Raw genomic sequence first — 57,671 nt, forward strand, 5'->3', positions numbered from 1 at the left:
CCAACTCCATGCTTCCTGTAGCATCTACAAAATTAGCTACTAGCCTACTTCCTCTTTTTTGTTTAACCGTCTTAACCCCTGTTATTTTCCCTACAATTTGTACTTCAGCTGTATTCTGTTGCAATTGGTTTATCGTATAAAACTGAGTTTTATCAATATAACGATATGGAAACAAATGTAATAAGTCATTACAGGTCTTTATTCCTAACTCAGTATAGAGTAATTCAGCTCTAGCTACACTTACCCCTTTTATGTATGTAACAGGTTGATTTAAATTCATTATTAACGAAAATACAAAAAGCCAATAAATCGTAGTATATTTGCACCCTTAATTATAACAAATGAGACTCCATAGAAATTTAGTTTTTACCGTTATTGATAGCCTTAGAGATATTTTTAACGAAAGTGTATATGCTGATAAAGCTGTAGAAACTGCTTTACGAAGAGATAAACGTTGGGGAGCTCGCGATCGTAAATTTGTAGCAGAAACCATTTATGAAATTGTTCGTTGGAAACGTTTGTATGCAGAAATAGCGAATGTTAAAGAACCTTTTTCTCGACAAGATTTATGGCGTTTATTTTCTGTTTGGTGCGTGTTAAGAGGAATTAAACTACCTGATTGGAATCAAATTGAACCTACTCCAACACGAAGAATTAAAGGAAAGTTTGATGAACTTTCTAAAATTAGAAAATTTAGAGAATCTATTCCTGATTGGATTGATGAAATAGGTGTTCAAGAATTAGGTGAAACTGTTTGGACCAAAGAGATTGCTGCTTTAAATAAACAAGCTGATGTTATTTTAAGAACAAATACTTTAAACACAACAAAAGAAGCCTTACAAAAGCGTTTAAGAACCGAAGAAATAGATACTGAACCTATTAAAGGACATCCTGATGCTTTAAAATTGGTAGAACGTGCTAATGTGTTTAAAACTGAAAGTTTTAAGAAAGGTTTATTTGAAGTACAAGATGCTTCTTCTCAATTAGTTGCTGCTTATTTAGATGTTCAACCTGGTATGAAAGTCGTGGACACTTGTGCAGGTGCAGGTGGAAAAACATTACACCTTGCCTCTTTACTAAAAAATAAAGGGCAAATCATCGCCATGGATATTTATGAGAGTAAGCTTAAAAAATTAAAAGTCAGAGCTCGTAGAAATGGAGCTCACAATATAGACACAAGAGTAATTGACTCTACCAAAGCTATTAAAAAACTTTATGGTAAAGCGGACAGAGTTTTAATTGATGCTCCTTGCTCTGGATTGGGTGTTATTAGACGTAACCCTGATAGCAAATGGAAATTACAACCCGAATTTTTAGATAACATTAAAAATGTACAGCTAGATGTATTACAAAGTTATTCTAAAATGGTAAAGTCTGGAGGAAAGTTAGTATATGCAACATGTTCTGTTCTTCCTTCAGAAAATCAACAACAAGTAGAATTCTTCTTAGCATCTGATGCTGGAGCAGATTTCACTTTTGTTTCGGATAAAAAAGTACTGTCTCACGAATCTGGTTTTGACGGTTTTTATATGGCCTTATTAGAAAAAAAATAAATACAATGAAAAAAATATTTCTTTTAGCTTCATTTCTTCAAGTTTTATCTGTCTTTGCGCAACAAAGTTATTATGATGATGTTGATTTGACTAAAACAGGACTAGATCTAAAAAGCGAATTAGCTACTAAAATTATAGCTACTCATACCAATTTCTTATCCTACACACCGGGTGTATGGGAAGCTTCTAGAAAAACAGATGTCAATCCGAATAATGCTAGTGAAGTAGTATTGATTTATGGATACAGTTCTTCTGGTAAAACGGCAAGAACTAGAGGTATAAATAATAATGGTGGAGATTCTGGAGAATGGAACAGAGAACACGTATACCCTAGAAGTTTGGGGAATCCAAAATTAGAGACTCGTACTGGAGATGCTGGTACAGATGCTCACAGCTTACGTCCTTCTGATGTAGATTACAATAGAGATAGAGGAAATCTGCGTTTTGCTGATGGCTCGGGAAATTCAGGAAGCACATCTGGCGGATGGTACCCTGGAGATGAATGGAAAGGTGACGTTGCAAGAATGATGATGTATATGTATTTACGTTATGGAAACCGTTGTTTACCTTCTGTTGTTGGAGTTGGTAGTTCTGCTGCTACTCCTGACGATATGATTGATTTATTTTTAGAATGGAATGCAGAAGATCCTGTTTCTGAAATTGAAGATAATAGAAATTCGTATCATGAAAATACAGCGAATACTTACGCACAAGGAAACAGAAACCCTTTTATAGACAATCCTAATTTAGCTACAAAAATTTGGGATGGTCCAGTAGCTCAGGATCGTTGGGCAACTGCAAGTATAGAAGATGAAAACATCTTAAGTCAAACAAAAGTATTCCCAACTGTTAATGGAGGTATTGTCGTTTCTTCAGCAAAAGCTATTACAAAAATAGCAGTATACTCTATTTTAGGTAAAAAGATATTTAGTGTAAACAACCCTACTTTTACTAATAATAAGTTTACTATTGAAAATTTAGATCAAGGAATATATATCACTCAGATTTTTAGTAATGCGAAGTCTATTACTAAAAAAGTACTAGTTCAGTAAACTAAACACAATTAAAAAAGCTCGAGATATTAAACCTCGAGCTTTTCAATCAACTATCAAAAACTAACTAATCACTAACTTCTAATAAGAAGTACTAATCACCTAAAAGACGATTAAAATGCAATTCAGTTACGCTTTTGAAATTGAATTAACGTTATTTTAAGAATTACTCTTATTGATTTCCTAAAATTATAGGCATTCCGCTCTTACCTGCACCAATTAATACTACTTTACTGTTAGGTGATTCCGATAATTTTAAAGTAGCCTCAATACCTTTTTCTTGTAAAATTTTATCTGTTAAAGAAGCACTTAATATTTTATTTGCTGCTGCTTTACCTTCAGCATCAATTTTTTGACGTTCTGCCTCTTTTTTAGCTTTAGCTAATCTAAATTCGTACTCAAGAGCCTCTTGCTCCTGCCTTAATTTTCTTTCAATGGCATCTTTAATTGTTTTTGGCAACTGTACGTCTTCTACTAATACTTTATTAACCTTTATGTATTGATTTTCTAGTTCCTTGCCTACTTCTTCTAAAATCTCTTTCTCAATTACATCTCTTTTACTAGAATATAATTGTTCTGGTGTATAACGTCCCACCACACTTCTAGCTGCTGCATTAATAGCTGGATCAAGAATATCATTTACATAATTTCTTCCTTTCGTTTTATGTAAATAACCTAATTTATCAAATTCTGGTCTATACCATACGGTTCCATTAACCGTTACTTCTAATCCATTTACTGATAAAACTTTCATTACATCAGAAATAGACTGCTGTTTTACATTGTAAACAAATACATCATTCCAAGGTGCAATGATATGGAATCCTTCACCTAGTGGTTTTTGATCTGGATCTACTCCTCCGAAAAACTTCCAAACTACTCCAGCTTCACCACTTTTTATGGTTTCAGTAGATTTTGCTATGAAAATTATTAGCGCAAATGCAATCGGTATTAATAAAATCCCTCTTTTTGGGAAATTTAAATTGGGTTGTTGTCTGCTCATAATTGAAATTTTAATTTTTATCTAATCGATCTTTTACATATTCTATTTCTGTTTTTCCATGAGGTTTAGGTTTTCCCTCATCGTCTAAACTCACCATTATAATTCTATCTATAGTAATAATATCTTTTCTGGTCAATTTATTTCTAACCTTACAGCTTAAGGTTATTGAAGTTCTCCCAAATTTCACTACATCTATACCTATTTCAATAATATCGCCTTCTTTTGCTGAGTTGATAAAATCTATCTCAGACATAAATTTGGTTACTGTCTTTGGTATCTCTAACTGAATAATAGCATATAATGCTACTTCTTCATCTATCCATTGTAATAATCTTCCTCCGAACAACGTTCCATTCGGATTTAAATCTTCGGGCTTAACCCATTTTCTTGTATGAAATCTCATTTTCTTATTGTTCTATGTTTTGTGCATCAAAACCTTGCAATTCATTGGCTGTAAACACTGTAGTTATTTGGATTGGATTACAGCAAATTTCACAATCTTCAATATATGTTTCAGATAAACTCGTATCTAATAACATCGAAATTTGCTCCCAACAATACGGACATTGAAAAAAATGTTCTAGCATTATATTTTACCAAAGTATTTTCTTAAAAACCATTCTAGGGCTAGTAAACCAACTACTGTAAATAGTATCCATTTCCAATGAATTAAGTCTTGTTTCTTTGTATTTGATTTCTGTACAGTAAAAAATCGTTCGTCTTTTATTAAGTTTTCAAAAAGGGTATTCTCTTGATTTTTAAAGAATAATTTTCCTTCTGTTCGATTAGCTAACTTTTCTAGTTTTTTATAATTCGCACTAGAAAATTGTTGTTCTACTTCAAAATCTGCTACCTTAAATGTTCCTGATTTTGAAATGCTTTGTCCTTCAACTATTACTCTATATTCATAATTTCCAGAATCTAGTCCCTCTAAATTAAGCTGATATGAAGTATTTACCAACGAAAAAGGATAAACTTTTTGTATACCTGTATCAGTATTTTTTAGGCGAAGTTCTAAAGATGCTCTAGCATCAAACTTATAGTTTTTGTCTAAGTACAATGCTGATATCCCAATATTTTCATTAGCTAGGTATAAACTTTCTAGCTTTACATCTAATCGTTTTCTTTTTTTGCTAGATGATAAATACTGAGTTAAATTTCCTATAAATTCATCAAAACTTTCAAAAGAGTTCTCCTTAACATAACTTGAGGCTCTCCATTTCCAAATACCTTCACCAAAAATTACCGCATATTTACTTTCTCCTTTTTCAAATGTTGACAGCAAAGGATCTGTAGTACTAATCCCTTTTAGATTTTGATATAACAAAGACTGGTGCTCTGTTGTAGTAACCTTACCAAACTTATCTTTAAGAGGAGGAAAACCATCGAAACCAATATCTTTTTGTAAATATGTTAAAAAATTTGAATTGTATATAGGTCTATAATTTTCAGATTGCTGAATAAATATTTTACTAAAACCTAAATCTAAAGAATTGATAAATCTCCAATCTGTTTTAGCTCCTGTTATGATGATAAAATTTGATGTTCGTTCTGTTAATAATGATTTAAAATATTGATTAGGTTGGTAGAAAACTACAAATTGATATTCATTAATATTTCCTTTGAAAGCGTTTATTTGTGCTAAATCTACTTTACGCTGCTTATTTGTTTCTATTGATTTTTTTAAGGCTCCTAAATCTGGATGTACTATGGAAGATACTATCAATACTTTTGCCTGTTCATCAATCACTTCTACAATAAAATTCTTTGTATTATTTCTAATATTCTTCTCTCCTTCTAACTTGGTTAAAGAAGCGCTGTAATAATGAACTCCTTCTTTATCTGAAGTTAAATTAGCAGTAACCGTTGCTGATTTATTCTCTGGAGATAATTTTATATTCTTACTAAAAACTTTTTTTCCATTTTTATAGATGGAAAACTCTGAATTAATTTGAGTTCTACCTTCATAATTAATAAAAGCTTCCACAGGAAACTTATTATTTAAATAACTATATTTATTTACGTTTAACTGTGATATCTTAATATCCTTATACTGAATTGTATCACCAACTACCAAAGGAAAAACTGCTTGTTTAGAATTTAAAAACTCATAATCTTCTCCTAGCGTCTGATTTCCATCGGTTAACAAAACCATTCCTCCTAAATTCTTCTTATGTAGATTATTTATAGATGAAATTGCCTTACTAATATCTGTTTTACTGTCAGTAAAAGAAAAACTATCTAATTGTTGAATCTGTGTTCCAAATCCGTATACATCAAGTTCGAATTTATCACTAAGTTGTTTATTACTTTTAATTTTGGTAATAAAATCTGTAATAAATTGCTCCTCTTTAAAGAAACTTGTAGACTTTGAATTATCTATTAAAACTGAAAGTTTAGGTTTAATATTGGTCGTTTCTTCAAGAATAATTTGTGGATTTATAAATAATAGGAACAATAAAAAAATACTCACTGCTCTCAAAAAAAAGAGTATAATATGATTTTTTGGAGCTTTTTTGATTTTAAAAAAATATTGAAAAAAACTAATTCCTACACTCAATAGTAGTGTTAATAGTATATAAAGTAACGTTGTAATTGACACATTTATCGTTTTGAAACGTGAAGATATAAATAACGTTTAAAATTCTTTTTATTTATCGTTTTTTTTCTAACATGATTTAAATCATATTTTATGAAAGTATTGGTATATAGCTTTGTAGTAAAATTATTTATCATGATTACAACAAAAGACACAACCGTTACCAATTATAATTACAACACTAATACATCAATTATTAGCTTTATTAATGATAAAATCAAAAAAGCTGAAAAAAACAGCATCGGAATTACCGTTTTAATTGTAATGATTAGTACCATGATTGCTTCTGTTTCTGCAGGTTTAGCTATACACAATCAAATAAGTTACTTTATAGTTGCTTTTACTTTGGTAACAGCAATGGGAACTAATGCTGCCGCTTTTAGTCAAAGTGGATTTAAATATGTGGCTTGGGCTGGTTTGTTGAGTATTGTAGGAAATACTTTACTAATTATTTATCAAATGTTTCTACTCCTTATTTTTTAGGTTTATGTGCATACAATTTAAAGAAGAGCATTGAAGCTATATTTCGTGCTCTTTCTTTTGCTTGATTTGCTTTTTCTCCTACGAATAATTCATCAATAGTAGTAAACCATAACTGTAACCACCTACCAAAATGTTCTTGTTGTATAGAGTAATTCGACTTTTGATCCACATTTTGATGCACTTGTATCGGATTTCCTTTAAATTTTCTTGTAAAAAAGAGATTAGTCTCCCAAAAATCGGTTAGATGTTCAATATGTATATCCCATTCTTCCTCTGGTACAGCATTTAAGAAAAAATGACCTATTACAGTATCGTTTTTAATTTTATTGTAAAATGATGAAACTAATACAGAAATATCCTGTCTACTTTCTATTTCTTTTTTATTCATTCTAGGAAATATATTAACGAAGTAAAATTATATCTTTAATTATAATTTATCTTATGATTTAAATCATATACACATGATACCAGAAAAAATTTTAATTCAATATGGAGCTATCATAAAATCTTATGATAAAGATGAGTTTATTTTTTCTGAAGGAGAATTTGCTAAAAATTACTATCAAATCCAAAAAGGGATTATCAAGATGAGTAATTTTAATGATGAAGCTAAGGAATTTATTCAAGGAATTTTCTATAAACAACAAAGTTTCGGAGAACCTCCCCTATTTATTGATGTTGCTTACCCTGCTAATGCTATAGCGATAGCTGAAAGCACTGTTTATATACTACCTAAAGAACGGTTTTACAATTTAATTGAACACAATAAAGAACTTCACTTTAGTATTACAAAAAGTTTAGCTAAAAGATTATACTACAAAGCTATTATAGCTTCTGAAATTTCTAGTCAAGAGCCTACACATAGAATCTTACGTTTTTTTGATTATTTAAAAGATGATACACCACAAAAAACAGCTCCTTTTGAATTAAAAATACCATATACTCGTCAACAAATTTCAGATATATTAGGTTTACGAGTAGAAACTGTAATACGTGCAATTAAACAACTTGAGAAACAGGGAGAGGTTGTTATTAATCGAAGAAAAGTATATCGGTAAAATTACTTTTTAAATCACTAAAATATCCACTTAGTATTTTCTATTTTTGTCGTTTCAACACAACAACCTAATATGAGTTTAACTACATTAAATGCCATCTCACCTATTGATGGACGATATAGAAATAAAGTAGATCAATTAAAAAATTATTTTTCTGAAGAAGCTTTAATACGGTACAGAGTAAAAGTTGAAATTGAATATTTTATTGCTTTATGTGAGATTCCTCTTCCACAATTAGAAGACATCAATACCAGTCTTTATGAAGATTTAAGAAAAATATATACTGAGTTTTCTACAGAAGATGCCTTAAAAATTAAAGAAATTGAGAGTGTAACCAATCATGATGTAAAAGCTGTTGAATATTTTATCAAAGAAAAATTTGACGCGTTAAACTTAGAACAATATAAAGAGTTTATTCACTTTGGTTTAACTTCTCAAGATATCAATAACACTGCAATACCTTTATCTATAAAGGAAGCTATAGAAGAAGTATATTATCCTACTTTAGATGAATTAACATCTAAATTAGCTGATTTATCCGAAGAATGGGAAAACATACCTATGTTAGCTAGAACTCATGGACAACCTGCCTCTCCTACTCGATTAGGAAAAGAGTTGTTTGTTTTTGTAGAGCGTATTAATCAACAAATATTATTTTTACAACATATTCCAAATGCTGCCAAATTTGGAGGAGCAACTGGAAATTATAATGCACATAAAGTAGCATATCCTACTATTGACTGGAAATCATTTGGAACTTTTTTTGTAGAAGAAGTTTTAGAATTACATCATTCATTTCCTACTACTCAAATAGAACATTATGATCACATGGCTAGTTTATTTGATGCCATGAAACGAGTAAATACTATTTTGATCGATCTAGATAGAGATATTTGGACATACATTTCTATGGATTACTTTAAACAAAAAATTAAAAAAGGTGAAGTAGGTTCTTCTGCAATGCCACATAAAGTAAACCCAATAGATTTTGAAAATTCTGAAGGAAATTTAGGTATAGCTAATGCTATTTTTGAGCATTTAGCTGCTAAACTACCTGTGTCTCGTATGCAAAGAGATTTAACAGATAGTACTGTTTTACGTAATGTTGGAGTACCTTTTGGGCATACCTTAATAGCTTTTAAAGCCACTTTAAAAGGGCTAAATAAATTGTTATTAAACCAACAAAAGTTTGAAGATGATTTAGAAAATAATTGGGCAGTAGCCGCAGAAGCAATTCAAACTATATTAAGAAGAGAAGGCTATCCTAATCCATATGAAGCTTTAAAAGGTTTAACACGAACTAATGAAAAAATTACTCAAAAATCTATAGCTGAGTTTATTGATACATTAGATGTTTCTTCAGAAATTAAAAGTGAATTAAAGCAAATTACACCGTCTAACTATACTGGTATCTAATGAAATCTATATATCTATTCTTTTTACTATCTATTGTATTGAGCTCTTGTAAAGTAGAAACCAAAGGTAATCCTGATCGTTTTAAATATGGAACTTTTGAAATTCCTGCGATAAATAACTACAGTAAAACTATAATTGTACGAAAAGATAGCTTACAAATAGAATATTATTCTAAAAAAACTATCGTTTCTACAGATAGTACTGTAGTAGAAAAAGAAGTAAAAAGAATAGATACTTTATTTATTGAATGGAAAAATAACTTCGCATATACTTTGCGAATGAAAAACCCTAAAACAGAAGCTGAAAAAGACCCTATTTTTGTTCAAATCAATAAAGTTACAGATTCTTCTTATAGCTTTGTATCAAGAGTAGGATATACCAATTTTAAACCTAAGGGAACTGTATACATAAGTAAAGCTCCAAATGAAAACTAACTTTTTTATTGGATTTTATCAAAAAATCTAGTTAATTTGCTTCTTAATGAATCTTTTTAAGAAATATATAACTTTAGCTGTAATGCTAATTTTATTACTGGGTCCATCAGTAATTCAATTGGTACATACTTTTGATGACCATCATCATGAAGCCGAAGTTTGTACATCTAAAAACGATCAACACTTTCATGAATATGAAGTAGAATGTGAAATATGTACATTCCATTTCAATAGTTTTACATTAAATGAAATACCTCTTCTTGTTTTAACCTCAACAGAAGAAGTTATATTTTCTAATAGCCTTTATAATTCGTTTAAAGGTTCTTTTATCTTATCTTTTTTATTAAGAGGTCCTCCTTCATTTTAGTGTAATTATTCGTATTAGCAAATAATTTCAACCTAAACAATCATAATGAACTTTAAGCACAAAGCTTTGGTCATATTATTGGTATTATTAGTAAATCCAATAATAGGTCAAAATTGTACATATACTTTTTCTGGACTCGTAGAAGATTTTCATGATAAATCACCTATAGTGGATGCCACGATATACATAAAAAATTTAAATAAATACACTACAACTAACCTTGATGGGAAGTTTTCAATAACTAATCTTTGCCAAGGTAAGTTAGTTATAGAGGTATCACATGTAGCTTGTGATACTCAGACTATTGAAGTAAATCTTGATAAAGACGTATATCAAATTATAGATTTAGAGCATCATATTGAAGAACTTAAGGAAGTTCAAATTCAATCATTAACTGGTGTAAAAACAAAAACGTCTCAAGAAACTTTAATAAAAACTAAAACTTTAGATAGATATAGTGATGTTAATTTAGGAGATGCTTTAAAAGAAGTATCTGGTGTGTCATCCATAAATACTGGTAATAGCATAGTAAAACCTATAATAAATGGTTTACATAGTAGCCGAATTTTAATTTCTGTAAATAATGTACGATTGCAAGATCAAGATTGGGGAGTAGAGCATGCTCCAAATGTTGATATAAATTCAGCAGGAAGTATTTCAGTTATTAAAGGCGCAAGTGCCCTAGAATATGGTGGAGATGCAATTGGTGGCGTAGTTATTATTAATCCACCTAAAGTAATTCTAAAAGATTCTTTATACGGTAAGACTATCATTTCTCAACAAACTAATGGTAGATTATCTTCTATAAGTACAAGTGCAAGTAAAGGTTATAAAAAAGGCTGGTTTGTGAATGGACAAGCTTCTTTTAAAAGAGCAGGTGATTTTGAGGCTCCTAATTATAATCTTACCAATACTGGTATAAAGTCCTATGGTTTTACCATTAATGGTGGTTTTAAACAATTTGATAAAGGTTTTGATATCTATTATAGCAATTTATCTAATGAAATTGGAATTTTAAGAGCGTCACATTTAGGAAATACCGAAGATTTAGATCGGGCTATTGAAAGTGATGTTCCTTTAATTATTAATGATTTCAGCTACGATATTAATAACCCTAAACAAGATATTACTCATCATTTAATTAGAACAAAAGTATATAAACGCTTAAAAGGTTTAGGAAAATTATCATTTCAATATGATTATCAGCACAATCAACGATTAGAGTTTGATATAAGACGTGGCGGAAGAAGCGATAAAGCTGCTACAGATTTAACCTTACAAACGCACACACTTAAAGCTGACATGAAATTTGATGCTAATCCGAACAGAATATTCAAAATTGGGATTTCTGGCGGATACCAAAATAATTTTCCAGAGTTAACTGGAGTAAGAAGACTAATACCCGACTATGATATGTATAATATGGGAGTTTATACTATATCTGAATTGATATTTTTTAATGGTTTAATATTTTCGGCGGGTATTAGATACGACTTTAATCACATAAATGCGAAGAAGTTTTACATAAAAACGCGATGGAATTCACTGAATTACGATCAAGATTTTAGTAATATAATCATAGAAGACACAGGAAGACAATTTTTAACAAACCCGGTATTTAATTATAATAATATCTCTTCATCTTTAGGTTTGTCTTATAAATTGAATCCAGAACATTCTATTCTTTTCAATTATGGATTATCTAATAGAGCTCCTAATCCTTCAGAGCTGTTTAGTGATGGTTTACACCATTCAGCTTCAAGATTGGAATTTGGAAATCTTCGTATCCAGCCAGAACAATCCCATCGAATTTCTACAACGTATAAATATACAAATGATAAATTTAATATCGCAATTGAAGGTTTTTATAACTTAATTAATGATTTTATTTATATAGAGCCTACTGATGTAGCTACTACACTTAGAGGTTCTTTTGTAGAATGGGAATACAATCAAACTAATGCAAATTTATTTGGTGTAGATATTGATGCTACGTATAAAATAAATAATAATGTTACGTTTTCAAACAAAACATCATTACTAAAAGGTAGAGATTTATCTGAAGGGGATGCATTAATCAACATGCCTCCTTTTTACACAATAAATAAATTACAATTTCAAAAAGAAACATGGAATAATTTTTATGTTACTTTAGAAAGTGAATATAATGCTGCTCAAAATGAATTTCCTGATGATGACTTTTTTATTACTATCCCCACTACAGGAGAAAATAAAAAAGTAAGAATCAGTCAACCTCCTAACGCATATCACTTATTAAACTTGTCTACAGGATTTGATTTTAATATGTCTCAGACAAAAATTGATGTAAATTTTTCAGTAGATAATGTATTAAACACATCCTATCGAAATTATTTAAACAGACAACGATTTTTTGCTGATGAACTTGGCAGAAACTTTAGAATTCAATTGAAAATTAATTATTAATCCTAATAAATATTTATAACCATGAAGTCAATTAAATTATTAGCCTTATTATTTATCTCAACTCTAGTATTCACAGGATGTTCTGATGATGAAAATCCTGTTGAAGAAAATGAAGAAGAGGTAATCACTACTATGACGGTTACTTTAGTACCACAAGGAGGTGGAACTACGGTAACACTTGTAAGTAGAGATTTAGACGGTGAAGGTGGAGAAGATTCTGACATTACAGGAGGTACTTTAGTAGCTAATAAAGTTTACGATGCTACTATAAAGTTAGAAAATGAAACTGAAACTCCAGCAGAAAACATCACTGATGAAGTAGCAGAAGAAGATGAAGAACACCAATTCTTTTACCAAGCTGCAACTGCATTAAATGCTACATTTGCATATACTGGAGCAAATGATGAGAATGGAAATCCTGTTGGAATTACGTTTACTGTTACTACTGGTGATGCTAGTACTGGTAATATGACAATTACTTTACGTCACGAGCCAAAAAAACCAAACGATGGTACTCTTGCTGATGCTGGTGGAGAAACTGATATTTCAGTTCCATTCCCAATTACAATTAGTGCAGCTACAATCGCTAAATAATTTGTATTTGTATAAATTATAAAAAAGAGCTCTTTACAGAGCTCTTTTTTTATGAAACGTATTTTGTCTTTTTTAATGTATTTAAGACTAGTAATGAGCCCAAAAAGAAAATTGCTAATGACAATACACTCCATTGCATAGAGTTTGTAACAGCAAATAAAAATCCATATACAAAAGTTCCCATAACAATAGCTATCTTTTCAGTTACATCATAAAAACTAAAGTATGTGGTATGATCTTCTGTGTCTGGTAATAATTTAGAATAAGTTGAACGTGTTAAAGATTGAACTGCTCCTAATACAAATCCTAACAACCCTCCTAGACTATAAAAATAATAAGATACGTTTGGTATTCCTTTATGTAACGAGAATGCGCATATACAAACCACCATCCAAATTAGTATAGTAATTTTTAATGCTTTAAAGTTCCCAACACGCTCAGAAAGCGATGCAAAAAACCTAGCTCCAAAAATGGCCACAAATTGAATCAATAAAATAGTAATAATCATATCAGTACTTTTTAACTCTAACTCATTAGAACCAAAAAAAGCAGCCATTACAATAATAGTTTGTACACCTACACTACATAAAAAGAAAGCTATTAAAAAACCTTTTAAGGTAGGATAACTCTTAATCTCTTTATACACTTGTTTTAGCTCTTTATAACCTTTCCATGTATAATCTCTACTGATTTTTCTTTTTAACTTATTTCCTGGTAGTCTTCTTAAGGCTACTTGCGCAAATCCTAACCACCAAATTCCTACTAAAATAAAAGAAACCCGTGTAGCTATTCCTTCAGATGATAATCCAAACATTTCTGGCATCATAATTAATGCCAAGCAAATAATCAATAAAATCATTGAGCCTACATACCCATAAATAAATCCTTTTGCACTGGCATCATCTTGTTGTTCTGGAGTTGCAATTTCTGGTAAGTATGCATTATAAAAAACGATACTTGACCAAAAACCAATACTCGCCAAAATAGAAAAAATAAGCCCTAACCAAGTAGTATCTATATCTTTAAAAAAGTACAAACTCATTACTGACATACTCCCCAGTATACAGAAAAAATTCAGAAACTTTTTCTTATTTCCTGTATAATCAGCGATACCGGATAAAATAGGAGACATAAAAGCAACTACTAAAAAAGAGAAAGACATTACATAACCATACAAACTTTCAGGATGCTCCCAATCTATTCCTAAAAATCGAACAATTTTTCCTTCTGTGACTCCTTCAAAATATAAAGGAAATACAGCAGTAGAAATGACTAATGAGTATACCGAGTTTGCCCAATCGTAAAAAGCCCAAGATTTTATGACTTTCTTATCACCAATTTTAGTATTCATGTGTTTGTTATATTAAAAAACCGTTCCTTAAGGGAACGGTTTGCAATATAAGTAAAAGTAATTTCTTATTTCCTTGCTGTACCTTGAGTTTGTTTATTAAACTTTGCTGCTAACAATCTTGCTTCAGGTAAATAGTTTTGTAAATCTGTAATTCTAGTTGCGTTATGTGGATGCGTGCTTAAAAATTCAGGTGGTGCTTTTCTCCCACTCTTTTCTGCATTTTGACTCATACGTTTCCAAACATTTACTGCTTCTTCTCCTTTGTAACCAGCCATTAACATAAACACTAATCCTAATCTATCTGCTTCTGTTTCATGTGTCCTACTAAACTTTAACATTCCTAAACTAGAACCAACACCATAGGCCATATTCCATAATTGTGCATTTTTACTATTTGCTGTTCCTACAGCTACTGCTACCCCTCCTAACTGTTGCATTTGTGCAGAAGACATACGCTCTTGACCGTGCTTTGCGAAAGCATGTGCAACTTCGTGTCCCATTACCGCCGCTACTCCATCAGTATTTGCACAAATAGGCATAATTCCAGTATAAAAGACTACTTTACCTCCTGGCATACACCAAGCATTCACTGTATTATCATTAATCAAATTAAACTCCCACTTATATGAGTTTGCCTCTTTGGTCATACCATTAGCTCTCATAAAACGATCCACAGCACCCGCAATATTTTTTCCAATATCTTTTAATTCTCTAGACTTTGGTGTATTATTAATCAACTTGGCTTTATTTTCTTTTAAAAATCCGCTATATTGTTGAAAACTCATAGGTAAAATCTGAGCGTCACTTACAAAATTAATACGTTTTCTCCCTGTAATTGGCACCGTACTACATTGTATTAGAAATATTGATACGGTTAATAATGCAAAAATTCTCTTCATCTTTATTGATTTTTCTATGTTATTCTCATTAAAATTAGACGCTAAAATATAGTAAAAGTCACTTTGTATGTATTTAAAAATACAAATTCTATCTTTACTGTGAAAATTTAACCTAATGATGAAGACTTCACCTGAAAGAATTTTACCTCAAAGTATGCCTATTCCAAATAAGATAAAAATGCTTGGAAGACTTATTCAATTCTTTTCTCCTAGTTTGGCTACTAAGTTCGCTATTAAACTATTTTCTACACCATTTAAATTCCCTTTACCTAAAAGAGAAAAAACCATGTGGGAGAGTGCGCAAAAAAGCAGATTAAAAATACCATCTATCCAGAAAGAAATTGATGTTTTATCTTATGGTTATTCTCCCAAAAAGGTACTATTAGTACATGGTTGGTGTGGAAGAAGCACACAACTTTTTATGATTGCTGATAAGTTATTAGAAAAGGGATATATGGTCATTTCTTTTGATGCTCCTGCTCATGGAAATTCTGAGGGCAAAACTACACTAATGCCAGAATTTCTAGAATCTATATATGAAATAGATAAGCAATATGGACCTTTCGAAGCTGCTGTAGGACATTCTTTAGGTGGAATGTGCTTATATTCAGCATACAGTGAAGGCATTAAGTTCAATAAAATTGTATCTATCGGTTCAGGTGATACCATAAGTGAGATTTTACACAATTTCACTAATAACCTTTCATTAAAACCCAAAATAGCGAAAAAAATGAAAAAATATTATGACCAACAATTTGGTCGTGATATTGATTTAAATGCTAGTTCTACTATGGCAAAAAATGTTGATATTCCTGCTTTGGTTGTTCATGACGCGTTAGATAGTGATGTTTTTGTAAGTTCTGCGTATGCAATACGTCAAAATTTGCAACAAGGTACGCTACTTATCACTAATGGATTTAGTCATACTAAAATTTTACGTGATACAAAAACCATGAACAGAGTTGTTAAATTTATTACTACATAACATGAAGAAAATAGTAATCATTTTTTTAGGAATTGTCTTAGTTTCTTGTCAATCTATAGCTCAAAAAAAAGAAACTTCTAAAAAGAAATATGCCATTGAAAAAACTAAAGAAGAATGGAAAAAGGCGTTAACACCTATGCAATTTTATGTGTTAAGACAAGCAGGTACAGAAAGACCAAATACCAGTGAGTATACGTATTTTAAAGAAAAAGGTACTTTTGTTTGTGCTGGATGTGAAGTTCCATTATATAATTCTGATAGAAAGTTCAATTCTGGTACTGGGTGGCCATCATTTGATAAAGCCATAGAAAAAAATATAGAAACTGATACTGATTATAAAATCGGTTATGCAAGAACAGAATTAAAATGCAATAATTGTGGTGGACATTTAGGACATCGATTTAATGATGGGCCTAGAGAAACGACTGGTATACGAGATTGTATTAATGGTGTCGCTTTAAAGTTTATACCTCGTAAAAAATAACGTATCTTAAGAGTTGATTCTTCAACTCTTTTTTTATGGCTGATTCTTATCTTACTAGTACAATTAAACAATTTGAATATTATAAGTTATTGGGTGAAAAAACTTTTACACAACTCAATGAAGAGGAGTTTTTCCGGCATTATACCAATGAAAGTAATTCAATAGCAATTATAGTAAAGCATATTTCTGGGAATATGCTATCTAGATGGACTAATTTTTTAACAGAAGATGGAGAGAAAGAATGGCGTAATAGAGACCAAGAATTTATAAACTCTTTTACTTCTAAAAATGAAGTCATTAATTATTGGGAAAAAGGATGGAATTGCCTGTTTGAAGCTATTATACCTTTAACAAAGAATGACTTAGAAAAAATCGTTTATATTAGAAATCACGGCCATACTGTAGTTGAAGCAATCAACCGTCAGTTATGTCATTATTCTTATCATATTGGTCAACTTGTTTTCTTAGGGAAAATGATTAAAGATAAAGAATGGCAAACATTATCCGTTGCAAAAGGTGGTTCCAAAGCTTATAATCAATCTAAATTTTCAAAAGAAAAATCAAGAAAACATTTTACTGATGATTTATAACCATTTGAGTAGTTGCTCTTTCACAAAGAGATGAATAAATGATATTAACTTCAGATCTATCACTCTTATTATTAAGCTTATCTAATAAAATTTTAGCAGTAGTTCTTCCTACTCTTTTCCCATGTTGGTCTATAGTACTTAAACTAGGATTTAAATGCTCAGAGATTTTTGTTCCAGCATAACCAATCATCAATAATTTTCTTTCCTCAAATAATTTTTCTCTACTTGCAACTCTAAATGCAGCTAATGAGGCTTCTTCATCTAAAGCTATAATACCATTTATGCTTTTGGTAGCTATTAAATCTTCTAGTTCACGTTCTATAAAATCATCTTTTCCTTCAATAATCATGGGGTCATGAGTATCATTAATCGCATCAATATACCCTTTAATTCTAGATTTACCTGTACTTAAATTGTTATTTCTAGACACTAAAGCCACTTTTGTAGCTCCTTTGAATTTTAAGTGTTTAACTGCTTTTAAAACAGCTTCGTAATCATCTACTAATACTTTATCACATTCTATTGTATTTTCAACACGATCAAACATTAATAACTTAATATCCTCTGGAATATTAGTTAAATGGTCAAAATCTTGACGTAATTGAGTTTCCTCAGATACAGCTAAAATAATACCATCAACCAAACCATTCACTAATGTTTCAATTGCTTTAACTTCTTTTTCGTATGATTCATTAGTAACACTAATTACAATATTATAATTTGTATTCGCGATCACACTTTCTATACCTCTTAATGCTCTAACTAAAAAAAAGTCTTTAATACTAGGCAACACTACTCCAATAGTAAATGTTTTACCTGATTTTAAGTTTAAAGCTGCTCTATTAGGTCTGTAATTAAACTCTTTTGCAGCAGCTTCTACTTTTCTTTTAGTAGATTCACTTATTTCATAACTGTCATTTAACGCTTTTGAAACCGTTGATGCAGATACTCCTAGCTTTTTTGCTAACTCTTTAAGTGTGATACTTTTTTTCATTGTGTATAGGAATTTCAACGGTAAAAATACAAGAAAAATTCATACTACTTCAAATCAAAAAATAATAATACATATAGTTAATTGACTTAAAAATAACTTTAGCTACTATCAATAACATTAAGCTAATCTTTTCGTAAACTCCTTACAACGATTTGATAATTTACTCAAAGTAGTTTTACTACAACCTAAGCAACCTATTAATTTTAACCCATAAATCTATGAAACTTTACTACCGAAGTATTTCAACTAAAAAACTTATTACTAAAGGATTGTCAATAAGTTTAGGGATTTTATCTGTTAATACTATAACAGCACAAGATTCCGATTTATACAAACAACAGAAAGAAAAAGTACTTTCGTTTGATGCTAAAAAAGACAAAAATTTCAACGAAAAAAAGTATGTTAAAGCTGCTAAAAAATCTTCTTTTTTATCCAAAGATATTTTAGTGTCAAGAGCCATACTGCCAGCTGCAAGTTTTTCTGAAGGACCAACTTCAGGACAATATATTGGTTCTAATTTGATTAATGAACAACCTGTTCCCTTTATCAATAAGCAACCAATACAAGGAGTTTCATCTGTATTAAATAATTATGATGGAACATTTACTGTATTATCTGACAATGGATTTGGAAGTATTGAAAATTCTGCAGATTATAATCTACGTTTATATAAAATAAAACCTAAGTTTAAAGGCATTTTTGGCTTTGGTAAAGGAACAATTGATGTTTTAGATTTTATTGAGTTAAAAGATCCTAATAGATTAATTCCTTTTGCCATAGTAAATCATTTTTCAAATGAAAGAATATTAACTGGTGCTGATTTTGATATTGAATCTATTCAACGTACCCCAAATGGAGACTACTGGATTGGTGAAGAATTTGGTCCTTTCTTACTTCATTTTAACCGTCATGGAGTTTTAATTGATCCTCCATTTGCTTTACCTGATTTTGAGACACCTGGTAAAGAATTAAGAGCTCCACAAAATCCTTTTAGCGAAGAATCTAGTGCTTTACGAGTAATGAATGCTATGCGTGCTCATGCTCAAAAATACGGTAGCAAAGCTCCAGTAATGTCTCCTTGGTTTGTAATGCTAGATGATAATAATCCTAATACTACTGTTGGAAGTAGAAATGATGCTTCAAATGGTTTACAAACTGCTTCTAGCGAATTATTTAATGTATCTTCTTTAAACCGTGCTGGTCATGATGTAGTAGTATATACTGTAAATGACCTAGAAAACATGAAATTACTATTAGAACTAGGAGTACAAGGAATTATTTCCGATCGTCCAGATTTATTATTACAAGCTGTAGAGAACTTTGTAGAAAAGAATAGTAATGTAGACTTTTTAGATGCAGATGGATTAATTGACGTTACAAAATTTGATGCCCAAGGACACAGAGGTGCTAGAAATCTTCGTCCAGAAAATACGTTACCTTCTATGGAAGCAGCCTTAGATTATTTAATGCCTACATTAGAAACTGATACTGGAATCACATTGGACGACGTTCCTGTTTTAGATCATGATCCACATATTGAAGCAGCTAAAACAAGAAAAGCTGATGGAACTCCATATAATTTTGAAGATGAAGTTTTAGTAAAAGACTTAACATTAAAAGAAATTCAAAATACATTTATTGCTGATAAAATTTTAAGTGGAAGACCTGCTCAAACCAATGATTTAGCTTTATCTCCTGTATCTGTTGCTTTTGCTCAACAAAATGATTTTATTGATCCCTATATCATGCCATCATTACAACAACTTTTTGATTTTGTAGCTTTTTATATTGAATATTATAAAAATGGAGCTGGAAAAAACACCCCTGAAGCAACTAAACGTTGGAAAAATGCAGCAAAAGTTCGTTTCAATATTGAAACTAAAATAAATCCGAGAACAGATACTGATGATCGTGGTGATGTTTTTGCTGAAAGAACAGTTTCTCCTGAAAACTTTACTAAAGCTGTTGCTGATGTTATTGTTACTAATAATTTACAAGACAGAGCAGAAATTCAAAGTTTTGATTTCAGAACACTTTTACAAGCTCACAAATTATATCCAGCGATAAGAACTGTTTGTTTATTTGGAGATTTCCCAAAAATTGGGAATGCTGGTGATGGTACAAATCTTCAAGATCAAAATGGTGAAAATACTCCATGGTTAGCAGGTTTATACTGGCCTTATCGTGAAACAAAACAAAAAAATTCTTTTAGAGTACCTAGAAGCGGAGGATTTGAAGGAATGGCATTATCTACTAATAAAAGAAAATTATTACCATTGCTAGAGAAACCGTTAGTTGGATCTACAAAAAAGGAGTTGTTAATTCATGAATTTAATATTAGATCTAAATCCTATACAGGAAAACAATTCAAATATCCTTTAAACGAAAAAGCATCTGCTATTGGAGATTTTGTAATGTTCAATAAAAAAAGAGGATTAATTATTGAACGAGATGGTTCACAAGGTGATTTAAATGGATTTAAAGCTATTTACGAAGTAGAATTAAAACCTAACAAGCAAAAAGTAAGAAAAAAACTAAATGTAGACTTATTAGATATTAATGACTTTAGTGGTATTTCTTCAACACAAGCTTTACCTGGTGATGTAGGAATTGGAAAAGATTTTGGTTTTCCTTTTGTAACAATTGAAAGTGTTGTAATATTAAATCCTTTCTTAATTGGTGTTTTAAACGATAATAATTACCCCTTTAGTGTTGGAAGACATGTAGGTACTGGATTACCAGATGATAATGAATTTATTTTAGTTTGGTTAGATGAACCTTTAGGGAGAAAATGGAAAAAAAATGACAAGAAAGAATACGAAACATTAACAAAATCAGTAACTGTTTATCCTAATACATTTACAGATGAAGTTACTATTTCTAATAATTCTCAACAAGAAAACAGTACTACAATTACTATTTATGATATTTCAGGTAAAGTTGTAAAACACTTAGTAGATCATAAGGAAAGTAGTAATGGATTCCAATATACTTGGGATGGAAAAACAGATAATGGAATTGAAGTGAATTCAGGAATTTATATTGCTATTATAGATGTAAATGGTGAATTGATTAAAAAGAAATTAATAAAAGAATAATTTAACTCGTGTTGTGTATTTGGAATAAAATTCTGTCAATTCGAGTGATTTTTTAGAATGAAATGAAGAAAAATTGTATCGAGAATAAGAATTTTAACTTCGAAATAGTTCTCGATATACTTTTTCGTACCTCAAAAGCACTCGAACTGACAATTTAGGATTGTCTAAATTTATAAATACGCAACGAGTTAGTTTAGTATTCTACTAAATTAATATAACAGCTCAGTGTTTCTGGGCTGTTTTTTATTTTTTGTTAATTAATAGTAAACTGAGTTTAATTAATATTGAACTCAAATTGTAAAATATCATGTAATTTTAAACACTAAATAGAAACTTAATGAATTACATTTTTACTTCGGAACGATTAGGGTTTCGTAATTGGCAACTTGATGATATTGATGCTTTATTTGAAATGAATTCAAATGAAGAAGTTATGCGCTACTTCCCTACTACATCAACAAAAAGTCAATGCGAAGATTTCATTACTAGAATGCAAAATCAATTTCAAAAAAACAACTTTTGTTACTTTGCTGTGGAAGTACTAGATAACAATGAATTTATAGGTTTTATTGGGCTTTGTGAACAAACTTATGAGATTGATTTTAATCCTTCTATTGATATTGGATGGCGTTTACTCCCTAAATTTTGGGGTAAAGGATATGCTACAGAAGGTGCAAAACAGTGTTTACACTATGCTTTTAATACTTTAAAATTAGATGAAATTGTATCTGTTGCTCCGCTAATCAACCTTCCTTCCATAACAGTAATGGAAAAAATAGGAATGCAAAAGGTAAAAACGTTTGATCATCCTTTGTTAGCAGATGATCCAGATTTAAGAACTTGTATTTTGTATTCAATTCCCAATTCATTTTTGTAAATTGACCAAAACCAAAGTAAATGGACAAAACACAAATCAATAAATTACTAGAAGAAAAACATCAAAAATTATACAATTGGCTAGATACTAAAGAAGGTGACTTTTGGGCACAAGGACCAGAAAACAAGTGGACCATTGGGCAGCATATAGCACATTTAGCTGATGCTAATAAAAGAATACAAACAGCACTAAGTATTCCTTCTTTTATATTAAAAGCCAAATTTGGTAAGGCGAATAGGCCAGTAAGATCTATTGAGGAAATTATAAAACGTTACAACGAAAAGTTGGCTGCTAATCAAGAAAAAGCTAAAGAATTCAATAAAAACATTGCTGTTCCTAATAAAGAAGAATTTGAGGCTTCATTAAAAGTACTGAAGGAAAGTACTAAAAGAATGATGGCAAAAACACTAAAATTCTCTGATAAAAAACTAGATAATGTAATTCTTCCGCATCCATTACTTGGAAAAATGCCTCTACGTGAAATTATTATGTGGACAGCTTATCATACAGAACACCATACTAAAGATTTAATTGAAAACTACTCCTGAAATACCTATATTTGTGCCTCTAAAAATGTAGCAGAAATTCATGTTTAATAATTTAAGTGAAAAATTAGATAAGGCGTTACACTCGCTAAAAGGACACGGAAAGATTAATGAAGTAAACGTTGCTGAAACGTTAAAAGAAGTAAGACGTGCCTTATTAGATGCCGATGTTAACTTTAAAATAGCAAAGCAATTTACCAATACTGTTAAGGAAAAAGCCATGGGAGAAAACGTATTAACTACGTTAAATCCAGGACAATTAATGGTAAAAATTGTAAAAGATGAGTTAACTGAATTAATGGGTGGAGATACTGTAGGAATTAACTTAGGTGGTTCTCCTACTGTAATTTTAATGTCTGGTTTACAAGGTTCAGGTAAAACTACCTTTTCCGGTAAACTTGCAAACTTCCTTAAAACCAAGAAAACAAAACAAGTTTTATTAGTAGGTTGTGACGTATATCGTCCTGCCGCTATTAATCAGCTACAAGTTGTTGGAGAACAAATTGGTGTAGAAGTATATGCTGAGGAAGGAAATCAAAATCCTGTTGAGATTTCTCAAAATGCTATCAAGCATGCAAAAGCTAACGGTAAAAATGTGGTGATTATTGATACCGCTGGTCGTTTAGCCGTAGATGAAGAGATGATGACAGAAATCTCAAACATTCATAAGGCTATCAATCCGCAAGAAACCCTATTTGTAGTAGATTCTATGACGGGTCAGGATGCTGTAAATACAGCAAAAGCCTTTAATGATGTTTTGAATTTTGATGGTGTTGTATTGACCAAATTAGATGGTGATACACGAGGTGGTGCTGCGTTATCGATTAAATCTGTAGTAAATAAACCAATTAAGTTTATCGGTACAGGTGAAAAAATGGATGCTATAGATGTATTCCATCCAGATCGTATGGCGGATCGTATTTTAGGAATGGGAGACGTTGTATCGTTAGTGGAACGTGCTCAAGAACAATACGATGAAGCTGAAGCGAGAAAACTACAAAAGAAGATTGCAAAAAATCAATTTGGTTTTGACGATTTCTTAAATCAAATTCAGCAGATAAAGAAAATGGGAAGCATGAAAGACTTAGTTGGAATGATTCCTGGTGCTGGTAAAGCTTTAAAAGATGTAGATATTGATGACGATGCATTTAAAGGAATTGAAGCTATTATTTTTTCTATGACTCCTGATGAAAGAAGTAAACCATCTATTATAAATGCCAGTAGAAAAAAGAGAATTGCTAAAGGGTCTGGAACTTCTGTACAAGAAGTAAATCAGTTGATGAAGCAATTTGATCAAATGAGTAAAATGATGAAAATGATGCAAGGTGGTGGCGGAAAACGAATGATGCAAATGATGCGAGGAATGCGTTAACAGTGATCAATTAGCAGTTATCAATTAACAATTATCATTGATCAATGAATTAAAAATATTTGGTGGTTTCGACTTGGCTCAGCCACCTTTTTTGGTTAAAAACTACAAATACAACAACACACAACATAACAACATGATTTTATTAGACGGAAAAAAAACTTCTGCAGACATTAAAGAAGAAATTGCTTTAGAAGTTGGAGAGTTAAAGAGAAATGAGAAAAAAGCTCCACATTTAGCTGCAATTATTGTAGGTAATGATGGCGCAAGCTTAACGTATGTGAATGCAAAGGTAAAGGCATGTGAGCGTGTAGGCTTTGAATCTACTTTAATTCAATTACCTGAAGAAACTACAGAAGAAGAGTTATTAAATGAAATTGAAATTTTAAATGTAGATAATGATATTGATGGTTTTATAGTACAATTACCTTTACCAAAACATATAGATGAACAAAAAGTATTATTAGCTGTAGACCCTGAGAAAGATGTAGATGGTTTTCATCCTGAAAACGTGGGTAAAATGGCTTTAAATTTACCAACATTTATCTCTGCTACCCCATTTGGAATTTTAGAGCTATTAGAGCGTTATGAAGTAGAAACTTCTGGAAAAAATGTGGTGGTTTTAGGTCGTAGCCATATTGTAGGTAGCCCAATGAGTATTTTATTATCTCAAAAAAGAAAAGTAGGTAATGCTACCGTTACGTTAACACACAGTAGAACTCAAAATTTAGAAGCAATTACTAAAGAAGCAGATATAATAGTAGCTGCTATTGGAATTCCTGAATTCTTAAAAGCTGATATGGTAAAAAAAGGTGTAGTAGTCATTGATGTTGGAATTACCAGAGTTGCTGATCCATCTAAAAAGAGTGGATTTAGATTAGTAGGTGATGTTGCTTTTGAAGAAGTAGCTGAAAAATCATCATACATTACTCCTGTACCAGGTGGTGTAGGACCTATGACCATAGCAATGTTACTTAAAAATACATTGATTGCTAATAAACGTAGGAATAGTTAATAGCTTAAAATTAAGCTATTCTTTTTTAGAAAATTAAAACCACAACATTTGAATGTTGTGGTTTCTTTGTATTAGATTGTATATTTAAAATCTTAAATTTTATCACCTTTAAGTGACCACTTGTATCCTCTACTCACAGTAGATGCAAATTTTCGTTGTGTAATTCTTAATTGAATAATGGGCTTTTGACCTTGATTACTTTTTACAGTTAGCAACGAACAATATGCACTATTTGCATTGGTTTGTTTTTTAAAATCCTCTGTACTTTTTTCAATTACTGTACGTATTACATCAAAATTTATTTCCTTATTTGAAAATAAGAATGGCTTATATGTATTGTAACTGTTAGCTATTTTTTGATTTGAAATATCTCCAATAGTTATATCTACATTATTATTGGTGAGCGTACCTGAACTAGACAAATAATATTCTACAATACGGTCTTTATTATCACCTTTTACAAAATCCATTGATATACTACTTGATAAATCTGCTGTTTGAGGGTGAATAGATGCACTATACGAAAACTCCATCACTTCGATAGCATCTTCTAGGTTTGAGTAATGAGAATAAATATACTTTGTTAGATTAGCGTATCCTTTATCATTTTCTAACAAATCTCCTGGTAAATCTGTAGTATTAATACCACCTCCACAAGAGGTTAAAAAAAGTAATAGATTAATAATGATAATTTTTGTTAATTTCATAATGTTGCTTTTTATTAGATCGTTAATAGTATTTATAAAAAAACGCGAATACTATACCTGTAAAAATTTAAGTATTACTTAGAATACTAAAACTCTGAGTAAAAGTATCTATCAGTAATAGAAGTAAGCTATAATCTTTGTGTAGTATAGGTTTTTATTCGTGGAGTATATCTTTTTCTTTGTGAACTAAATTATTTCACTTCTTATCTAAAGAATTTTTACTAGCTCTTTTAGTTTACTATAAAATACCATCAAAAAACAACGAGTATACTTTACTTTTTGATGGAAAAATTTCATCTATTTAATCGGAACAGTTGTAATACTCTTTCCATTTGTTCCAAATTTGAGAGTCATCATATGGATTACAAACAAAATGATATTCAGGTCCAGCAAAACCTCCATTTATTTTTCTTTTGTTGATTATTTGATTATGTTTTTCCTAAATTTACAATTAGTGTTTTCATAAGTTTATATAAATTATTAAGGTTAATTAAATATTTGGAGCCTATTCTAATTATAGGATAAAATACTATCAATTCAACATTAGCCTTTAAATATATTTTTTCATACTAAAAGAACACTATTACCAATATCTTTTTCATTGTTTTTCAATACATTGCACATAAACAACTCTCTATTATTTATTATTAAAAATAAGTAGTCTTTTAATAAACTATAGCTCCTAAACATAAAATTAAAAGAGCCTGAACATACATCCAGGCTCTTTATTTTTAGAAAAAAAATTGAGAAAAATAAAATTTTACCACCACCAAGAAGAAGAATTAATATCATCTCCTCCCATAGCGTTAGATGCAGCGTCGTAGTTTACTTTATTTACAGACTGTTCAAGACTTGGATACCTTAAACGTACTGGTACTTTATTTCCATTTAAATTCCCTGGCCCTGCTTGAATAAAGCTTGGCTTTCCTGTTCTTTTCCAATCAAACCATGGTTCTATTCCTGTATGATATAAAGCCAACCACTTTTGCTCATATAATCTATCAGTAGCAACGTCGTAAGGAACTGTGGTCGTTAAAAAATCGGATGGTATGGTTACTTTCCATTGCTCAAATGAAGCTGTAACAGCTGTATCATAATAACCTTTAGCAGTACCAGTGATATATCCTTTTTCACTTGCTTCTGCTAAAAGAAAATTAACTTCACTATAAGTCATAAAGATTCCTTGAATTAGCGTTGCACTTTCATAAAATGCTGTTGATCTTCTACTGAAATCGCCAGGTCTTCCTATATCACTCAGTGCTTGTCCTGGTGCAACTCCCAAAGTTCTATCATTTGTTCCTGCTTTAGGACTCACCCACAATTCTAATCTAGGATCGTTATTAGCATTTAATAAGTTAATAAAGTGCGTAGTAGGAATTAACAAATAGTAATCATAATCTCTACCTCCTCCTGGTAAAGCAACTTGAGATACATTTGGTAACGAACCACTAAACTCATAAATGGCATTATCACTATTAGATTCGAAAATTGGATATTTTGAAGGGTTACTAACTATACTATTTATATCATTAGCTACATTTTGTACATCACTTATTCTCATTAACAATCGTAAACGTAATGAATTGGCAAATTTTTTCCATTGTAACATGTTTCCGTTGTATAATAGATCTCCATTAATAGTTTCTGACATACTAATAATGGTATTTGCTGTTTCTAACTTATCGAAAATACGTGTATAAATATCTTGTTGTGCATCGTACACAGGTGTAATAATACCTTCCTTTGTTCTATTGGCTTCAGACATTGGGATATCTCCATAAGTATCTGTAATTACACTGTAGATGTATGATTCTAAAATTAATGCTACTGCTTCATAGTTTGCGTTACCGTTCTCTTGAGCAATCTCTTTTATATCTTTAACATTTTGTAAGATTGCATACATTGGTGACCAAAAACGATCATCAGATTGCCATCTGTAGATATCTAAATCATTAAATTCATATCTTGCTCCATATTGACCTATTATATCTCCGAATCCATGTGTTTCATTAACCATTATATTGGTCAAATCGAAAATAGCTGTTGGCAGTAGTAACGCTTCACTTGCATTTTCTGGATTGTTTGGATTGGTATTTATTGCATCAAAATCTTCTGTACATGCACTAAAAACTAATAGTGCCATGAATAAATATAGTATTTGTTTCATTTTTTAAATGCTTATAATTTCATATTAATTTTAAAACCGTAGCTTCTAGTTGATGGTAATTGTGTTACTTCAAATCCTGGTAATAACGTTCCTCCGTTTAAACCTTGTGCTTCAGGATCTATGTTTGGAACATCTGTCCATAAAAATAAATTTGATCCTACTAAACTGATCGATAATCCTTGTAATCTTAATTTTTCCAATACGACTGGTGAGAATTTATACCCTAAACTTAATTGTCTTAATTTTACAAAAGATGCATCAAAAATATTTGCTTCTGCATTACTTCTAGGTACTGCATATGCCCAAGTTTCTGCTGTTACTTCTTGTGTATTTGGCACAAAACCTCCACTTCCATCTCTTACTACACCTTCACCAACTATACCATCTCTCCATGATAATGTATTGGCTAAAATTCCACTCTCTCTACCAATAGCATTGGTATAAGAGTAAATTTCTCCTCCTTCTCTAATATCAAATTGTGCTGAAATATTGAATCCTTTGTAATCGAAGCTTGTTCCTAAACCTAAAGTCCAATCAGGATTATAGTTTCCTACTTTTCTTCTATTTCCTGTTAATGGAAGACCATTTTCGTATATAATATCTCCATTATCATTTCTTATGTAACTATCTCCATAAATATCTCCCATTTGTCCACCAGGTCTTGCTTCTACTGTTACGCCATCAGGACCTTGACCAATGATAAATGTGTCTAAATTAGGAAGTAAAGAAACTACTTCACTAGTATTCTTCGTGAAGTTTGTGTTGATACTCCAATCAATATGTTCTGTTTTTATAGGTTTGATACCTAATGCTAATTCAATACCTGAGTTTTTAATTTCTCCTGCGTTTGCTACAATAGAACTAAATCCATTTGCTCCAGAAATTCCAACATTTAAGATTTGATCTCTAGATGTAGATGTATAATATGTCGCATCTAGGGAAATTCTATTTTTTAAGAAGATACTCTCTATACCAAATTCTGTTGAAATTGTTCTTTCTGGTTTTAAATCGGCGTTTAATAATTGAGAAGGGTTCGTTAATGTACCTCCTAATGTTCCAAACTCATAAGCCGTAACTAAGTTATAAGGATCTGTATCCTTTCCAACTTCCGCAACATTAAAACGTAACTTTAAAAAGTCGATAGCTTCTGGTAATTCAAATGCTGATGACGGAATAAAAGCCAATGATGCTGCAGGGTAGAAATATGAATTATTATTAGATGGTAATGTTGATGACCAATCGTTTCTTACTGATACATCTACATATAAATAGTCTTTATAACCTACATTAGTAAAAGCGTACACACTATTTATTCGTTTCTTAAATACATTATTTCTTACTACTGGAGTTACATTAATGTTTTGTGCATTATATAAACCAGGAATTGAAAGCCCATTCCCTTGTAAGAAATCTTCCTTAATTTCTTGATCAAATCTATTTGCTCCTATAGATGTAGACATACTAAAATTTTCTCCAAAATCTTTTTTATATGTAAGTAAGAAATCAGCATTAATTTCTGAAAAATCAATTTCTTGTTGTCTGTACATTCCATTTGGATTTCTTACAGCTCCAATTGATCTTCTTGACCATCTAAAATCATTGGATTGATCTATACCTATTCTACCTAATAAACTCAAATTTTCATTGAACTCATAATTTAAGCTTACGTTTCCTACAAATCTATCTTTATTAAAAGCATTGATATTTTCATTTACAATAAACCATGGATTGTCTCCCCAAGTAAATAATCTTCTCTGCTCTTGATTCTCTACATTCCAATAATCTCTTAACTCATCTAAATCTACATTAATATAGTTCCAAAGTAAGGTATACATAATCCCTTGGTTTCCATATCCAGCTACAGTTAAGTTATCTGAACCTCTTGTTATATAATTAGCTCTTACATTAACTTTTAACTTATCACTTAATTGATACCCTCCATTAATTCTAAAGCTATTCCCTCTTAAATTCGTATTCGGTACAATTCCTTCATTGTACGTGTTACCATAACTGAACAAAAAATCTCCTTTTTCATTTGCTCCACTTAAGGTAACCGTGTTATTTAAATTAATCCCATTTCTAAAAAAATCATTTAGATCATAACGATTTATAAAAGGTCTATCTACTGGTTCACCTAAGGCTAATTCATGTGAAATAACTGCACCATTTAAAGCTGGTCCAAAGTTAGTTCCAAAGTTAGATGCATAGGCTCCTGCCCAACCTCCACCAAATTGAGTTTGTAATTCAGGTAAGCGTAACGCTTCACTAAACATGGTAGATGATGAAATTTCAACCCCTAATCCTTCTTGAAGTTGTTTTCCTTTTTTAGTAGTTATTACAACTACACCATTTGCGGCTCTAGATCCATAAAGAGCTGAAGCTGCTGCTCCTTTTAATACAGTTACAGATTCAAAGTCATCTGCATTTAATTCTGATAAACCATTACCGTAATCCGTTGGTAAATCTGCTTGATCAGTTGTGTTTCCACCTACACCAAATATTCTATTGTTTACAGGTACTCCATCTAAAATGAATAAAGGTTGATTACTATTAATATTTAATGAATTTTCTCCACGAATTACTACACGAGCAGAACTAGCTACGCCATTATTAACTCCAGTTACTTGCAAACCTGCAACTTTACCCGCTAAAGAGTTTAATACATTAGTTGTTTTTACTTTTGTTAGTTCATTAGCCTTAAGCTCTGTTGCAGCATATCCTAAAGCTTTCTTTTCTTTTTTAATTCCTAAAGAGGTTACAATTACTTCTTCTAATTGAGCACTATCCTCTTCCATCACAATTCTTAAAGAATTCTGACTATTAAAAATAAACTCTTGATTTTTAAACCCAACAAAAGAAAACTCCATAATTTCGCCTTTGTTTACAGCGATTATAAAGTTTCCATCAAAATCTGTTGATGTACCTTTTGTCGTATTTTTTATTACAATATTTACTCCTGGCAGTGGTTGTCCTGTAGTATCCACTACTACCCCACTAATCTTTTCTTGTGCATGTAATAGCGACACAAGAAATACTAATAAAATTGTTATACGTCCCTTCATTTTTAGATGTATTAGTTTCTATTGATTAATTATTTTTTCCTTCAATTAATGGTGTAAAATTATAGAATCATCAAAATAGATTGAACGACCGTTCAATTAAAAAATAGTTACTATTGAGTTAAGGGAACTTGGCTAAATATGAACAGAATGTTAACTCAAAAATGATTGAATTATAATTATATATTTGTTCGGAATTACAAAAACATGGGTAGAAAAAATATATCAGATCAACGTAAAAAAGAGATTGTAATTGCTTTTTATGAAGTATCCAAAAGTATAGGATTAGAAAATGTTTCTATCGCTAACTTAGCTAATCATATGGGTATTAGTAAAGGTTTAGTAATGCATTATTATCAAAACAAAGAACATATCTTAGAAGATCTAAGCAACTATATTTTAGAAGCTTATATAACATTTATAAATAATAGTACTCCAGATAAAATTGAATCTAAAGTAGCTTTAGAAAATTTTATCCAAAAAATGTTTACTCGTGAATGGAGTGAATATGTTGATGATGGTGTATTTTATAGTTTATATGCCTTGATTTATAGAGATAAAAAGATTAGTAATAGTTTTAAACGTTTTAGTAATTCTTTACGACAAGTTCTGAAATCAAAATTGTTGAGTGCTAAAGAACATAGTGTTATTACGAACTCAAATATTGATGAATTAAATGAAATTATATTTGCAATGATTGATGGAGGGTATTTTTATTTAGGTACACAAATCAATGATATGGAAGCCTATAAAAAACAGTCATTAATTTATAGCAATCATGTAATTAGCCTACTACAATTTTCATAGCATTTTTTTCTTGTAAATTTTTAGTACTGTAAATACTGCAATTAATCCCCAGATACCATTAACAACTATGGTTGGATTATCTTTTATAGCAATTGCATTTAATACCAAACACAAAGCTCCTAAAAAGTTTAACCAATGGTATACTGTTTTTTTGGCACTCAATATTTCTAAACTCAATAATAAATAAGCTGTAACAAAAAAAACAACACCTAACCAACCTATAATTGTAAAGTAATCCATTTAATGAAATTTTCATGTAAATAAAAAGAGAAAGTACCAAAAAGCACTTTCTCAAATTTATTTAAATGTTAAGAATTTTAGCGTATTCTTTTTCTAATTTCAGATAAATTATCATCAATTAGTAATTTTCCGTCTCTAAACACTTCTCTTAATTCTCCTTTTTGCTCTTCTTCCCAAGAAACTTGATCTACTAATGTATAGACTCCGTCTTCTTTTTCAATTTTAATCAATCCTTTTGCTGACTTCTTAGTTCCATCATCTGTGATTGGATCTTTATAGATTTCTCTACCTTCACCATTAACTTCTCCATAAGTTGCTTTCATAGCAAAACCAAAAGTATCTCTTGTATTGTATTGATAAGTGAAAGAACCGATCCCTAAAACTACATTGGTAGATGCAAATCCTTTTTGTTTTAATCGCTCACAGATTTGAGTAGCTCTTTCTAACGTAATGCTATCTCCATAAATAGCTCCTATATGCGGATCTAGCTCTTTATAACCTTTATCATTAGTTACACCTCCAAAAATCTCCCAAAGTAACTCTACAACACCTTTCTGTTCTACTTCTGAAGCACCATTTGGATTTCCACAAATTATATCTACAGGGTCTCCACTGTCAGGACGAATTACGACTTTACCATCTCTTGCTAATACTTCTTCTTTTAAATTAGGTAGATATTCCGTGAGTACTTTCCATAAATCCCAAGTATCTGAAACAATAGATACAATTCCGTTAGGATATACTTCAGTAATTAAACGTTTAAATGTTTCTTCTTCTCCTATATTGGTTCCCATACACATTACTGAATGCTCTGTTGCAGCTACAGAACCACCTATTAATTCTGTATCAGAATTAGTATTGTAATATTGTTCTAGAAAATCAATAGCTGGTATAGTATCTGTTCCAGTAAAACTCAATAAGTGTCCTGATGCTGATAATACTGCTGCTTCTAAGCCTGCCATTCCCCTCATAGAGAAATCGTGACCTTGCCAATCTACAAATTCAGGAATTGAAGATGTTTCTGCAGCATAGGTATCCAAAATTTTTCTGTACTGCTTGGCTATTGTTGCTGAATTACAAGGCAACCAAATAGTTGTCGACAATAAGGTTTCAAAATAGTTTGTTAACCAAAAGAATTCTGGCAATGTATTGTACATTGTAAACATTGGAACTCTAATAGGTACAGCAACTCCTTCTGGTAATGCTTTTATCACTATGGGTAAAAAACCTAAATCGTGTAAAGCTGCAATATGCTCTACACCTACTTGATTTTCTCCTAAATAATTATTGATTCTTCTTGCGTATTTCTTTACAATTTCATCTTTAGGCTTTTGAAAGAAATTCTGGCTGAATTCTTCTATTACATATTTTTTAATGAAATATTGTAAACCAAAAAATACCACTTCATTTACTCCTTCTATTCTACTTTTTCTTGGCGTCCAATTAGAATATACCAAAGTAGTATTGTCTGGATATTGCCTTCTGTGGTCAACTTTATAACCGTCTGTATATAATAATGGATTTATCATAGTTAAATTATTTTGCGTAAATACAACACAAATATATATTATATTTTCATTTTACACAAATTATTTGCGTAATATTTACACAAATTTAAAATTTATCAAATTTTTATATAAAGGAACATCATATTTTTCACAAAGTACATGAACATATCTACTTTTATAAAAGCTATCTGGACAAATAACAATCAACTTTTCTGATTTAGCATATAGCCCTAATTCAACTAGTGAAATTGGAGATGTAGCTTCTGGTAAGAGATTTAAAATGATTTTATCAGCAAATTCTAAAGCATTTAATTCCCAAAGTATGTGGTTTTTCATCGCCTTATCAGTGAGCTGATCATGCTTTGTATTTGTGGGATCTAAAAAATGAATTTTCCGTGTATTCTTTTGAATTATAGAAAATCTCCAAGGTTTAGCTGTAGTGTAATCGATACTCCCTGCTAAAAAATAGTATTGATATCCTTCTTCTTTAATTGGAAGTTCATCTTTACTTGTGTATATCATAATGTGAATTTTAGATCAAAATTCTTGTCAGTTCTAATGAGTTTATTGAGTAATAATTTCGATATCATTAGCATGTTTATTTGTCATTGCGAAGAAGTACAACGGATGAAGCAATCTTTATCTTAAAAAACGAGGTTTTCGTCCTTAAATTAACAGATTACTTCTTCACTTCACTATGTTTCGTTCATCGTAATGACCGCTTAAATTTGATATCATAAAAATTCGTTTCACAAAATTTTTGTCGGGGGCACTTAGTGACATTAAATGAAATTAAGGATATTATAAGTCATTAACTTAATTGATCTCTCACTTCCATTAATGCATATCCTAGTAAATTATGTCCTCTCCATAAATTGGGATTCAATGCTTTTTCATTGGACTGCCCCATACCTATTCCCCAAATGCGATCCCTTGGACTTGCTTCAACAATAATTCGATTGTTCGTTTTTAGTAAAAAAGATTTTAGTTTTTCATCTTGAGAAAATTTAGCCAAGTTTCCTTTTACTACAACTTGAAATTTATGTTCATCCCATATTTTAGGATTAAAGTTTTGAACTTTTCGCCCTAACTTTTTTGCTTCATGTGGGGGTTCAACTTCCAAAATTTGAGCTAATATTTCTTCATCTTTAAATAACCTAGCTTTTTCTGCCATCATATAATGTTCTGCAGTTTTGTAATTAACTTCATTAATTAAGAACTCCTACTCCCACCATTGACTGAAACAACTTTTTCCTATACTTCCATCTTTATTCGGTTGATGTCCCCAAAAGAATAAAAACTTTAGTGTTTCTCCTTTATTAAATCGTTCTTGTATCATAACATTAGAATATTTCATAACATTTTTTATTGATTAAACATTCTCCTCTACAATTATATGTGGAGCTTCGTTTCTTCCTCTTTCTATTGGATATAACAAGTACACAGGTTCACTTTGAATAAAATCTTTAGTTTCTATGTTTAGGGCTGTTAAGCATCCTTTAAACGCAGCTCCAGTATCTACATTCCATACATTCTCTCCATTCATAGGCTCAAATTCATTGTATCGTGTAGTAGGTGTATGTCCGATATAAATTTCATTAAACAATAATAATCGTTTAGGATATAACAACGAATCTTTCTGAATTTGTTTGTCCATAGCTACAGCCATTTCCCATAAAGTTCTGTCCCAATTAAAATTAGAGGAATATACTTCTTTTTGAGGACCATGCATAGATGAGAATCCTGCATGAATAAACAAACGATTTTGATTGTCCACATAAAATAAATCCATGCGTTCAATAAAATTCAAGTGTTCTTTCTTTCGAGCATCTGAGTACCCTTCATAACTTTGAATTGTCATTTTTCCCCCATGAAATAGCCAAGAGTCTGGAGCTAATCCTTGTCGCAACCAATTTTCACAATATTCATCATGATTTCCTTTAATGAAAATACAATTGTGTTGATGTTGAAAATCCATCAAAAAATCAATTACTTGTGCTGATTCACTCCAACCGTCTACATAGTCTCCTAAAAAAATAAGGGTATCTTTTTTGGTAAGTTTTAGTTTCGTTAATAATTGTTGTAACGCTTTTAATCCGCCATGTATATCGCCTATTGTAAATATTCTCATAATATTTTCTTATTCTTTAAACTTAATAAAAGTAACAGGAACACGCTCAGTTAACCAAACTCCATTCTTAGATTTATAGAATTCATAACCTTTCCTAAACATTTCTCCTGAATTGATTGTTAGAATAATAGGTTTTCCTCTCCTACTTCCTACTTTAGTCGCCGTTTCTATATCTTGACTTAAATGTACGTGTTGTCTGTTCATTTTTTGCAATCCTTTTTCTTGAATTGCCCCTAAAAATTTGTCAACTGTTCCGTGATACAATACTTCAGGGGGTTGAACAGCTTCAAGTTCTAAATCAATTGTTTTTAATGAATGTCCCTGATTTGCTCTTATCTTAGTTTTATCTTCATTAAAACTAAAACGTTGTTTGTCATTCGTTACTACTACTTCTTCTAATTCTTGTATCGAAAAGTGCTTTCTTTTTCTCTTTGACTTTTCTATAAGCTCATCTACATCAGCCCAACCTTTTTCATCTAATGTTAAACTAATAGTTTCCGGTTGATGACGTAAGAGTAGACTTAAAAATTTACTTAGTTTTCTTTTATCTTTTTCGTTCATGTTTACTTAATAGTTTATTTTCTGCCATTCCGAATGAATCTTTTTATTAAAAAAACAGGTTACCTTACTTCTCCTTCGATAAACTCAGGGTGCGCTTCGATAAACTCAGGATACGCTTGGATATTCAGGGTCCGTTCGTAATGACTTTATTTTTATTTATTCAAATCATAGACTACCGTTTGTATTTGATTCTTTAACAAACTATTTTCTAAAATAGGCACTATGTTTTCCCATTTTCCTCCGGCTAATCCACAACCTATTCTTGGCATATGTACTGAAGCATTTATCAATACAGCTTTCTCTGTTACAGTAGCTAAACCGTGTTCAATGGCTTTATAGCGTATGGGTGGATTACCATTTTCATCTTTTCTGATTTTGTGCTGACCTATTACATTGGCTACCCACAGCTCTTCTTCAACTTGTATAAATTGAACGGCTCCTAATTCAAATCCTTCTTTAGATTTGTACCAAATTCTATACTTATTTTCTGGTAATTTCCATCGTTTAGAAATTGCTAAAACAAATCCTTTTCCCCAAGCTCCAATATCATTACAGATATGAACTAAAATTTTATTTCCTTCCCCCACCGGTTGCGTAGCATCTCCTTTTCTATATTGTATTGTACTCATTTCGATTTGATATTAACTCCATGTTCTGGAATGTAAAATATCCTTTTTCATTTGTCCCACAGGAACACAATGCACAGGTATTTTTATATTATAATACTTCTTTAATCTAAAAATTGATTCATCTATTTGTTGTTGATTGTACCTAGAAGAAAAATGTCCTATAATTAATTGCTCTATATTAATATTAGCTACCATTTCCATAACTTCTTCTAATGAACTATGTTTATTCTTGTTATTTCCACTAACTAATTCTTCTTTAGTCAAAAAAGTAGCTTCGTGAATTAAAACTTTACAATTATCATATTTTGAATAGTCATAGACTGGTGTATCACCTGAATAGATTAGTATCGTTTTTCTTATTTGCTCTTGAATGAAATTATCTCCTTTCTCTTTTTTAATAGCTATCAATGCTGCAGACGATAAATTTCTAAATTCTGACTTGAGCTTATTTTTGGTTTCCTCTACTTTATATGATAAACTTTTCAATTGACCTTCAACATCTATATGTTGATTCTCAAAACAAGTTACTTCATAATTTGGTTTGATCGGAATAACTTGTTCGTTATCTAACGGTTTCCATTGTGTTCCAAAAGTATGTGGATCAAATTTAGATGTAAATTCAGCTAAAAAAGGAAATGAACCTGAATCTTTCGGATAGTAGATAATTGGTTTTCTATGTGCAAATAACTGATTGTACTGTAATAATCCAGCTAAATGGTCACGATCTGCATTAGAAATAAATACATGTTTAATCTTACCACATTTCCCCATCAAATTGGAAGTAAGTCCGTCTCCAGCATCAAAAAGTAAACCTAACTCTTCAATGAAGTACCAAGTAGCAAATAATGCAGTTGAATAGGCATTTATAGTTAGTTTCATCTCTTCTAAATTTTTGTTATCACGAATAAAATGAAGTAACTTTTTTATTAATGAATGGATTACTTCGTGCTGCCTTCGACTTGGCTCAGACAACTAGTCGCGATGACATTTATTTTTTAATAATCTCTTTATATATTTTATAGTTTTCTTCATCAAAACACACAAAAATTACTTTTTCTAATACAGGATTTTCTTTTACAGCTTGGATAGCAATTTTAGCTGCCAAATCTTTTGGAAAACGATAAATTCCTGTACTGATATTCGGAAAAGCAATACTTTCTAAATTATTTTCTTTAGCTAATTGTAGACTATTTCGATAACAATTAGATAATAACTCTTTTTCCAATGTTAGTCTATCTCCTCCATTATATACAGGACCTACTGTATGAATCACCTTTTTTGCTGGTAAATTTCCAGCTGTAGTAATTACAACTTCTCCTACATTACATTTTCCCTGTGCATTTCTGATGTGTTGACAAGCTTCTAAAATAGCTTTTCCCCCAGCTCTATGAATTGCACCATCTACTCCACTACCTCCTAACAAACTAGAATTTGCAGCATTTACAATGACATCTATCTCTATCTTGGTAATATCTCCTTGGACAACTTCTATGTTCATTTTTCATAAATTTTTTCGATAGTTTCACATAATTCTTCAATACTTTTCTTTTCATATGAAGTAAAAGCTTTTCCTATATAAACTTTTACAACTTCTATTTCTCCTATAATAGCTTCATTAAAATTTGCTAAATCTTGAGCGGGTACCCAAAGCTCATTATGAATTTTACCTCCAACGTTTTCAACTTTATACTTTTGAAATTCTTCTTCGGTTACCTTAAATTTTGTCACAAAACCTAAATAATTACCAAAAGAATCAGTAGTATTCCATTTACTTGCAATTTCTGATGCGTACTCTTCATTCAACACTGGGTAAAAAATAGGTTGCCATTCTAATCTTGGTGGAAACTTTTTAAATCTACTTTCTGCTATTAATATGAGCTCCTTTTCTCCGACTGGCCTATATAATGGTATTGTTTTCATTTTTCTAAACTTTTTAAAAATCGATGTGATAAATTTTTGATATCATTAACCCTAGCTAGCTTATTTATCCATTCTACTGGAACTTTTTCTACACCATAATATAATCCAGCTATCCCACCTACAACCGTAGCAGTAGTATCCGTATCTTCTCCTAAATTAATTGCTTTAAATACTGCAGTTAAGTAAGAAGGATATTTTAATAAACACCAAAAACTTGCTTCTAAAGTATGAATAACATAACCTGTTGATTTTATATCATCTATTTCATAATTAGATATATCGTCAAAAATAATTCTCTCAAAATGTTTCGTTTCTCTCTTAGATATATTAGTTTCTTCAAAAAACTTTCTAATTACTTTTCTTACTTTTTCATAAGAATCTCTGATGGATAATCCTTCTAAAATATGTTCTGCTAATTTCAAATAAACCAAACATGAAATTGCAGAACGAATATGTCCATGAGTTAATGATGATACTTCTCTTATTATTTGGAATTGTTCTTGTATTGATTTACCTCTTATATGAAAAATTAAAGGTAGAATTCTCATTAAAGATCCATTTCCATTGGTATATTCATCATCTTCATACATTAATAACTTAAGAGATTCATCGTCTTTATTACTAATTATTCTGTACAATCTATCTATAGCTCTTGTGGTTTGTATACCAATATCAAAGACATCTCCGTGCGGTGTCCATATTTCTTCAGATTTCCACTGTATAAATTTTATAGCAATATCTTTTAAGTTATAACCGGACACCAAACTTTCAGCTAAACAAAATGTAAGCGAACTGTCATCACTCCAAGTTCCTTCTTCCTGATTGTAAGTACCATACCCCAGCATAGAGTCCACAGGATTTTCATTTAACTTTTCTCTTGATGTAAACTCTACAGGAACTCCCAATGCATCCGCAAGAGACAATCCTAAAAACATAGCTTCTATTTTCTTTTTCATTATTGTTCATTTTAATTATTGAAACTCATTCTTAAATGCACTTAAAAACTTTTCATTTTTTGAATAGATTGCAAACACCACCTTTTTAAATCTATTTTTAAACTTATTATCAAAATGCTCTTTAAATAATTTTGCAATGTCATTTGGTTCATTTTGAAAAACACCACAGCCCCAAGCTCCTAAGATTAATGTTTGATGTCCTTTAGCGTAACTTAAGCTTAATAGTTTTTCCATACGTTTACTCATGATCTGAGGAACGCTTTCAACCTTATTTTTTTCGTTTCGATTTACAACTCCAAAATTTACTGCTGGTGAAGTAATAAAACTACACAACTTATATTCAGATAATAATTCTGTCTTATGATTTCTAAAAACAGGTACATTGGGACTATAAATCATATGATCTGTATATATACATGATTTCATTCTTCTATGCATTTCATAAAACTCAAATACACTCATTTGAGATTCATGTAACCCAGAAGATAATGCTAAACTTTCCTCCTGTGCCAGTGAACCATTTAGAAATCCCCCTCCTGGATTTTTTGCCGAAGCAAAATTCAAACACATTACATTATCATCAATCCTCATTCTTAAAATAGCACTTATAGAATCTTCATTAGTGACTTGAAAATCTGTTTTAAATTCATTATCAAATACTAATTCATTAGCTAATTTTTCTAGTTCTCCTGATGTATAATGTATAGTATTATCAATAGATTTTCCAACCACATCTTTTAACTCTATGCGATTATTGTTAGTATCAAAATAAAACCCTTGTTCTATTATCTTTATTGTTTCTTCTGCTTTTACTTTTCTTTCTGCTCTATTCATTTTTCTTTTTTAGTTTAATTAATCTTTGCTAATAAATTTACATATATGATAATATCTTCAACTCTTATAAAATATAGATTGAACTGATATACATTTTTAAATTATTGTATCTGTATATCAAATAATATCTTCCAATTTAATCTGCTCAACTGCTTCAACATCTTTAAAACTGTTTGTTGTATATATTTCTGTAAAATGTTGTTTCAAATTTTCAGTTCCTTTACTAAATATACCATGACTTACAGCTAGGTATAAATCACCTGCATTTTTCTTTTTCAACTCGTCTGCCAATCCCATAAACGTTCCTCCTCCATCACAAATATCATCTACTATCAAACAATGCTTACCTTCTAAATCTTCCTCATATACTTTAAACCCTTCTAACTTCCCATTGGTAACATTTCTCTTTTTAGAACATTCAACCACAGCAATTCCCCCTAAATATTCCGACACTTTATAAATCTTTTTCAAAGCTCCTCCGTCAGGAGAAATTAATAACACATCTTCACCTATATTTTCGATTACTTTTTTGATGAAATTGTAGTTAGTTATTACTTCACAATTTTCTAAAACAGCAGAAGTAACTTCAGAATGTGGATCAAAAATCATCACTTTATTTAAGTTTAGGCTATTCAATAATTCTGCATATACTTTTACAGTTAGAGGTTCTCCTGGCACCATAACCCTATCTTGCCTTGCCCCTGGAAAATATGGTATCAACAATTCTATTTCTTTTATTCCACAACGTTTTATAGCATCTACAGCACACACCAAGACTCCAAAGTCATTAAAAGAACAAATTCGAGTTGTTATGGTAACCTTTGATACACTTGACAAATCAGTTTTTATCTTAATATGAGGTTCACCTCCTGAAAAAATAAAAGATTCAAATTCTACTTGATTATCTCCTAACGGCTTGAATGTATGGTCTAGATTTAAAATCATTTTTGTGTAATTTTTACGCAAAATTAAAACATAAAAACAGATTGACAAAATATTTTGTGTAAAAATTACACTATCTTAATTTCAAAATGAAATCCTTCCTTAAGTAACTGATTATATTTCTTATGATTAAATTTGAAGAGTTTTGCAGGTCTACCGCTACCTTGTTGATAAATTTTATCCGTTTCTTCTACGATTTCAAAACTTAATATTTTTTTCCTGAAGTTTCTACGATCTATTCTTTGCTCTAAAATAGTAGTATACAGATTTTCTAAGTCTGAAAATGGAAATTCCTTATTTAAAAGATCAAAGCCAATAGGTTGATATTGTAATTTTCCTTTAAGTCGTTCTTTCGCTATATTTAAGATTGTTTGGTGATCAAAAGCTAATTCTGGTAAGTTATTTACATCAAACCATTGAGCTTCTGCTGCATCAGTATCAGCTTTTATCTTAAAATGATTAGGCCTTACTAAACCAAAGTAGCTTATAGATACTACCCTATTTCTTGGATCCCTATTAGGTTTTCCAAAAGTGTACAATTGCTCTAAATAATCAATTTTCACACCTGTTTCTTCTTTCAACTCTCTGGTTACCGCAGTTTCTAAAGATTCATCATCCCGTACCAAACCACCAGGTAACGCCCAACTATCTTTATACGGTGCTACTCCTCTTTTTATGAGTAAAACAGAGAGTTGTTTTTCATCATATCCAAAAACAACGGCATCTACAGCGACTTTAATATTCTGAATTGCAGGCATTATTTGTGTTTATTTTACACAAAACTACAAATATTTATGATAAAATATGAGTATCTAAACTAGTATTTGGTGTTAATTCCACCGCTTCTTTATCTTTTCTAAACAATCTTGCTGTTAAATTTCCTTTTACTCTAATAGTGTTTCCTGATACTTCTAACCAACTCCCCTCTCGTAAACCTAATACTGGAATTTGATTGAACACATGATATTCTTTAATTCTAGTCTCTCTAGTTTCACCCATATGTGTTGAAGTAGGATCAGGATCTAAATAATGTGCATTGATATTAAAAGGAATTAACCCCATAGTATTAAAACTTGGCGGATAAACAATAGGCATATCATTGGTATTCATCATAGTTACTCCACAGATATTACTTCCAGCACTTGTTCCTAAATAAGGAGTACCGTTTTCAACAACCTCTTTTAAAATAGTAATTACTCTTGTTTTATATAATTGATTTACCAATTCAAAGGTATTTCCGCCACCTGTAAAAATAGCTTCTGCGTTTTCCACTGCTTCTATAGGATTTTCAAATTCATGAATTCCAACTACTTCTTTATTAATTTTCCCAAATGCCTCTTTAGCTTTATTTGTATAGTTATCATATGAAATCCCACTAGGTCTAGCATAGGGTATGAATAAAATAGTATTCGCTTCCTTAAAAAAAGAAACTAATTCTGGTAATAAACATTCTAAATAACTACTACCATGTACAGTAGATGTACTCGCAATGATGAGTTTTTTCAATTTTACGTTATTAAAAATTATAGGCAAATCTAACAAAAGCAGTATATTGTCACATAAATTTTAAAATTAAATTATGAAAAAATTAATTTTACTCTTTCTTTCTATTTCATTATTAATAGCTTGTTCAGATGATCAAGATGGAGTTACAGATATTTCTAATGATGACATCGTTGGTACTTGGAACATTACTAAATCTGAGTTCAGTGGTACAGCAACAGCTACAGTACAAGGAATTCCAGTTACTGGAAGTGCCAAAGGAACTGGTAAAGATTATGATTTAGCACTTACATTTAAAGAAAATCCGAATGAGTTTAGTTTTGAAGGTACTTTTACTTCCGTAGTTGAAGTTTCTATTCAAGGGCAAACTCAAATAGTAGAAAGAGAATTGAATTCTTTAGGTGAAGTTACTGTAGGAACATGGAAAATAGAAAACAATCAATTATTTTTTGAAAATGGTGGTGTTACAAGCGAAGCACTTCCTATTGAGTCTATCAGTTCAAACAAAATTGTAGTAAAAATTGATATTGATCAAACTTTTACATCTCCACAAGATATTCCTGTTACCGTAAAAGGTATTGGAACTGTTATTTTGGAAAAATAAAACTCAGCTCTATATACATACACAAGCTCACTTTAACAGTGAGCTTTTTTTTGTTTAACAGTTTTTTACATTCACTTTAAAACTTTTTAAGAAGAATAGTTCCTTTATTTGTATCATAACTAACTCTATGATAAGACTTTTACTATTTCTCTTCTTACTATGTATCTCCTGTCTCTCTAATGCTCAAGGGCATCGAAAAGAAATTGGCGGTAGCATTTCCGATAAATTAGGTTATGTAATTAATGCACATATAATTAATACTTCAGCAAAACTTGGAGCTTTTTCTAATGATAATGGAGAATTTATTATTAAAGCTAAAATTGGTGATGAAATTCAAATTACTTCAATTCAACATCATACCTTGAATGTCATTGTAACCGAACATGACATAAAAACTAATCGATTAGATTTTAAAATACACCTTAAAGAATATGTTTTAGAAGAAGTTGAGGTAAAAAAAACAGATTTATCCGGTGTATTATCGGCAGACGCAGGAAATATAAGAAAAAGTGATCGTGAAAAAGTAATGGATAATTTGGGATTTGATCCTCATCCTAAAAGATTAACTAAAATAGAAAGGGAAATAAAAACAGCTTATGCAGGAGGTATACAATTAGGATTAGGCGCTTTAGTTTCACTCGATTATTTGATAAACTCTGTATCTGGTAGAATAGATATGCTAGAAAAGCAAAAAAAACTGTTAGATAATGAAGAAAGACTTGTGTACTTAAAAGACATTCATAAAAATTATATAACTGGTCAGTTAAAAATTGATTCTACCGATGTTTCTCGCTTTCTTTATTTCTGCCATCTTGATAAAAACTTTGATCTTGTTTATTATCAAACTGAATTTGAAATGATGAATTTCCTAGAAAAACAAGCACAGTTATTTAAAGCTCTAAAAGAAAAAGAGGCCAATGGAAAAAAGTAAAATTATTTTTTTAAGTGTGCTGCTTTTCTCATTTACCATATTTGCTCAGAAAAGAATTAGTATTGAGGGACATATAAATGATAAAATTGGAAAAGTTACTGATGTACATATTATAAACAAGAATACTACTAGAGGTACTATATCCAATACAGAAGGAATTTTCTCTATTGTAGTTAAAGAAAATGATAGTTTAAAAATATCTTCAATACAACATTACACCAGAAAAATTAAAGTAACCAAAGAACATATACAAACTCAACGTATAAACATTACATTAAAATTGAAAAATTATGTTTTAGAAGAAGTTGAAATTGAAAATAGAGATCTATTTGAAATTTATAAGAGTACAATAAATACTACTTTAGAAGACATTGCTATAGTAAAAGCTAGAGGTGCTTTAGATTTTTCCAATGTAAAAGTTGAAGCTAATAAAGATTATAATAAATCAGATGAAATTCATGAAAAACTAAATAATGTAGTAGATCCTACTAAACAATTTGAAGGTTTAAATCTCTTTAAACTCTTCACTCCTTTTAAAAGTATACTTAAGAATAATAAAGTTAAAAAAGAACTAACATTTAAGGAACGTTTTCCTAAGCTTTTAAAGTCAAAACTAGGAGAAGATTTTTTTCATAAAAAATTAAAAATCCCACAAAATAAATATCACCATTTTTTATTGTACTGTGAACCTTTAAATATCCAAAAATTATTTAAAGAAGATCGAATACTAGAATTAATCCAACTTTTTCTCGATGAAGAAGAAAAATACTTAAAGACATTAAAAAACACTGAGAAATAAATCTCAGTGTTTCCGTTTGGTTGATTTAAAAATTAAAATTACTATTATCTTCTAACAGCAATTCTATCTCTATTTGAATCTTTATCAGATCTTACTAAACCACCTGATCTTACACCTCCAGATAATAATAATCCAGTAACGTGAGGAGCAGCCATAGAAGTTCCGCTAATATTTTGGTATCCTCCACCAATCCATGTAGACCAGATAGAAGTTCCTGGTGCAGCATAATCTACTGGAGAACCAAAGTTAGACGTTCTTGCAATTCTTTCATTGATATCCATATTAGAGATTGTGTATACATTAGTAGCATTTACTCTCGCTGGAGAATAGAATCTTGAATCGTCGTTAGAGTTTCCTGCAGCTAAAACTACTCTAATTCCTCTACTAGCAACTCTACGAACTGCATTATCAGTAGCTGAATCTGTAAATCTACTACGTGGACCTAAACTCATATTAACAACATCTCCGCTTCTACCGTTAGCAGCAACGTAATCTAAAGCTTGAACAGTCCAAGAAAATTGTCCAGTTCCATTTCCAGCTAATACTTTTAAAGCAATTAAATCAGCACCTGGCGCTACTCCAATAACTCCAAAGTTATTACGTAAAGCTCCAACAGTTCCTGCAACGTGAGTACCGTGACCATTTCTATCGTTTGCAGAACTAGCATCAGCTCCTGAAGTAACAAAAGTTCTACTTCTACCGGTATTTACTCTTAAATCTGGGTGATCTAAATCAATACCTGTGTCAATAATCCAAGCACTTCTGTTAATTGGATTAGCTGGACCACCAACTCTATCAATACCCCAAGGGAAGAAATCTCTAGAAGCTAACTCAGTATTTTCTTCAACAGTTTCTTTTGCTGGAGATAAAGAAATTAAGTGATCATTTTCAATAAAATCTACCCTAGGGTCTTTAGATAATGCTTCGTACTGCTCTTTACTTAAGTTAGCTACGAAACCTTGTAAAGCATAACCAAAAGTTGCTTTGATATCCTCTTTGTTTGTGATGATACCTTTAAAGTTAGTAGCAACTTCTTTGTTTAATGCTTTCATTGATGTTTCATAAGCCTCTTTTGTACCTCTGGCAGCAGGTTCACTTAAATTACCGTCTTTAAGCACTACAATGTACTGACCTTCGATAACATCTGAAGTATTATCAACAGCCTGATCTGGATTAATTGTGTCATTAACACTTTCAGAATCATTGTTACAACCAACAAATAGACCTGTAGCGATTGCTAAGACAGCAATCTTTAGTTTTGCGTTTTTCATTTTAATAAAAGGTTTTTAAATTATTTTCAACAAAACTAACGTTTTTAACAATAAAAAACTATAATCCTCAATCATATTACTGTTTTGTTTAAAATTCAACAATTTTAAATAAAATTAATTGAACTATTATCTTTACTGAGATTAGGAGTATTAAACACTATATTTTTTGTTAATTTTACCGTATAAAAATGTTAAAAAAATATCTTTTTTTAACTTAATTTTAACATTTAAAAACGCAACTATATCGATTATAAAATGAGTTATTTGTTTAATCTTAAGCATATACTAATGATGAAATTTCAAAAAATAATTTATTGTTTACTTATTCTTATTTCTTTTTCATTTAAAAGTTATTTACATGAATATTACATAGCATTAACGGAAATAGAATATAATAGTAAAAATAAATCAGTAGAAATGATTATGAATGTCTTTGTTGATAACATTGAAGAAGCAATCAATAAAGAGTTTAATGCCGATATGCAATTGACTACTAAAAAAGAAGTTAAAAATGCGGATGACCTTTTTCATCAGTACTTAAAAAAGCATTTTAAAATTTATATAAATGGTAAGCAGTATGATTACAAATTTATAGGAAAAGAGTACGAAAGAAATTTAGTTTACTTCTATTTAGAAATCGAAAACGTTAAAAATATTTCAACTTTAAAAATTGAAAATGACGTATTAACAAAAGACTTCCCAGATCAACAAAATTTAATAAAAGCAACTATCAACAAAAAGAGAGAAGTTAAGTTTCTGACTAAAAAAAATAATAAATGTTTGTTAAATTTTTGACGCAATCATCTTCTTAACCTTAAATTTACCTGCAAATCAACTGAAAATATACACAATGAAAAAATACTTTTATTCATTTTTTCTAGTTTCATTGGCTTTTACCATTTCAATTCAAAGTCAAAATAAGCAAAGAAAAACTCAAAAGGGACATATTAATGAGAACAAGTTCAAACAACTTGAAGATCTTTTAGCTACTCCTAATGATAAACATACAGCTTCTGGTGCTCCTGGAAAAAATTATACTCAACAAAAGGTTGACTATTCAATGGACATCTTGCTAGATGATGAAAAACAAAGAATTACAGGTAGTGAACAAATTGTATATCACAATAACTCTGAAGATGAACTTCCGTATTTATGGGTTCAATTAGACCAAAATATGAGGGCTGCAGACTCTAAAACTCCTGATATAACAACAAGTAAAGTTCCAAAAAATATAGATCAAAAAACGTTTAATCGTTTATTCTCTGAGAAGCCTTTTGATGGTGGATTTAAAATAACTAGTGTTACCAATGCAGATGGTAGTAATTTACCATATATCATCAACCAAACTATGATGCGCATTAACTTACCAAAGCCTTTGGCTCCTGGTAATACATTTACTTTTAATATCAAATGGTGGTATAATATTAATAATCACAGAGTTCAAAGAGGTCGATCTGGATATGAACATTTTCCTGAAGACAATAATAATAACTATGTAATTGCGCAATTCTATCCAAGATTATGTGTATATGATAATGTAGAAGGATGGCAAAATGATCAATTTTGGGGTCGTAGTGAATTTGCTTTAGAATTCGGTGATTTCGATGTGAATATTACTGTACCAGCAGATCATATTTTAGGAGCTACTGGAGTTTTACAAAACGAAAGTGAAGTATTAACAAAAAAACAGCAAGAAAGATTAGCAAAAGCTAGAAAAACGTATGACAATCCTGTACTAATTGTTACACAAAAAGAAGCCGAAAAAACAGAAAAGAGCAAGTCTAAAAAAACAAAAACTTGGAAATTCTCTGCTAAAAATGTAAGAGATTATGCTTTTGCTACCTCAAGAAAATTTATTTGGGATGCGATGGCTGTGGACATTAATGGAAAAAATGTAATGGCGTATTCTTTATACTCAAAAGAAGCTAATCCTTTGTATGGAGATCATTCAACTAGAGCTGTTGCACAAACACTTAAAACTTACTCTAGATATACTTTTGATTACCCATATCACAAAGCTATCTCTGTAGATGGACAAATGGGGATGGAATATCCTCAAATATGTTTTAATCCTGGTAGACCGAATCCTGATGGAACATACTCGGATAGAACAAAGTATTTAATGATAAAAGTAACTGTTCATGAAGTTGGACATAACTTCTTTCCGATGATTGTAAATTCAGACGAGAGAAAATGGACTTGGATGGATGAAGGATTGAATTCTTTTATGGAAATGCAGGCTGAATTAGATTATGATCCTAATTTTCCTTTAGTAAGAGGGCTACCTAAGAATATTATAAAATATATGGATGGCAATCAATCAACAATTGCCCCTATTATGTCTAAAGGTGATCATGTATACAGCTTTGGTAATAATGCTTATGGAAAACCTGCTACTGCATTATATATTCTTAGAAATACAATTATGGGACCAGAATTATTTGATTATGCGTTCCAAACGTATTCGAAGCGTTGGAAGTTTAAACACCCTACTCCTGCTGATTTCTTTAGAACTATGGAAGATGCTTCTGCAATGGACTTAGATTGGTTTTGGAGAGGTTGGTTTTATACTACCGATGTAACTGATATTGGAATAAAAGGAGTAAAAAAATTCTATACTAAACCTAATGGTAATTCTGTTGAATTTGTTGAAGATACTACGGAAGGGTTACAATTTGGAAAGGATAAAAACCCTAAATCTAAATATCATTATGAAATTACCTATAACAAACCTGGAGGGTTAGTAATGCCTATTATTGTTGAATTTACTTATAATGATGGAACAAAAGAAAGAAAGAAATATCCTGCTCAAATTTGGAGATTAAATGATAATGAAGTAACCAAAGTTTTTTCTTCAGATAAAGAAATTAAGAATATTGAAATAGATCCAGATCTTGAAACGGCTGATGTAGATACCTCAAATAACAATTGGCCTGCAAAAGAAAATAATAAATTTCAAAATTTTAAAAACAAAATAAAAGGGCAGCCTTAAAACTTGGAATCCAATAATACGTTTATTCTAATTTTTATATAGAATTTAGAATAAACGTATTATCAATTAACTTTATTTACATTACTTTTAATGATAATTTTTAAATCTAGATACTACATAATGAAAAAGTCTTACTCTATTTTAATGTCTCTACTGCTCATATCAGCATCTTTATTTGCACAAGAGACTGAAAAAAAATCACAAGGACATGTCGATGACAATAAGTTTAGGCAACTAAAAGATGTTTTGGCTACTCCAAATTCACAAAGAACAGCTTCTGGTGCTCCGGGTCATGAATACACGCAACAAAAAGTTGACTATGTAATGGACATTAAAATTGATGAAGCAAATAATAAATTATATGGAGATGAAACTATCACATACCATAACCGATCTAAAGATCATTTAGAGTATTTATGGGTGCAATTAGATCAAAACATGAGGGCTTCAGATTCGCAAACTCCTTTAGCTGAATCAAAAGGTGCTAGCGGATTTCAAACTCCAGCACAATTTGTTAAAGACAATTTAGGCAAAAAGAAGGACTTCGGATTTAAAATAGAAGCTGTAAAATATGAAGATGGAAGAGATTTATCGCACACCATTAATAAAACAATGATGCGTATTAATCTTACAAATCCATTAGTTCCAGGAGCTAAATTTACATTTAAAATTAAATGGAATTATTTAATTAATGATATTAATGTTGATGGTGGTAGATCAGGTATTGAAACTTTTCCTGATGGAAATGTAAACTATACTATTGCTCAATTTTTCCCAAGATTATGTGTATATGATAATGTGGAAGGGTGGCAAAATATGCAATTCTGGGGTCGTAGTGAATTTGCCTTAGAATTTGGTGATTATGATGTAAAAATTACCGTACCTGCTGATCATATTTTAGATGCAACAGGAGAACTTCAAAATGAAAAAGATGTATTGACTAAAGAGCAACGTAAGCGTTTAGAAAAAGCCAGAACATCTTATAAAGATCCTGTATTTATCGTAACTCAAGCTGAAGCTGAGAAAAACGAAAAAAAGAGAACAACTAATACTAAAACTTGGCACTTTAAAGCTAAGAATGTACGTGATTATGCTTTTGCTTCTTCTAGAAAATATATTTGGGATGCAATGGCTGTTAAGATTAATGGAAAGACTGTAATGGCTGTTTCTTTATATCCAAAAGAAGGTAATCCTTTATGGGAAGAGCACTCTACTAGAGTTGTAGCTAATACCTTAGAAGAGTATTCTAAATTAACATTCGACTACCCATATCCTAAAGCAATTTCTGTACACTCTGAAAGACAAGGTATGGAATATCCTATGATTTGTTTTAACTATGGACGCCCTGAGGCTGATGGAACTTACTCTGAACGTGTAAAAAGAGGAATGATTGGAGTTATTACTCATGAGGTAGGACATAACTTCTTCCCTATGATTGTAAACTCTGATGAACGCCAATGGACGTGGATGGATGAAGGAATTAATTCTTTTGTAGAAACATTAGCAGAATTAGATTATGATCCTAATTTTAACACTGGAAACTTACCTAAAGATATTGTAAGATATATGAGTTTAGGTCATGAAAATTTATCTCCAATCATGTCTCAAGGTGATTATGTAAAGAATTTCGGACCTAATGCGTATACAAAGCCAGCTGCTGGTTTATATTTATTACGTCAAACCATTATGGGACCTGAGCTTTTCGATTTTGCTTTTAGAACGTATTCTAAACGTTGGATGTTTAAACACCCTACTCCTGCAGATTTCTTTAGATCTATGGAAGATGCTTCTGGAATGGATTTAGATTGGTTTTGGAGAGGTTGGTTCTACACTACAGACTATTGTGATATAGGCATAAAAGAAGTAAAGCCGATATACCTTACAGATAAGCCTAACGAAAGAACGAAAAAGCTTCAAGAGCAATATCCTGGTTACTTTGCTCGTTTAGGAAAATTAATATTTTTAACTACCAATAAAGCTGACCAAAATTCAACTGATTTAGATAATTACATCAATGAATTACCTGCTGACAAAAAATCATCAATCAAGAGTTTACCAAAATATATGTACCAAGTAGAGTTTGAAAAACCTGGTGGATTGGTAATGCCAATTATAGTGGAATTAACTTATGCTGATGGAACAAAAAAACGTGAAAAGTTCCCTGCTGAGATATGGAGAAAAGACGATAACCAAGTGTTTAGAGTATTTTCATCTGATAAAGAAATTAAAAGTTTCATGGTTGACCCTGATTTAGAAACTGCAGATATAGATTCTTCTAACAATAGTTGGCCTAAGAATACTGAAAGTAAATTCGATAGTTTTAAAAATAAAGCAAAAAATTAATTTCAGTTTAAACTAATAATAACAAAAAAACCGCAATGTAAACATTGCGGTTTTTTTAGTAGTAATTAATTTAATCTATAAAATGTGATGCTATTACTTTAGGTTAATAGCATTACGAAGTTATAAAATTCTACCTTATGTATTTCATAAAGCATTCGTATTTATGAAAAAATTAAGAATAGAGACCTCATTTTTAACTTTTAAAAATAATAAAACCCATTCATTAAGATATCGTTAATAATTCTTTATTTTTCTTCACATATCATTGTTGTTTAGAAATAAATAGTACATTTACACCAATGAAAACGAGTAAGAAACATATAGCCATTACACATAATACTACTTCTGTATTAGAGTTTACTCGTACATTTATTTCTACAATTATTATTACCCTTTAGGGGGTTTATTTCTACATATAATTTATAGTCCAATTACCTTTTTAAAAGTTTTAAAAAAGTAAAATTAAAAACAAACAATCACTCACTTATAAGTATTAATACAAATGAAAGTCCTAAAATTCGGAGGTTCATCAGTTAAAAACCACCAAAATATCTCTAAGGTTTTAAACATTATTGAAGAAAAATCAAAAAACGATCAATTAATTGTTGTAGTGTCTGCCTTTGGAAAAACTACTGATAAGCTATTACAAAGTGCTGAGTTAGCAAAAAATAAAGATGATCACTATTTACAATTAATTCAAGAAATTGAAGATCATCACTATGAAACTGTAAACAATTTAATTCATAACAATACAGAAAAAGTAACCCAAAAAGTTAATACTCTTTTTAATCAATTAAAAACCTTATACAAAGGTTGTTACTTATTAGAAGAATTAAGTCCTAAAGCAAAAGCCATAATTAGTAGTTTTGGAGAACGATTATCTTCATATATTATTTCTGAAGCTAGTAAACAAACTATCAATACTACATTTAAAGATAGCCAAGAGTTAATTATTACAGATAATAATTACCTAAAAGCTCAAGTTGATTTTGAAACTACTTACAGTAATTGTTCTACTTATTTTAATGATCAAGGATTTCAAGTTGTAGTTTTACCTGGATTTATTGCTAAATGTTATAATGGTCAAACTACTACATTAGGAAGAGGAGGCTCAGATTACACTGCGTCTATCTATGCAGCTGCCATCCATGCAGAAGAATTACAAATTTGGACAGATGTTAGTGGTATGTTTACTGCTAACCCAGCAATTGTAAAACAGGCACAACCAATCCAGCATATTTCTTATCAAGAAGCAATGGAAATGTCACATTTTGGTGCAAAAGTTATTTACCCACCTACTATACAACCGGTAAGAGAAATGAGGATTCCTATTCTTGTAAAGAATACATTTAATCCTAATGATGAAGGTACATTAATTACACTAAACACTGATAAATCTAATCCAGTAAAAGGAATCAGCTATATTGAAAATATCGCGTTATTAACTATAGAAGGTAGTGGAATGGTTGGAATTTCAGGAGTTTCTAAACGATTATTTGAAGCTCTTTCTGAAGATGAAATCAATGTGATATTAATCACACAAGCTTCATCAGAGCATAATATCTGTGTAGCTGTTTTAGAAGAAGATGCGCAAAAAGCTAAAAACTCAATCACTAAAAAGTTTGAAAGTGAAATTACTCAACATAAAATAGATCCTATTGCAATTGAAAAAGAAGTGAGTATTATAGCATTAGTTGGTGACAATATGAAAAACCACCAAGGTTTAAGTGGTAAAATGTTCAGTTCTTTAGGAAAAAATAATGTAAATATTAGAGCTATCGCTCAAGGAGCTTCAGAGAAGAATATTTCAGCTGTAATTAAGCGATCTGATGCTAAAAAAGCATTAAACACCTTACATGAACAATTCTTTGGTGATCATGTAAAACAATTAAATCTTTTTGTTACGGGAGTTGGAAATGTTGGAAATCGTTTTTTAGCACAGTTACTACAACAAAAAGAATATCTACTTTCTCAATTGAAATTAAATATCAGAGTAGTTGGACTATCTAACTCAAGTAAAATGTATTTTGATGAGCAAGGAATAGATTTAGAAAACTGGAAACACTTATTATTAAATGAGGGAGAGTCAACAGGGCTACCATTATTTTTGGAAAAAGCTAAGCAATTAAACCTGAGAAATAGTGTTTTTGTAGATAACACTGCAAACGATAATGTCTCTAAAATGTATAAACATTATCTAGAAAACAATATTGCTGTAGTTACTTGTAATAAAATAGCATGTGCTTCAGAATTGAATAACTACAAAAATTTAAAAGCGATTTCCAAAAAATATAACGCACCTTTTTTATTCGAAACAAATGTGGGAGCCGGTTTACCTATTATTGACACACTTAAAAATTTAGTTGCTTCAGGAGACAGAGTACGTAAAATCCAAGCAGTATTATCAGGAAGCTTAAACTTTGTTTTTAACAATTTTAATAGTAATACTACTTTTCATGATATTGTAACAAAAGCTCAAGAAGAAGGTTATACTGAACCTGATCCAAAAATTGATTTAAGTGGTGTAGATGTTGCTCGTAAAATTCTAATCTTAGCTCGTGAGAGTGGTTTTGAATTAGAGCTATCTGACATTGAAAATCAGTCATTTTTACCAAGTGAAAGTTTACAAACCACTAATAACAATGATTTTTATCAAAGCTTAACGAAGTTTGAGTCACATTTTCAAGATATTTACACTAAAGCAAATGCTGAAAATTGTAAATTGAAATATGTTGCTGAATTTGCTGATGGTAAAGCTAAAGTTGGATTAAAACATATACCACAAGACCACCCTTTTTACAATTTAGAGGGAAGTGACAATATTGTATTATTCTTTACAGATAGGTATCCTGTACAGCCTTTACAAATTAAAGGAGCTGGAGCTGGTGCAGAAGTAACTGCCTCTGGTATTTTTGCGGATGTAATTAGAGTAGCGAATAATTAAGAAGTTAGAAGAAAAATACTAGTTTTAAATCTACAAGTAGTAATTAACTACAATTAAACTTCAATAATTAATAACTTCTACCAACAATTGAAAAGTAACAAATGAATCAAATAAAAATATTTTCGCCTGCTACTGTAGCTAACGTATCTTGTGGATTTGATTGTTTAGGTTTTGCTGTAAATGATCTTGGAGATACTATGACATTTACAAAAACAAGCGATAAATCAATAAAAATCACCGATATTCAAGGTGCCGACTTACCATATAATATTCAAAAAAATGCAGCTGGTGCAGTAGTTTTAGCAATGTTAGAAAAACACCCTGTAGATTTTGGGTTAGAGATTATTATACATAAAGGTTTTGCTCCAGGAAGTGGATTAGGCAGTAGCGCTGCTAGTTCAGCCGGTGCTGCTTTTGCTATTAATGAATTATTAGGGAAACCATTCACAGAACTTGAATTAACAAAGTTTGCTATGATTGGCGAAGAAGTGGCTTGTGGATCACCAATAGCAGATAATGTTGCTGCTGCTATACATGGTGGTTTTATCTTGGTTCAACGCTATGATCCTTTGGCAATCATTAAAATTCCGGTACCTAAAGAGTTAATGTTAGTTGCCATACACCCTCAGGTTGAAGTAAAAACAAAAGATGCTCGAGAAGTACTTCCTTCAAAAATTCCTCTAGAAGATGCTGTCACACAATGGGCCAATGTTGGAGGATTAATCAGCGGATTGTATTCTAATGATTATAAAGTAATAGCAGATTCTTTATGTGATGTAATTGTAGAACCCGCAAGAAAACATCTTATACCTCATTTTGATACTGTAAAAAATGCTGCACAAGAAGCTGGCGCATTAAGTGCAGGAATATCTGGTTCTGGACCTACAATCTTTGCCTTATGCAAAGGTGAATCTATAGCTAAAAAAGTTTTCAAAGCTATTGAAGGAGTTTATTCCAATACAAACATTGACTTTACCATGGTCTATTCAAAAATTAATACACAAGGTGTAACTATACTAGAAAAAAACTAACTATGAAGTATTTCAGTTTAAACCAAAAAGCCCCATCTGTTTCATTTCGAGAAGCTGTTGTAAATGGACTAGCTCCAGATAGAGGATTATATTTTCCTGAGCAAATCACTCCTCTACCTGAAGATTTTATTGAAAATATTGATCAATACTCTAATGAAGAAATAGCCTTTAAAGCTATTCAACAATTCATTGGAGATGAAATTCCAGAAGAAACTCTAAAAACCATCGTCGCAGAAACTATAAATTTTGATTTTCCAGTTGTACCTGTAGAAGATAACATTGGAACTTTAGAATTATTTCATGGTCCTACTCTAGCTTTCAAAGATGTAGGTGCACGTTTTATGGCTAGATGTTTAGGGCATTTCAATCAACAAAATCCTAAAAAAGTAACTGTTTTAGTAGCTACTTCAGGAGATACTGGTGGTGCAGTTGCTAATGGATTTCTAGGAGTTAAAGGTGTTGAAGTCGTAATTTTATATCCTAGTGGAAAAGTAAGCGATATTCAAGAAAAGCAATTAACTACTCTTGGACAAAACATTACTGCACTTGAGGTAAATGGTGTTTTCGACGATTGTCAAGATATGGTAAAAACAGCTTTTTTAGATGATGAAATTCAACGTATATTAACTTCTGCAAACTCAATAAATGTTGCACGTTGGTTACCACAAATGTTTTACTATTTCTTTGCTTATAAACAACTGTATAGACAACATAAACATATTGTTTTTTCAGTACCTAGTGGAAATTTTGGAAATATTTGTGCAGGAATGATGGCCCAAAAATTAGGTTTACCAATACACCATTTTATAGCTGCAACCAATGTAAATGATACTGTTCCTAAGTATATGGAAAATGGTACTTATGAAGCTAAAGCCTCTAAAGCTACTATTTCTAATGCTATGGATGTAGGAAATCCAAGTAATTTTATTCGTATTCAACAACTTTTTGATCATAGTTTTGAACATTTAAAGTCTCATTTTTCATCATTTTCTTTCTCAGATGAAGCTACAAAGGATGTTATGAAACGTGTCTATCAAAAATCAAGTTATGTTACAGATCCGCATGGTGCTGTTGGATATTTAGGGCTAGAAACTTATGCTTTAAAAGATGATGAATTTGGAGTCTTTTTAGAAACTGCCCATCCAGTTAAGTTTTTAGATGTAGTTGAAGAAACTTTAGATAAAAAGATTGATATTCCAAAAGATATTGAAGCTATTATACAAAAAGAGAAAAAATCAATTCATATCAGTACATACGAAGAATTAAAATCATTCTTAAACCAGTAAAATAAAAAATCCTAGAACATTTAAGTTCTAGGATTTTTTATATCTATTCTTTACTTATTTATTTTTTAAATAAAGCAGTAATATCTTCTTTAGTTAACAAACGAGAAACTTTCACTTCTTCATTGGTAGAATCTTCCGTTCCTACACTCTGTTGGAATTGTAAATATACAATACCATCATCTCTTGTATATTTTAACCACACAATTTGTCCGTTAGCTTTCATCTTTAATGGATCTCTTGGCACAGTTTCAAATCCTGACATGATTCCATTATATAATTTGTCGATATCATTATC

At 30.6% G+C, this 57,671-nt stretch carries 57 protein-coding genes (2 of these 57 cut by a window edge); 27 read left to right on the forward strand and 30 right to left on the reverse strand.

Annotated elements, in window-relative coordinates; all coding sequences use genetic code 11:
* Nucleotides 1-280 carry the 5' portion of a DUF559 domain-containing protein gene (locus BVC87_RS12340; protein ID WP_075342690.1) on the reverse strand. It extends 2,249 nt beyond the left edge of the window, so the window shows 280 of its 2,529 coding nt (coding positions 1-280); its start codon is at nt 278-280; its stop codon lies beyond the left edge, outside the window.
* 61 nt (nt 281-341) lie between these two features.
* Here BVC87_RS12340 and BVC87_RS12345 point away from each other — a divergent pair, with 61 nt between their 5' ends.
* Together BVC87_RS12345 and BVC87_RS12350 are read left to right on the forward strand one after the other, a co-directional pair.
* Entirely contained in the window at nt 342-1,553 is a 1,212-nt protein-coding gene (locus BVC87_RS12345) for an RsmB/NOP family class I SAM-dependent RNA methyltransferase (protein ID WP_075342691.1), read from the forward strand.
* A 5-nt stretch (nt 1,554-1,558) separates the two neighbouring features.
* Nucleotides 1,559-2,605, forward strand: coding sequence for an endonuclease (locus BVC87_RS12350; protein ID WP_075342692.1), 1,047 nt, complete (start codon nt 1,559-1,561; stop codon nt 2,603-2,605).
* A 172-nt stretch (nt 2,606-2,777) separates the two neighbouring features.
* Here the strand turns inward: BVC87_RS12350 and BVC87_RS12355 are convergent, their stop codons facing one another.
* From BVC87_RS12355 to BVC87_RS12370, 4 genes are read right to left on the reverse strand one after another with little or no spacing between them, the layout of a single operon-like run.
* Entirely contained in the window at nt 2,778-3,608 is an 831-nt protein-coding gene (locus BVC87_RS12355) for a prohibitin family protein (RefSeq protein ID WP_075342693.1), read from the reverse strand.
* A 10-nt stretch (nt 3,609-3,618) separates the two neighbouring features.
* Complete coding sequence (locus BVC87_RS12360; protein ID WP_075342694.1) at nt 3,619-4,011, reverse strand: acyl-CoA thioesterase; 393 nt, start codon at nt 4,009-4,011, stop codon at nt 3,619-3,621.
* A gap of 4 nt (nt 4,012-4,015) precedes the next feature.
* Entirely contained in the window at nt 4,016-4,195 is a 180-nt protein-coding gene (locus tag BVC87_RS12365) for a CPXCG motif-containing cysteine-rich protein (RefSeq protein WP_075342695.1), read from the reverse strand.
* Nucleotides 4,195-6,081 carry a vWA domain-containing protein gene (locus BVC87_RS12370; RefSeq protein ID WP_234974666.1) on the reverse strand — a complete coding sequence of 629 codons (1,887 nt, stop codon included), beginning with the start codon at nt 6,079-6,081 and terminating at the stop codon, nt 4,195-4,197. The genes BVC87_RS12365 and BVC87_RS12370 overlap by 1 nt, the downstream gene beginning before the upstream one ends.
* Before the next feature lie 261 nt (nt 6,082-6,342).
* Between BVC87_RS12370 and BVC87_RS12375 the strand changes: the two genes are divergently transcribed.
* On the forward strand, nt 6,343-6,690 hold the full coding sequence (locus BVC87_RS12375; RefSeq protein WP_143569775.1) for a hypothetical protein: 348 nt from the start codon (nt 6,343-6,345) through the stop codon (nt 6,688-6,690).
* On the opposite strand, the gene BVC87_RS12380 is transcribed toward BVC87_RS12375, so the two are convergent.
* The gene (locus BVC87_RS12380; protein ID WP_075342697.1) at nt 6,680-7,078 is read right to left on the reverse strand and encodes a group III truncated hemoglobin; all 399 of its coding nucleotides are present in this window, start codon (nt 7,076-7,078) and stop codon (nt 6,680-6,682) included. The genes BVC87_RS12375 and BVC87_RS12380 overlap by 11 nt on opposite strands.
* Nucleotides 7,079-7,151: 73 nt before the next feature.
* On the opposite strand from BVC87_RS12380, the gene BVC87_RS12385 reads away from it, so the two are divergent.
* From BVC87_RS12385 to BVC87_RS12410, 6 genes are all read left to right on the forward strand, one after another.
* Nucleotides 7,152-7,748: a Crp/Fnr family transcriptional regulator gene (locus tag BVC87_RS12385; protein WP_075342698.1), complete on the forward strand. Its 597-nt coding sequence runs from the start codon at nt 7,152-7,154 to the stop codon at nt 7,746-7,748.
* A 72-nt stretch (nt 7,749-7,820) separates the two neighbouring features.
* On the forward strand, nt 7,821-9,164 hold the full coding sequence (purB, locus tag BVC87_RS12390; protein ID WP_075342699.1) for an adenylosuccinate lyase: 1,344 nt from the start codon (nt 7,821-7,823) through the stop codon (nt 9,162-9,164).
* Entirely contained in the window at nt 9,164-9,598 is a 435-nt protein-coding gene (locus BVC87_RS12395; protein WP_075342700.1) for a hypothetical protein, read from the forward strand. The genes purB and BVC87_RS12395 overlap by 1 nt, the downstream gene beginning before the upstream one ends.
* 46 nt (nt 9,599-9,644) lie before the next feature.
* On the forward strand, nt 9,645-9,965 hold the full coding sequence (locus BVC87_RS12400) for a hypothetical protein (protein ID WP_075342701.1): 321 nt from the start codon (nt 9,645-9,647) through the stop codon (nt 9,963-9,965).
* A gap of 45 nt (nt 9,966-10,010) precedes the next feature.
* Nucleotides 10,011-12,410 carry a TonB-dependent receptor gene (locus tag BVC87_RS12405; RefSeq protein ID WP_083629429.1) on the forward strand — a complete coding sequence of 800 codons (2,400 nt, stop codon included), beginning with the start codon at nt 10,011-10,013 and terminating at the stop codon, nt 12,408-12,410.
* Nucleotides 12,411-12,431: 21 nt separating this feature from the next.
* Nucleotides 12,432-13,004, forward strand: coding sequence for a type 1 periplasmic binding fold superfamily protein (locus tag BVC87_RS12410; RefSeq protein ID WP_075342702.1), 573 nt, complete (start codon nt 12,432-12,434; stop codon nt 13,002-13,004).
* A 49-nt stretch (nt 13,005-13,053) separates the two neighbouring features.
* Here BVC87_RS12410 and BVC87_RS12415 read toward each other — a convergent pair whose 3' ends face one another.
* Both BVC87_RS12415 and BVC87_RS12420 read right to left on the reverse strand, forming a co-directional pair.
* Nucleotides 13,054-14,355, reverse strand: coding sequence for an MFS transporter (locus tag BVC87_RS12415; RefSeq protein WP_075342703.1), 1,302 nt, complete (start codon nt 14,353-14,355; stop codon nt 13,054-13,056).
* Nucleotides 14,356-14,420: 65 nt separating this feature from the next.
* Entirely contained in the window at nt 14,421-15,254 is an 834-nt protein-coding gene (locus tag BVC87_RS12420; protein ID WP_075342704.1) for a M48 family metallopeptidase, read from the reverse strand.
* A gap of 115 nt (nt 15,255-15,369) precedes the next feature.
* Between BVC87_RS12420 and BVC87_RS12425 the strand changes: the two genes are divergently transcribed.
* From BVC87_RS12425 to BVC87_RS12435, 3 genes are read left to right on the forward strand one after another with little or no spacing between them, the layout of a single operon-like run.
* Nucleotides 15,370-16,239 (forward strand): alpha/beta hydrolase, encoded by an 870-nt coding sequence (locus tag BVC87_RS12425; RefSeq protein ID WP_075342705.1) that lies wholly within the window; start codon nt 15,370-15,372, stop codon nt 16,237-16,239.
* Between the two features lies 1 nt (nt 16,240).
* Nucleotides 16,241-16,723 (forward strand): peptide-methionine (R)-S-oxide reductase MsrB, encoded by a 483-nt coding sequence (msrB, locus tag BVC87_RS12430; protein ID WP_075342755.1) that lies wholly within the window; start codon nt 16,241-16,243, stop codon nt 16,721-16,723.
* Between the two features lie 35 nt (nt 16,724-16,758).
* Nucleotides 16,759-17,313 carry a DUF1572 family protein gene (locus BVC87_RS12435; protein WP_075342706.1) on the forward strand — a complete coding sequence of 185 codons (555 nt, stop codon included), beginning with the start codon at nt 16,759-16,761 and terminating at the stop codon, nt 17,311-17,313.
* Here the strand turns inward: BVC87_RS12435 and BVC87_RS12440 are convergent.
* Nucleotides 17,297-18,307 (reverse strand): LacI family DNA-binding transcriptional regulator, encoded by a 1,011-nt coding sequence (locus BVC87_RS12440; RefSeq protein ID WP_075342707.1) that lies wholly within the window; start codon nt 18,305-18,307, stop codon nt 17,297-17,299. The genes BVC87_RS12435 and BVC87_RS12440 overlap by 17 nt on opposite strands.
* A gap of 218 nt (nt 18,308-18,525) precedes the next feature.
* Between BVC87_RS12440 and BVC87_RS12445 the strand changes: the two genes are divergently transcribed.
* From BVC87_RS12445 to folD, 5 genes are all read left to right on the forward strand, one after another.
* Nucleotides 18,526-21,405 carry an esterase-like activity of phytase family protein gene (locus BVC87_RS12445; RefSeq protein WP_075342708.1) on the forward strand — a complete coding sequence of 960 codons (2,880 nt, stop codon included), beginning with the start codon at nt 18,526-18,528 and terminating at the stop codon, nt 21,403-21,405.
* Between the two features lie 337 nt (nt 21,406-21,742).
* A complete protein-coding gene (locus tag BVC87_RS12450) occupies nt 21,743-22,282 on the forward strand; it encodes a GNAT family N-acetyltransferase (RefSeq protein WP_075342709.1) in 540 nt (179 codons plus the stop codon).
* A gap of 20 nt (nt 22,283-22,302) precedes the next feature.
* On the forward strand, nt 22,303-22,830 hold the full coding sequence (locus tag BVC87_RS12455) for a DinB family protein (RefSeq protein ID WP_075342710.1): 528 nt from the start codon (nt 22,303-22,305) through the stop codon (nt 22,828-22,830).
* A gap of 40 nt (nt 22,831-22,870) precedes the next feature.
* Nucleotides 22,871-24,199, forward strand: a complete 1,329-nt coding sequence (gene ffh / locus BVC87_RS12460; RefSeq protein WP_075342711.1) for a signal recognition particle protein — start codon at nt 22,871-22,873, stop codon at nt 24,197-24,199.
* 133 nt (nt 24,200-24,332) lie between these two features.
* Nucleotides 24,333-25,211: a bifunctional methylenetetrahydrofolate dehydrogenase/methenyltetrahydrofolate cyclohydrolase FolD gene (gene folD, locus BVC87_RS12465; protein WP_075342756.1), complete on the forward strand. Its 879-nt coding sequence runs from the start codon at nt 24,333-24,335 to the stop codon at nt 25,209-25,211.
* Between the two features lie 92 nt (nt 25,212-25,303).
* Here folD and BVC87_RS12470 read toward each other — a convergent pair whose 3' ends face one another.
* The 3 genes from BVC87_RS12470 to BVC87_RS12480 all read right to left on the reverse strand — a co-directional run bounded on the left by BVC87_RS12470 (nt 25,304) and on the right by BVC87_RS12480 (nt 31,147).
* Nucleotides 25,304-25,918 (reverse strand): hypothetical protein, encoded by a 615-nt coding sequence (locus BVC87_RS12470; RefSeq protein WP_075342712.1) that lies wholly within the window; start codon nt 25,916-25,918, stop codon nt 25,304-25,306.
* Nucleotides 25,919-26,678: 760 nt separating this feature from the next.
* Nucleotides 26,679-28,085, reverse strand: coding sequence for a SusD/RagB family nutrient-binding outer membrane lipoprotein (locus BVC87_RS12475; protein ID WP_075342713.1), 1,407 nt, complete (start codon nt 28,083-28,085; stop codon nt 26,679-26,681).
* An 11-nt stretch (nt 28,086-28,096) separates the two neighbouring features.
* Complete coding sequence (locus tag BVC87_RS12480; protein WP_075342714.1) at nt 28,097-31,147, reverse strand: SusC/RagA family TonB-linked outer membrane protein; 3,051 nt, start codon at nt 31,145-31,147, stop codon at nt 28,097-28,099.
* A gap of 204 nt (nt 31,148-31,351) precedes the next feature.
* On the opposite strand from BVC87_RS12480, the gene BVC87_RS12485 reads away from it, so the two are divergent.
* Nucleotides 31,352-31,951 carry a TetR family transcriptional regulator gene (locus tag BVC87_RS12485; RefSeq protein ID WP_075342715.1) on the forward strand — a complete coding sequence of 200 codons (600 nt, stop codon included), beginning with the start codon at nt 31,352-31,354 and terminating at the stop codon, nt 31,949-31,951.
* Here the strand turns inward: BVC87_RS12485 and BVC87_RS12490 are convergent.
* The 16 genes from BVC87_RS12490 to pepE all read right to left on the reverse strand — a co-directional run bounded on the left by BVC87_RS12490 (nt 31,946) and on the right by pepE (nt 43,178).
* Nucleotides 31,946-32,191, reverse strand: a complete 246-nt coding sequence (locus tag BVC87_RS12490) for a CBU_0592 family membrane protein (RefSeq protein ID WP_075342716.1) — start codon at nt 32,189-32,191, stop codon at nt 31,946-31,948. The two genes, BVC87_RS12485 and BVC87_RS12490, sit on opposite strands and share 6 nt — an antisense overlap.
* A 77-nt stretch (nt 32,192-32,268) precedes the next feature.
* On the reverse strand, nt 32,269-33,717 hold the full coding sequence (locus tag BVC87_RS12495) for a nicotinate phosphoribosyltransferase (RefSeq protein ID WP_083629441.1): 1,449 nt from the start codon (nt 33,715-33,717) through the stop codon (nt 32,269-32,271).
* A 78-nt stretch (nt 33,718-33,795) separates the two neighbouring features.
* Complete coding sequence (locus BVC87_RS12500) at nt 33,796-34,221, reverse strand: nucleoside 2-deoxyribosyltransferase domain-containing protein (RefSeq protein WP_075342718.1); 426 nt, start codon at nt 34,219-34,221, stop codon at nt 33,796-33,798.
* Nucleotides 34,222-34,510: 289 nt separating this feature from the next.
* Nucleotides 34,511-34,912 carry an NADAR family protein gene (locus BVC87_RS12505; protein WP_317041735.1) on the reverse strand — a complete coding sequence of 134 codons (402 nt, stop codon included), beginning with the start codon at nt 34,910-34,912 and terminating at the stop codon, nt 34,511-34,513.
* Between the two features lie 9 nt (nt 34,913-34,921).
* The gene (locus BVC87_RS23925; RefSeq protein ID WP_317041734.1) at nt 34,922-35,056 is read right to left on the reverse strand and encodes a hypothetical protein; all 135 of its coding nucleotides are present in this window, start codon (nt 35,054-35,056) and stop codon (nt 34,922-34,924) included.
* Nucleotides 35,057-35,071: 15 nt separating this feature from the next.
* Nucleotides 35,072-35,833 (reverse strand): metallophosphoesterase, encoded by a 762-nt coding sequence (locus tag BVC87_RS12510; RefSeq protein ID WP_394331636.1) that lies wholly within the window; start codon nt 35,831-35,833, stop codon nt 35,072-35,074.
* A gap of 6 nt (nt 35,834-35,839) precedes the next feature.
* Nucleotides 35,840-36,391 carry an RNA 2'-phosphotransferase gene (locus tag BVC87_RS12515; RefSeq protein WP_075342720.1) on the reverse strand — a complete coding sequence of 184 codons (552 nt, stop codon included), beginning with the start codon at nt 36,389-36,391 and terminating at the stop codon, nt 35,840-35,842.
* 152 nt (nt 36,392-36,543) lie between these two features.
* Nucleotides 36,544-37,020, reverse strand: a complete 477-nt coding sequence (locus BVC87_RS12520; RefSeq protein ID WP_075342721.1) for a macro domain-containing protein — start codon at nt 37,018-37,020, stop codon at nt 36,544-36,546.
* Between the two features lie 12 nt (nt 37,021-37,032).
* The gene (locus BVC87_RS12525) at nt 37,033-37,899 is read right to left on the reverse strand and encodes an MBL fold metallo-hydrolase (protein ID WP_075342722.1); all 867 of its coding nucleotides are present in this window, start codon (nt 37,897-37,899) and stop codon (nt 37,033-37,035) included.
* A gap of 109 nt (nt 37,900-38,008) precedes the next feature.
* Nucleotides 38,009-38,518: an O-acetyl-ADP-ribose deacetylase gene (locus tag BVC87_RS23185; RefSeq protein WP_075342723.1), complete on the reverse strand. Its 510-nt coding sequence runs from the start codon at nt 38,516-38,518 to the stop codon at nt 38,009-38,011.
* Nucleotides 38,515-38,940 carry an ADP-ribosylation/crystallin J1 gene (locus tag BVC87_RS23190; RefSeq protein ID WP_075342724.1) on the reverse strand — a complete coding sequence of 142 codons (426 nt, stop codon included), beginning with the start codon at nt 38,938-38,940 and terminating at the stop codon, nt 38,515-38,517. Before BVC87_RS23190 ends, BVC87_RS23185 begins: the two co-directional genes overlap by 4 nt.
* Nucleotides 38,937-39,896, reverse strand: a complete 960-nt coding sequence (locus BVC87_RS12540) for an ADP-ribosylglycohydrolase family protein (protein WP_075342725.1) — start codon at nt 39,894-39,896, stop codon at nt 38,937-38,939. Before BVC87_RS12540 ends, BVC87_RS23190 begins: the two co-directional genes overlap by 4 nt.
* A gap of 15 nt (nt 39,897-39,911) precedes the next feature.
* On the reverse strand, nt 39,912-40,730 hold the full coding sequence (locus BVC87_RS12545; protein WP_075342726.1) for a TIGR02452 family protein: 819 nt from the start codon (nt 40,728-40,730) through the stop codon (nt 39,912-39,914).
* A 117-nt stretch (nt 40,731-40,847) separates the two neighbouring features.
* Nucleotides 40,848-41,675: a ribose-phosphate diphosphokinase gene (gene prs, locus BVC87_RS12550; protein ID WP_075342727.1), complete on the reverse strand. Its 828-nt coding sequence runs from the start codon at nt 41,673-41,675 to the stop codon at nt 40,848-40,850.
* Nucleotides 41,676-41,740: 65 nt separating this feature from the next.
* Complete coding sequence (locus BVC87_RS12555; RefSeq protein ID WP_200799190.1) at nt 41,741-42,430, reverse strand: NUDIX hydrolase; 690 nt, start codon at nt 42,428-42,430, stop codon at nt 41,741-41,743.
* 34 nt (nt 42,431-42,464) lie between these two features.
* Entirely contained in the window at nt 42,465-43,178 is a 714-nt protein-coding gene (gene pepE, locus BVC87_RS12560; RefSeq protein WP_083629431.1) for a dipeptidase PepE, read from the reverse strand.
* A 73-nt stretch (nt 43,179-43,251) separates the two neighbouring features.
* Here pepE and BVC87_RS12565 point away from each other — a divergent pair, with 73 nt between their 5' ends.
* The 3 genes from BVC87_RS12565 to BVC87_RS12575 all read left to right on the forward strand — a co-directional run bounded on the left by BVC87_RS12565 (nt 43,252) and on the right by BVC87_RS12575 (nt 45,509).
* Nucleotides 43,252-43,779 carry a lipocalin family protein gene (locus tag BVC87_RS12565; protein ID WP_075342729.1) on the forward strand — a complete coding sequence of 176 codons (528 nt, stop codon included), beginning with the start codon at nt 43,252-43,254 and terminating at the stop codon, nt 43,777-43,779.
* 127 nt (nt 43,780-43,906) lie between these two features.
* Entirely contained in the window at nt 43,907-44,710 is an 804-nt protein-coding gene (locus BVC87_RS12570) for a hypothetical protein (protein ID WP_075342730.1), read from the forward strand.
* On the forward strand, nt 44,697-45,509 hold the full coding sequence (locus BVC87_RS12575; RefSeq protein ID WP_075342731.1) for a carboxypeptidase-like regulatory domain-containing protein: 813 nt from the start codon (nt 44,697-44,699) through the stop codon (nt 45,507-45,509). The genes BVC87_RS12570 and BVC87_RS12575 overlap by 14 nt, the downstream gene beginning before the upstream one ends.
* 44 nt (nt 45,510-45,553) lie before the next feature.
* On the opposite strand, the gene BVC87_RS12580 is transcribed toward BVC87_RS12575, so the two are convergent.
* Nucleotides 45,554-46,780, reverse strand: a complete 1,227-nt coding sequence (locus BVC87_RS12580) for a S8 family serine peptidase (protein WP_075342732.1) — start codon at nt 46,778-46,780, stop codon at nt 45,554-45,556.
* Between the two features lie 291 nt (nt 46,781-47,071).
* On the opposite strand from BVC87_RS12580, the gene BVC87_RS12585 reads away from it, so the two are divergent.
* The 6 genes from BVC87_RS12585 to thrC all read left to right on the forward strand — a co-directional run bounded on the left by BVC87_RS12585 (nt 47,072) and on the right by thrC (nt 57,376).
* Entirely contained in the window at nt 47,072-47,575 is a 504-nt protein-coding gene (locus tag BVC87_RS12585) for a DUF6702 family protein (protein WP_075342733.1), read from the forward strand.
* Between the two features lie 55 nt (nt 47,576-47,630).
* Complete coding sequence (locus BVC87_RS12590) at nt 47,631-49,772, forward strand: M1 family metallopeptidase (RefSeq protein WP_075342734.1); 2,142 nt, start codon at nt 47,631-47,633, stop codon at nt 49,770-49,772.
* A gap of 120 nt (nt 49,773-49,892) precedes the next feature.
* Nucleotides 49,893-52,115, forward strand: coding sequence for a M1 family metallopeptidase (locus BVC87_RS12595; RefSeq protein ID WP_075342735.1), 2,223 nt, complete (start codon nt 49,893-49,895; stop codon nt 52,113-52,115).
* A 502-nt stretch (nt 52,116-52,617) separates the two neighbouring features.
* Nucleotides 52,618-55,059 carry a bifunctional aspartate kinase/homoserine dehydrogenase I gene (gene thrA / locus BVC87_RS12600; RefSeq protein ID WP_075342736.1) on the forward strand — a complete coding sequence of 814 codons (2,442 nt, stop codon included), beginning with the start codon at nt 52,618-52,620 and terminating at the stop codon, nt 55,057-55,059.
* A gap of 101 nt (nt 55,060-55,160) precedes the next feature.
* The gene (locus tag BVC87_RS12605; protein ID WP_075342737.1) at nt 55,161-56,090 is read left to right on the forward strand and encodes a homoserine kinase; all 930 of its coding nucleotides are present in this window, start codon (nt 55,161-55,163) and stop codon (nt 56,088-56,090) included.
* Between the two features lie 2 nt (nt 56,091-56,092).
* Nucleotides 56,093-57,376: a threonine synthase gene (gene thrC / locus BVC87_RS12610; RefSeq protein ID WP_075342738.1), complete on the forward strand. Its 1,284-nt coding sequence runs from the start codon at nt 56,093-56,095 to the stop codon at nt 57,374-57,376.
* A gap of 58 nt (nt 57,377-57,434) precedes the next feature.
* Here the strand turns inward: thrC and BVC87_RS12615 are convergent, their stop codons facing one another.
* Nucleotides 57,435-57,671: the 3' portion of a hypothetical protein gene (locus BVC87_RS12615; protein WP_075342739.1), read on the reverse strand. The gene runs 207 nt beyond the window's last position; 237 of the gene's 444 nt are visible here — the last part of the coding sequence; its start codon lies off the right edge, out of view — the gene reads right to left on this strand; the stop codon is at nt 57,435-57,437.

Origin of the sequence: Tenacibaculum agarivorans (genome assembly GCF_001936575.1) — a bacterium.
Taxonomy (GTDB): Bacteria; Bacteroidota; Bacteroidia; order Flavobacteriales; family Flavobacteriaceae; genus Polaribacter; species Polaribacter agarivorans.

What these genes read in the sequence shown, in the direction of transcription:
- BVC87_RS12580 (WP_075342732.1), bottom strand. Translation starts at nt 46,780, where the DNA reads ATGAAAAACGCAAAACTAAAGATTGCTGTCTTAGCAATCGCTACAGGT.
- BVC87_RS12605 (WP_075342737.1), top strand. Translation starts at nt 55,161, where the DNA reads ATGAATCAAATAAAAATATTTTCGCCTGCTACTGTAGCTAACGTATCT.
- BVC87_RS12445 (WP_075342708.1), top strand. Translation starts at nt 18,526, where the DNA reads ATGAAACTTTACTACCGAAGTATTTCAACTAAAAAACTTATTACTAAA.
- BVC87_RS12375 (WP_143569775.1), top strand. Translation starts at nt 6,343, where the DNA reads ATGATTACAACAAAAGACACAACCGTTACCAATTATAATTACAACACT.
- BVC87_RS12490 (WP_075342716.1), bottom strand. Translation starts at nt 32,191, where the DNA reads ATGGATTACTTTACAATTATAGGTTGGTTAGGTGTTGTTTTTTTTGTT.
- msrB (WP_075342755.1), top strand. Translation starts at nt 16,241, where the DNA reads ATGAAGAAAATAGTAATCATTTTTTTAGGAATTGTCTTAGTTTCTTGT.
- BVC87_RS12585 (WP_075342733.1), top strand. Translation starts at nt 47,072, where the DNA reads ATGAAATTTCAAAAAATAATTTATTGTTTACTTATTCTTATTTCTTTT.
- BVC87_RS12420 (WP_075342704.1), bottom strand. Translation starts at nt 15,254, where the DNA reads ATGAAGAGAATTTTTGCATTATTAACCGTATCAATATTTCTAATACAA.
- BVC87_RS12545 (WP_075342726.1), bottom strand. Translation starts at nt 40,730, where the DNA reads ATGAATAGAGCAGAAAGAAAAGTAAAAGCAGAAGAAACAATAAAGATA.
- BVC87_RS12360 (WP_075342694.1), bottom strand. Translation starts at nt 4,011, where the DNA reads ATGAGATTTCATACAAGAAAATGGGTTAAGCCCGAAGATTTAAATCCG.
- BVC87_RS12345 (WP_075342691.1), top strand. Translation starts at nt 342, where the DNA reads ATGAGACTCCATAGAAATTTAGTTTTTACCGTTATTGATAGCCTTAGA.
- BVC87_RS23190 (WP_075342724.1), bottom strand. Translation starts at nt 38,940, where the DNA reads ATGAAAACAATACCATTATATAGGCCAGTCGGAGAAAAGGAGCTCATA.
- BVC87_RS12480 (WP_075342714.1), bottom strand. Translation starts at nt 31,147, where the DNA reads ATGAAGGGACGTATAACAATTTTATTAGTATTTCTTGTGTCGCTATTA.
- BVC87_RS12380 (WP_075342697.1), bottom strand. Translation starts at nt 7,078, where the DNA reads ATGAATAAAAAAGAAATAGAAAGTAGACAGGATATTTCTGTATTAGTT.
- BVC87_RS12485 (WP_075342715.1), top strand. Translation starts at nt 31,352, where the DNA reads ATGGGTAGAAAAAATATATCAGATCAACGTAAAAAAGAGATTGTAATT.
- BVC87_RS12515 (WP_075342720.1), bottom strand. Translation starts at nt 36,391, where the DNA reads ATGAACGAAAAAGATAAAAGAAAACTAAGTAAATTTTTAAGTCTACTC.
- BVC87_RS12400 (WP_075342701.1), top strand. Translation starts at nt 9,645, where the DNA reads ATGAATCTTTTTAAGAAATATATAACTTTAGCTGTAATGCTAATTTTA.
- purB (WP_075342699.1), top strand. Translation starts at nt 7,821, where the DNA reads ATGAGTTTAACTACATTAAATGCCATCTCACCTATTGATGGACGATAT.
- BVC87_RS12555 (WP_200799190.1), bottom strand. Translation starts at nt 42,430, where the DNA reads ATGCCTGCAATTCAGAATATTAAAGTCGCTGTAGATGCCGTTGTTTTT.
- thrC (WP_075342738.1), top strand. Translation starts at nt 56,093, where the DNA reads ATGAAGTATTTCAGTTTAAACCAAAAAGCCCCATCTGTTTCATTTCGA.
- BVC87_RS12565 (WP_075342729.1), top strand. Translation starts at nt 43,252, where the DNA reads ATGAAAAAATTAATTTTACTCTTTCTTTCTATTTCATTATTAATAGCT.
- BVC87_RS12405 (WP_083629429.1), top strand. Translation starts at nt 10,011, where the DNA reads ATGAACTTTAAGCACAAAGCTTTGGTCATATTATTGGTATTATTAGTA.
- BVC87_RS12500 (WP_075342718.1), bottom strand. Translation starts at nt 34,221, where the DNA reads ATGATATACACAAGTAAAGATGAACTTCCAATTAAAGAAGAAGGATAT.
- BVC87_RS12525 (WP_075342722.1), bottom strand. Translation starts at nt 37,899, where the DNA reads ATGAAACTAACTATAAATGCCTATTCAACTGCATTATTTGCTACTTGG.
- BVC87_RS12350 (WP_075342692.1), top strand. Translation starts at nt 1,559, where the DNA reads ATGAAAAAAATATTTCTTTTAGCTTCATTTCTTCAAGTTTTATCTGTC.
- BVC87_RS12355 (WP_075342693.1), bottom strand. Translation starts at nt 3,608, where the DNA reads ATGAGCAGACAACAACCCAATTTAAATTTCCCAAAAAGAGGGATTTTA.
- BVC87_RS12590 (WP_075342734.1), top strand. Translation starts at nt 47,631, where the DNA reads ATGAAAAAATACTTTTATTCATTTTTTCTAGTTTCATTGGCTTTTACC.
- BVC87_RS12595 (WP_075342735.1), top strand. Translation starts at nt 49,893, where the DNA reads ATGAAAAAGTCTTACTCTATTTTAATGTCTCTACTGCTCATATCAGCA.
- BVC87_RS12520 (WP_075342721.1), bottom strand. Translation starts at nt 37,020, where the DNA reads ATGAGTACAATACAATATAGAAAAGGAGATGCTACGCAACCGGTGGGG.
- BVC87_RS12410 (WP_075342702.1), top strand. Translation starts at nt 12,432, where the DNA reads ATGAAGTCAATTAAATTATTAGCCTTATTATTTATCTCAACTCTAGTA.
- BVC87_RS23185 (WP_075342723.1), bottom strand. Translation starts at nt 38,518, where the DNA reads ATGAACATAGAAGTTGTCCAAGGAGATATTACCAAGATAGAGATAGAT.
- BVC87_RS12425 (WP_075342705.1), top strand. Translation starts at nt 15,370, where the DNA reads ATGATGAAGACTTCACCTGAAAGAATTTTACCTCAAAGTATGCCTATT.
- BVC87_RS12415 (WP_075342703.1), bottom strand. Translation starts at nt 14,355, where the DNA reads ATGAATACTAAAATTGGTGATAAGAAAGTCATAAAATCTTGGGCTTTT.
- BVC87_RS12570 (WP_075342730.1), top strand. Translation starts at nt 43,907, where the DNA reads ATGATAAGACTTTTACTATTTCTCTTCTTACTATGTATCTCCTGTCTC.
- ffh (WP_075342711.1), top strand. Translation starts at nt 22,871, where the DNA reads ATGTTTAATAATTTAAGTGAAAAATTAGATAAGGCGTTACACTCGCTA.
- thrA (WP_075342736.1), top strand. Translation starts at nt 52,618, where the DNA reads ATGAAAGTCCTAAAATTCGGAGGTTCATCAGTTAAAAACCACCAAAAT.
- BVC87_RS12440 (WP_075342707.1), bottom strand. Translation starts at nt 18,307, where the DNA reads ATGAAAAAAAGTATCACACTTAAAGAGTTAGCAAAAAAGCTAGGAGTA.
- BVC87_RS23925 (WP_317041734.1), bottom strand. Translation starts at nt 35,056, where the DNA reads ATGAAATATTCTAATGTTATGATACAAGAACGATTTAATAAAGGAGAA.
- BVC87_RS12450 (WP_075342709.1), top strand. Translation starts at nt 21,743, where the DNA reads ATGAATTACATTTTTACTTCGGAACGATTAGGGTTTCGTAATTGGCAA.
- BVC87_RS12385 (WP_075342698.1), top strand. Translation starts at nt 7,152, where the DNA reads ATGATACCAGAAAAAATTTTAATTCAATATGGAGCTATCATAAAATCT.
- BVC87_RS12395 (WP_075342700.1), top strand. Translation starts at nt 9,164, where the DNA reads ATGAAATCTATATATCTATTCTTTTTACTATCTATTGTATTGAGCTCT.
- BVC87_RS12365 (WP_075342695.1), bottom strand. Translation starts at nt 4,195, where the DNA reads ATGCTAGAACATTTTTTTCAATGTCCGTATTGTTGGGAGCAAATTTCG.
- folD (WP_075342756.1), top strand. Translation starts at nt 24,333, where the DNA reads ATGATTTTATTAGACGGAAAAAAAACTTCTGCAGACATTAAAGAAGAA.
- BVC87_RS12475 (WP_075342713.1), bottom strand. Translation starts at nt 28,085, where the DNA reads ATGAAACAAATACTATATTTATTCATGGCACTATTAGTTTTTAGTGCA.
- BVC87_RS12540 (WP_075342725.1), bottom strand. Translation starts at nt 39,896, where the DNA reads ATGAAAAAGAAAATAGAAGCTATGTTTTTAGGATTGTCTCTTGCGGAT.
- BVC87_RS12575 (WP_075342731.1), top strand. Translation starts at nt 44,697, where the DNA reads ATGGAAAAAAGTAAAATTATTTTTTTAAGTGTGCTGCTTTTCTCATTT.
- BVC87_RS12470 (WP_075342712.1), bottom strand. Translation starts at nt 25,918, where the DNA reads ATGAAATTAACAAAAATTATCATTATTAATCTATTACTTTTTTTAACC.
- BVC87_RS12435 (WP_075342706.1), top strand. Translation starts at nt 16,759, where the DNA reads ATGGCTGATTCTTATCTTACTAGTACAATTAAACAATTTGAATATTAT.
- BVC87_RS12455 (WP_075342710.1), top strand. Translation starts at nt 22,303, where the DNA reads ATGGACAAAACACAAATCAATAAATTACTAGAAGAAAAACATCAAAAA.
- prs (WP_075342727.1), bottom strand. Translation starts at nt 41,675, where the DNA reads ATGATTTTAAATCTAGACCATACATTCAAGCCGTTAGGAGATAATCAA.